Below are 54736 nucleotides of genomic sequence, written 5' to 3' on the forward strand. Positions count from 1 at the left end.
AACCGGGTTCCTCCCACACCGCGCTACGCCGATAACTCTTCCGGCAGCTTGCCTGCCGCTTGCAGCGTGTGGCGATGCGGTGACGCAGATTCCATGTCGGCACGGACCATCAACGAGTCCACAACAGATGCCGGATATACGACTGCAGGTGCTTTACCCCAAGGTCCCCAATCGGTCAGTCCCTTGCTGTTGAGGGGGAGTCCATATACGAAGGGTTAGGCGTCACTTCTCGGAGCGATGCGTGCTAGTTGCGGGGCGACTTGTTCAAGCGCGTGACAGCCAGTATTGCCCTTCCAGCTGCTCAGAGCCCTGGCAATGACCGCTTCAACCTCACCGGATGCGACCAGTTCGGCGAAACGCATGACTGCAAACTCATCGGCGATGGACTCAGCGATCTGGACACCAGATGCGCTTGGCTTGCCCTGGTATTGCTCCATCTGAGGCCAGTGGTCCAAGCCCCTCTCCGACCAGATGTGCAGGTGCTCGCTGTCGGACCAGATGTATGTCGTGCCTCGGGTGTAGGCCACAGGTTTCTCCTCCATTGAGGCTCGCGATTGGTGGCGCTGAGCCTCGGTGTGTTCACTTCGTAGCGAGGCGATCGAGTGGTACGAATGTGACGCCTAACTTGTGATTTATCCCGCAAAACGGCGGATAACACTTGTGGTGATCGTTAAACAAAGTCGCATACCGCCTCCGAAAATTGTTTGAAATCAACCAGTTGCTTCAAACTGACCAGTAGGCGAACAGGTATAGCAGATTCGACAAACCTGACCGGGTCCGCACCACACCTCAATAAGATCGCGGGCCAGACCAGGAACCAATCACAGCAACTGGGATGGCCGCTATCCGACCCCACGGACAGATGGCCGCAACGGGTCGACGGCAGTCAGGCAGGCCCCCTCTCGCGTACCGGAGACCCATCCCCTATGCCGCTCCCCGGATAAAGGATCACCGCCTCCCCGGCCTTCAGCCCGTCCTTCACCCACGCACTCTCCGCGTTGCGATCGCTGAACGTCACCGCCCTCGCCCGGGCCTTGCCCGCTTCCACCACGAACACCTGCCAGCCTTCGCCCTGGCGCACCAGCGCGGCCGAGGGCACGAGCAGTGCGCCGTCCTGGGCCGACACGGTGATGCGCGCGTCCACGCGGAAGCCGTCGCCGAGTTTCTGCAGCGCATCGGCGTCGGCCTTGAGCGCGACGACGACGTTGACGCGCTGTTCCTCGATGCCCAGGGCCGAGGTCTTGGTGAAGGCGGCGGGTTCGATGCGCGCCACCTGCCCGGCCAGCGGCGGCTGGCTGCGGCCGGTGCTCAGCTGCACCGGGGCGCCCACGGCGATGCGCGGGGCGTCGCCGGAGAGCACGTCGATCACGGCTTCCATGGCGCCGGTGTCACCGATCTCCAGCAGCGGCGCGCCGGCCTGCACGGGTTCGCTGCTGTCCTTGTGCAGCTTGATGACACGGCCGTTGACCGGGCTCTGGAGCGACCACAGGCCAGGAGTGCCGCCCTGCGCAGTGCCGGAAGGTTCGGCGCGGCCGAGTGCGGCGCGTGCTTCGCCGGCGGCGTGTTCAGCAGCCACCTGTTGTGCCTGCGCGGCCTTCAGGGCCTGGGCCGCGGCGTCGCGCGCCAGGCGGCTCTGGTCGAGCGCCGAAGGAGCGATGAACTTGTCCTTGGCCAGTTGCGCAGAACGCTCTGCTTCGAGCGTGGCCTGGGCCAGCGCGGCCTGGGCGCGCTGCACGTTGGCGCGGGCGGCGGCCACGGCGGCGTCGGCACTGCCCACGCGCTGCTGCAGCACGCTGCGGGTGCGCGCGTCGATCATGCCGGGCGCGTTGGGCGCGAGCACGGCGACCACGTCGCCGGCCTTCACCGCATCGCCCACCTTGAGCGTGGGCCGCTGCAACTGCGCGGCGGTGGGCGCGGTGACGAGGTAGCGCTGCTGCAGGCGCAGCTGGCCGTCTTCCTCGACCACCTGTTCGAAGCGGCCTTCGGCCACGGTGGCGGTTTCCACGTCCAGCGGGCGTGGGCGGTAGGAGGCCCAGATGATGGCGGCCAGGGCGGTCACGGCCAGTCCGCCGATGAGCCAGCGGCGTATTTTCGCCGCACCGTTGTTCGACTTGTTCATTCGCGTACCTTCAAGACAGAAACCAGATCCAGCCGGTCGATGTGGCGGCGCACCAGCAGGGCGCTGGCCACACCGGCGGCCAGCACGATGAGTGCGGCCGAGGCGTAGGTGGAGGGTTCGATGACCACCGGAAAATCAATCGCGTCGCTGGCCATGAGGGCCATCATGGCGCTGGCGAGGCCGTAACCGAGCGCAGCCCCCAGCGGCAGCGCCACCAGCAGCTCGGCCGCCAGCTCGGCCAGCAGCAGCACCGACACTTCGGCCCGCGTCATGCCCAGCACGCGCAGGCTGGCCAGTTCCCACGCGCGTTCGGATAGCGAGATGCGCGCCGCGTTGTAGATGATGCCCACCGCCATGGCCACGGCGAACAGCGTGAGGATGCCGCTGAACACGCCCATGTTGCGTTCGGTGCGGTGGTTGAACTCGGTCATGGAGCTGGCCTTGTCGAACACCGAGTTGATGCCCGGCGCCGCCTTCACCGCGGCCCAAAAATCGGGCATGGCGGCCGGGTCCACCTGCAGCGCCGCGTCGGCCACGCCGTCGCCATCGCCGGCCAGGCGGTTGAGGGTGTCCAGGTTCATGTAGAGCAGCTGGCCGAACATGGTGCGCGCGATGTCGACCACCTCCACCTCCACGCTGCGCCGGCTCCACAGGCGGAACTGCAGCGTGATGCGGTCGCCCACCTGGGCGCCGAGCTCGCGTGCCAGCAGGCCCGAGAGCACCACGCCGTGCGCCGGCAGGGCCAGCGCGCCGCGGTCTTCATCCACCAGGCGCATCAGCTTGGCGTTGCCGCGCAGGGCCATCACCGCCGTGTCGTTGCTGCGCCCGCGCAGCGTCACCTTCACAGGTTCGGTTCGGTAGACCTCGGCGTCGATCACGCCGGGCAGGCGTTGCAGGTCGCGCACCACGGTCACGGGCACCGGGCGGTGGAAGTTGACCAGCACGTCGCCCTGCTGCACCTGGCGGAACTGCACGTCCACGATATGGGCGATGGCGTCGAGCCAGAACGCACCCGAGATCTGCAGCGCCACGGCCAGCGCGATGCCGGTGACGGTGAAGGCGGCGCGCAGCGGACGGCGTTCGAGGTTGCGCACCACCATGCGCGCGCTGGTGGACAGGAAACGCCCCAGGCCCATGCGTTCGATCAGCGTGGCCGTGTAGACCGGCGGCGTGGGCGGTTGCATGGCCTGCGCCGGGCGCAGCCGCACCACGGCGTGGATGGCGGCCCAGGTGCCCGCCGCGGCGGCCAGCGCGGCGATGGTGGCGGAGCCGACCACCAGCGCCGCGTCGGTGGCGTAGGCCAGGCGGTTGAAGCGGAACACCTCGTCGTACAGGCTGAGCATGCCGCGGCCGATCAGCTGGCTCAGGCCCAGGCCCACCACCACGCCCAGCCCGGCGATGACCAGCGCGAGCTGGATGTAGTGCCAGGCGATGGCGCCGTCGGTGTAGCCCAGGGCCTTGAGCGCGGCGATCTGGCTGCGCTGCGTGGCCACCTGGCGGCTGAGCACCACGTTGAGGATGAACATGGCCACGGCCAGGAAGATGGCCGGCAGCACCGTGCCCATGACCTTGAGCTGCGCCAGTTCGTCGCTGACGATCTTGGTGGACAGCTGCCGGTCGCGCCCCACCGCGCCGATGCTGCCGTAGGGTTCGAGCAGGCGGTCCAGCGGCGTGAGCACGGCGCGTTCGGGCACACCGGCGTCCAGCCGCAGCGCGGCCTGGTTGAAGGCGCCCTGCATGTCGAACAGCTCGGTCATGCGCGCGCCGTCGATCCACCAGATGCCGAAGCCCGTTTCGTCCGGCGCCCCGCCCTGCGAGGCAAACACGTATTCGGGTGTGGCGGCCGTGCCCACCAGGTGGATGCGCTCGCGCCGGCCGTTGAGGATGGCGTGCACCACGTCGCCGGGCTTGAGCTGGCGCGCAGCGGCGAAGCGGTCGCTGACCAGGGCTTCGAGCTGGGCGCCGCGCTCGGGCCAGCGCCCCTGCTTGAGGCTGAGCGCGTTCAGGCCCTGGCGCCCGGCCTGCGCGGCCGATAGGTCCAGCCCGATGAAGCGGCCAGTGACGGGCTGCACCACCTCGGGCAGATCCACCTGGGCGTCGAACACCACGGCGAGCTTCACCTCCGCCACGCCAGGGATGGCGCGGATGCGCTCGCCCAGCGACACCGGCGCGCGCTTGACGCCGGCGAACAGGTCGGCCAGGCGGTTGTCGGCGTAGAAGGCGTCGCGCGAGGTCTTGAGCGAGTCGTGCACCGCGAACATGCCCACGAAGCCGGCCACGCCGATGGCCACCACCACCGCGATGGTGAGCACCTGCGCACGCAGGCGCCGCAGGTCGCGCCAGAGTTTCGTATGAAGGGTGCTCATCGTCCTGGACTCACCAGCGCAGCGTGGACGCGGCCACCTTGTGGGGGTTCACATGACTTTCGACGATGCGCCCGTCGGCCAGGCGCAGCACGCGGTCGGCCATGTCGGCGATGGGTGCGTTGTGGGTGATGACGACGGTGGTCGTGCCCAGCTCCCGGTTCACCCGCTCGATGGCCTGCAGCACCATCACGCCGGTGGCGCAGTCCAGCGCGCCGGTGGGTTCGTCGCACAGCAGCACGGCCGGGCGCTTGGCGATGGCGCGGGCAATCGCCACGCGCTGCTGCTCGCCACCCGAGAGCTGCGAGACGAAGTGCTGCCGCCGCTCGGCCAGGCCCACCAGGGCCAGTGCCTCGGCCGGGTCCATCGGGTCCTCGGCCAGGTCGGTCACCAGGGCCACGTTTTCTTCGGCGGTCAGGCTGGGGATGAGGTTGTAGAACTGGAACACGAAGCCCACATGCTCGCGCCGGTAGCGCGTCAGCTCGGCGTCGCCCGCGCCGATGAGTTCGTGCACCTGGCCTGCATGCGTCCAGCTGGCCGAGCCGCTGGTGGCCGTGTCCAGCCCGCCCAGGATGTTCAGCAGCGTGGACTTGCCGCTGCCCGAGGCGCCCAGCAGCACCACGAACTCGCCGCGCACGATGTCCAGGTCGACACCGCGCAGCGCATGCACGGCCGTATCGCCCTCGCCATAGGTCTTGGTGAGGGCGCGGGCGGTGAAGACGGAGCCGGAAGAAGCGGTTGAGTCCATGCGTCAATGTCCCACAAGCCGCATCTTGGCAGCCTGATCGGGATCAAGCCAGTGCGACACTGCCCGTCCATACGCTTTCCTGACGCCGGTGGCGTTAGGCTCTCGCCATGGACAGCCCAAGCACCACGCGCGTCGTTCCCGCCCTGCTGGCCTGGGCCCTGGCCTGGGCGGCCATGGCCTGGCTGGACGGGCGGCTGGAGCTGGCCAACCTGGCCATGCTGCTGGTGCTGGCCTCGGCCCTGTCGGCCCTCTGGCTGCCCGGCTGGGCCAGCATGAGCGCCAGCGCCCTGGCGGTGCTGGCCTTCAACTGGTTCTTCGTGCCGCCCAAGTTCACCTTCACCGTCGACCTGCACCAGAACGCACTGCTGCTGGCGGCCCTGCTGCTGGTGAACTGGATCATCGCGGGCCTGGTGATCCGCCAGCGACGCCTGGCCGAGACCGCGCAGACCCTGGCCGGCCGCGAGGCGCGGCTGCGCCAGTGGGGCGACACGCTGCGCGACGCCAGCGACCCGGCCGCCCACGCGGCGGCGCTGCGCGCGGCCCTGCAGGAGGCCACCGGGGGTGCGGTGGCGGTGTCGGTGCTGCGCGCGCTGGGCGGTCGGCCAGACGACAGCGCCACCCTGCAGGTGGGCGAACCGGACAGCGAACAGCGCGCCGGCCTGGCCCTGTGCGTGCGCAACGGTCGGCCCATGGGCGCGGGCAGCGGCCGCTACGACGAACTGCCCGACGCCTACCTGCCGCTGCGCGGCAAGGGCGTCACCCTGGGGGCGGCGCTGGTCGCCGGCCTGGCCCGGCACCCGCAGGGCCACGAGCTGCGTCCCCACCTGCAGGCGCTGTGCGACCAGATGGGCAGCGCCCTGCATCGCTCGCTGATGGCGGCGCAGGAGCAGCAGGCGCGCGAGCAGGCCCAGCTGCAGGCCACGCGCAACGCGCTGCTGGCCGCCATCTCGCACGACTACCGCACGCCGCTGGCCACCATCATGGGCGCGGCTTCGGCCCTGCAGGAACAGGGTGACCGCATGGACGGCGCGCAGCGCCAGCGCCTGGCCGCCGGCATCGTGGAAGAGAGCGAACGGCTGGCGCGACTCACCGACAACACCCTGCAGCTGGCGCGGCTGGACGCTCCCGCCGTGGCCCTGCGCTGCGACTGGGAGTCGACCGAAGAGATCGTGGGCGCGGTGCTGCGGCGCGCGCGCCGCCGGCCGGAAGGCGGGCGTGTGCGCGTCTGGGTCGAGCCGGGCCTGCCCCTGCTCTGGTGCGACGCGATGCTGGTGTCGCAGCTGCTGGACAACCTGCTGGACAACGCCCTGAAGTACAGCCCGGCCGAGTCGCCGGTGGAGCTGCACGCCACGCGCGACGGCGAGCACCTGGTGCTGGCCGTGAGCGACCGGGGACCAGGCATCGCGCCGGCCTGGCGCGAGAAGGTGTTCGAGGTGTTCCAGCGCGGCGACACGGGGCCGCAGCCTTCTTTGGCGGACGGCGGGCGCGGTGCCGGTGTGGGCCTGGCCGTGTGCCGCGCCATCGCCCGCGCGCACCAGGGCGAGTTGCTGCTGCGACCGCGCGCCGAAGGCGGTTGCCTCTTCGAATGCCGGCTGCCGCTGCGCGGCGACGGCCCGCCACCACCGGCCCCCGAGGCCAGGGAGTCCACCCCATGAGCCACCGCGTGCTGCTGGTGGAGGACGACCGCGTGCTGCGCAGCTCGCTGCGCGAGGCCCTGTCCATCGAAGGCCACGACGTGCGCACCGCCGCCAGCCTGGCGGACGCGCGGGCGCAGCTGCAGCACGCGCCCCCCAGCGAGCCCATCGACCTGGTGCTGCTGGACCTGGGCCTGCCCGACGGCGACGGCCAGACCCTGCTGGCCGAGCTGCGGCGTGGCGGCGGCACGCCGGTGATCGTGATCTCGGCGCGCGAGGCCGAAGGCCAGAAGATCCGCTTGCTGGACGACGGGGCCGACGACTACCTGGTCAAGCCCTTCGGCATCGGCGAGCTGCTGGCGCGCATGCGCGTGGCCCTGCGCCGGCGCGGGCGCCACAGCGAACCGGCGCTGCTGCACTACCGCCACAGCCCGCTCGACGTGGACCTGAAGGCGCGCCGCGTGCGGCTGGCCGAGGCCGACGTGCACCTCACGCCGACCGAATACGCGCTGCTGGCCCGGCTGGTGCGACAAGCCGGCCAGGTGGTGACGCACCGCCAGCTGCTGGCCGATGTGTGGGGCGCCGAACACGTGGACCAGACGCACTACCTGCGCCTCTACATGGGCCAGCTGCGCGCCAAGCTGGAGGCCGACAGCGCCGACCCGCAACACCTGCTGACCGAACCGGGCGTGGGCTACCGCCTTGCGGAGCCGGACTGACCGCACCCTTATGCGTTCCTGATGCGCGGCGGCGCATCGTGAAGGCCTGTGTTTCCACGGAGCTTTCATGCAGAACCCTGACACCGCCGCCACCGATGCGGCCCCCCGGACCGCCGGCCAGCAAGGCCTGGCCGCGCTCACTCTGGCCGCCATCGGCGTGGTCTATGGCGACATAGGCACCAGCCCGCTCTACACCGTCAAGGAAATCTTTGCACCGCACACCGGCGTGCCGCTGGACGCGCCGCACCTGATCGGCGCGGTCTCGACCATCTTCTGGGCGCTGATGCTGGTGGTCACGCTCAAGTACGTGATCCTGATCCTGCGCGCCGACAACCACGGCGAAGGTGGCGGCCTGGCGCTGACCGCGCTCGCTGCCCGCGCGGTGGAGCAGCGCCCCGGCCTGCGCAGCGCCCTGCTGCTGCTGGGCGTGTTCGGCGCCACGCTGTTCTACGGCGACAGCCTGATCACACCCGCCATCTCGGTGCTCGGCGCCATGGAAGGGCTGGAGGTGCTGACCCCGGCACTCAAGCCGTATGTGGTGCCGGCCACCGTGGTCATCCTGATCGGCCTGTTCTTCATGCAGCGCTTCGGCACCGCGGTGGTGGGCCGCTTCTTCGGTCCCATCATCGTGTTGTGGTTCACCGTGCTGGGTGCCGTGGGCGCCTGGCACATCGCGCAGGAGCCGGCGATCCTCGCCGCGCTGAACCCGCTGCACGCCTGGGAGTTCCTGTCCGGCCGCGGCTGGCAGGTGTTCGCGGCGGTCGGTGCCATCGTGCTGGCGCTGACCGGCGCCGAAGCGCTGTACGCCGACATGGGGCACTTTGGCCGCAAGCCGATCCAGATCGCCTGGACCGGCCTGGTGCTGCCGGGCCTGGCGCTGAACTACCTGGGCCAGGGCGCGCTGCTGATGGGTGACCCCTCAGCCATCCAGAACCCCTTCTACCGCCAGTTCCCTGAAGCCTGGCTGCTGCCCGCGCTGGTGCTGGCCACGCTGGCGGCCATCATTGCCTCGCAGGCCGTCATCTCGGGTGCGTACTCGCTGACCAAGCAGGCCATCCAGCTGGGCTTCCTGCCGCGCATGCGGGTGCGCTACACGAGTGCGCGAGAGATGGGGCAGATCTACATGCCCGGCGTCAACTGGGCACTGCTGGTGGGCGTGCTGGCGGTGGTGCTGTTCTTCCGCAGTTCGTCGGCCCTGGCCAGCGCCTACGGCATCGCGGTGACGCTGACCATGATGATCACCACCGTGCTGACCTACTTCGTGGTGCGCGAGGGCTGGCGCATGCCGGCGCCGGTGGCGATTGGTGCGACGGCGTTCTTCCTGGTCGTCGACGCGCTGCTGGTGGCCGGCTGCGCCATCAAGTTCCTCGATGGCGGCTGGTTCCCGCTCACGCTGGGCCTGGTGCTGTTCGTGCTGATGAGCACCTGGCGGCGCGGACGTGAACTGCTGATGGACAGCATCCGCCGCGACGGCCTGGTGCTGCAGGACTTCATCGACCAGCTCGACCCGCGCAGCGTGAACCGCGCCGAACGCACCGCCGTGTACGCGGTGGCCGACCCCGACACCGTGCCGCAGGCCCTGCTGCACAACCTCAAGCACAACCAGGTGCTGCACGCGCGCAACGTCATCCTCACGGTGCGCTTCCACGACGTGCCCTGGGTACCGATGGAGCGCCGGGTGGACGTGCAGGCGCTGGACCACGGCTTCTGGCGGGTGCAGGTGAACTACGGCTTCATGAACACGCCCGACATCCCCAAGGCGCTGGAGCTGACCGCCTCGCACGGGCTGGCGGTGCCGCTGTTCGAGACCAGCTACTTCCTCAGCCGCGAGACCGTGGTGCCCACGCAGGGCAGCGGCATGGCGAACTGGCGCGAGAAGCTGTTCGCCACCATGAGCCAGAACGCTGGCGGCGTGGTGGAGTTTTTCCGCCTGCCGGGCAACGCGGTGGTGGAGCTGGGCACGCGGGTGCCGATCTGAACGGTCCGCCGTTCAGTCCGGGAAACGCTCGACGTGCGTCTCACCCCGGCAACCGAAATAGGTGACGTGCCGGCCCGCGATCCAGACCGTGTAGCCGGCGCAGCCAGCGCGCTGGGTCAGCGTCTTGAAGGCGGGGTACATCACCTCGCCCCGCTGGGCGCCGCGGATGGCCGCGCGCACCGCGTCGCCGTCGAAAGCGTCGGCGATGCCCTCGACCGGCTTCTCGAACGCCAGGTCGAGCGATTCGCCATCGGGCAGGAAGTAGGTCGAGCGCCCGCAGCGGTAGTCCACATGGTAGGACTCGACGCCCGCCTCCATGAGCTGGCCGATGACCTGGCCAAAGTGGATGCGCCCTTCGTTGGAAGCGTCGAAGGTGGAACAGATGGTGTGCTGGGTGCTGTCTTGCATGGAGGTCTCATTCGGAAGGGATCTGTTGGAGCTGGTGGTGTTGCACCAGAGCCTGCATCGCGGCCACCAGCGCCTGGCGCTCGGCCAGCGGCAGGTGGCCGAAAAAGTGTTGGTCGTTGGCGTCGGCCAGCTTCGCCAGCCGGGGCACCAGTGCCCTGCCTTTGGCGGTCAGCAGCAGCCGCTGGTCGCGTGCATTCCCATCGGCCCACTGGCGTTGCGCCAGACCTTTCTCTTCCAGCCGGCTGATGACCTTGGACGCCGCGCCCTTGGTCATGCCCAGTGCGTCGATCAGGCTGGCGTGGCTGCCCTCGCCCTGTTCCAGCAGGGTGCGCAGCGCGACCCATTCGGTGACGGTGGCGCCCTGCGCCTCCAGCAGTTGACGGAAGCGCAGGGACACGTGATTGGAGACGAAGCGCAGCCAGAAACCCAGGTGGGCGCCGAGGGGGGATGGCAGATTCTTGCGGGGTTTGGTCATTTTGTTTCCATAGAAACTTCTCAGGCCATAGTTTCTTCGGAAACAAAATGGAATGCAAGAACCGGCGCCATCAAGCTCCGGACCAGCCGCCGGGCTCAGCCAGCAGGAAACGATGTGAAACTTGCGCTTTCCGGTACTCCGAAAACCCGGCACAGTCTCGCCCCATGACAGCTTCTGACGACGTTCTTGCACAAAGCGCCCTCACCCGCCGCCTGGTGTGGTCGGGCTTCCGGCAGATGGTGCCGATCTCCCTGTTCGTGCTGGTGTTCGGCGCGGCCTTCGGCCTGGCGGCCACCCAGCAGGGCCTGGGCACCTCCTGGGCGGTGCTGATGAGCTCGTCCGTTTTCGCGGGCGCGGCGCAGTTTGCGGTGCTGGACCTGTGGGGGCCGAAGGTGCCGCTGCTGCCCCTGGCGCTGACGGTGTTCGCCATCAATGCGCGCCACCTGCTGATGGGCGCCACGCTCTACCCCTGGCTGCGCCAGCTGCCGCCTGCTCGGCGCTATGGTGTGATGGCGCTGGCCTCAGACTCCAACTGGGCGCTGGCCATGCAGGCCCTGGGGCGTGGACAGCCGGGCCTGGGCCTGCTGCTGGGCGGTGGCCTGGCGCTGTGGGTGTTCTGGATCTTGGGCACCGTGCTGGGCACGCAGGTGGGCAGCCTGATCGCCGACGCGCGGCGCTGGGGCCTGGACATGGTGATGGGGTGCTTCCTGCTGGCCATGGTGGTGGGTGGCGAGAAGAACCTGCGCATGCTGCTGATCTGGGTGGTGGCGGCCGGCGCCTCGCTGGCGGCCTGGCGCTGGCTGCCGGAGAACAGCCACGTGGTGACGGGCACGCTGGCCGGCGGTCTGCTGGGCCTGCTGTGGAAGGGTGAGAGCGATGAGCGTTGATTCATCGGGCTGGGGCCCGCTGCTGATCGTCGCCGTGATGGCGCTGGTGACCCTGGCCACCCGCTGGGGCGGCGTGTTCGTGATGTCCCTGGTGCCCATCGGCCCGCGTCTGCGGCGCTTCATCGCGGCCATGTCGGGCTCGGTGCTGGTGGCGGTGCTGGCGCCCCTGGCCGCTCAGGGCGACCCCGGCGCCCGCGCGGCACTGGCCACCACGGCGGTGTTCATGCTGTGGGTGAAAAAGCCGCTGCCCGCGATTGCGGCGGGCATCGTGGTGGCGGCGCTGGTGCGTCAGCTGGGCTGAGCACACGCCCGCGCGGCCGGTTCACAGCTGGCCCAGCAGCCACTGCCGGAAGCGCGCGATCTTGTCCCGCTGGCGCTCGTTGCTGCGCACCGAGAGGAAGTGCACCTCGCGCCGGATGCGCTGGAACACGCTGCGCCCCACCTCCACCAGGTCGCCGCGCGCCAGCTCGCGTTCGGCAAAGCGCGCGGTTTCCAGCGCGACGCCCATGCCGTCCACCGCGGCCGAGATGGACAGCGCGCCCCGATCAAAGGACTGGCGCGGGCGCTCGGGCAGAGGCAGGCCGTTGAGCGCAAACCAGTCGCGCCAGGTGATGTCGCTCAGCTGCGAGTCGATCAGGGTGGCGCCGGCCATCAGCGCCTTCCACGAGCCACCCCGGGGCCGCAGCCGCGGCGAACACAGCGGCACGATGTCTTCGGGCCCGAGCCCCGTCACCTCGATGCCCGGCCGCCGCACCGCCTGGCCGTAGGAGATGGCCACATCCACCTCGCGCGCGGTGGTCAGGTCCATGGGCTCGGCACCGGTCGAAAGGCGGATGGTGATGCCGGGCTGAGCGGCCATGAAGTCGGGCAGCCGCGGCCCCAGCCACTTCACCGCGAAGCTGGGCGCGCAATGGACCGACAGCACCTGGCCGGACGGCGCCAGCCGCACCTCGCCGCAGGCGGATTCCAGCGCATCAAGCACACGCCCGAGGCTCTCGGCCAGGCGCCGGCCCTCGGGCGTGAGGTCCACGCGGCGGTGGCTGCGCACGAACAGCGCACGGCCGAAGAAGACTTCAAGCTCGCGCACCTGGTGGCTGATGGCCGAGGGTGTGAGGTGCAGTTCGTGGGCAGCGAGCGAGAAGCTCTGCAGCCGCGCTGCGGCTTCGAAAGCGCGCAGCAGGACGAAATTGGGGATCTTGCGCATGGTGCGAGCCAGTATGGCAGCGCTGAAGTCTGGTGTGAATCGCATTCACCCGAACGTGAACAGCCATCGTTTGCCATTCATGCGGGTGCAGCGGATCATCCGTCGAACCACCCACAGACAGGAGACACCCATGAACACCGCCGCCGCCGAAGCCCCCGCCAGACCCCTGGTGTCGGGGGGCCGCGTGTCCATCTACCAGCCCGAGCAGAAGGGGTTGATCTTTCCGGAGCTGCCCGCCTTCACCGACGTGGCCGCCGAGCGGCTGCACCGCCAGCAGCGGCTGGTGGCGGCCTGCCGCGCCTTCGCGCTGGAAGGTTTCGACTACGGCTTTGCCGGCCACCTGACGGTGCGCGACCCGGAGCACCCGGAGCTGTACTGGACCAACCCGATGTGCGTGCACTTCGCACAGGTGAAGGTGTCCAACCTCATCCTGGCGGACCACAAGGGCCGCGTGGTGCAGGGCAGCCACGCCATCAACCGCGCCGGCTTCGTGCTGCACGCGGCGGTACACGAGGCGCACCCGGACATCATCGCCATGTGCCACGCGCACACGGTCTACGGCACGGCGTTCGCCGCACTGGGCCGTCCGCTGGAGCCGATCTCGCAGGACGCGGCCGCCTTCTTCGAGGACCACGTGGTCATCAACGATGAGGCCGGCCAGGTGGCGGTGGAAGAACGCGCAGGCATGGCCGTGTCCGACTGGTTCAAGGATGTGAAGGCGGCCATCCACCAGAACCACGGCCTGTTCACCGCCAGCCGCCACAGCATCGAGGCGGCCGCGTTCTGGTTCATCGCGCTGGAGCGCTGCTGCCGCCAGCAACTGCTGGTGGAGGCCACCGGCCACAAGCCGGTGCAGGGGCCGGCCGACCGCTCGCGCTACAGCCGCGAACACGTGGGCTCCGAATACATCGGCTGGCTGCACTTCCAGACCATCTGGAACCAGCTGCTGGCCACGCAGCCGGACATGCTGACCTGAACGCCCGGCGCGCCGGGCGCCGGTTCACTGCTTGAGGATCAGCGGCGCGATCTGTTCGACGTAGTACTTCACCGCGGGCAGCGTCAGGTGCCCGTAGTCGAAGCTCAGGGGCTCGGCGGAGCCAGGCTCCATGCGCGTGAGGCAGCCCTGGCGGTTGCAGAAGTAGTCCATGCCGGAGATGAACTCGATGCCCATGGCCGCGGCGCGTTTGCGCATCTCGGCGGTGGCGGCCTTGACGTGGGGGTCGAGGTACTCGTCGCCCAGGCGCAGCGGAATGCGCTGCTGCTCGCGCCACACCTTCAGCAGCAGCTTGGGCAGGTCTTCGCGCCAGTAGGGCACTGCGCCGAGCAGCACGATGCGCTTGACGCCAGCCTTCTTGAGTTCGGCCACGGTGGGTTCCAGGCCCGAGGTGTCCTTGTAGCGGCCCTTGACCTTGCCCTCGTGCCACCACGCATAGAGCACGACGATGTCGGGCTTGGTCTCGCGGATGACGCGGATGGTGTCGTCGTTCAGGCTCTTGCAGAGCGGGCGCGGGTCGATGCCCAGGATGGGCGGGCAGATGGCCGCGGTGCGTTCGCCCAGGCCGAAGCTGTACTTGCCGCTGTCCTGCAGCGCCTTGAAGCCCGGGTAGAGCGAGCCGGCGTGCGAGTCGCCCCAGACGAAGACCAGCGGGCGCTTCTGCTCGACGCAGAAGGGTTTGTAGTTGCTCGCTGGCAGCTTGTAGTCGAGCATGCAGTCGCCGTCGCGCCAGCCTTCGATGATGGCAGGCCGGCCGCCCTTGGACGAGAGTGTCTTGAGCAGGGCCTGGGTCTGTTCGGGCGTGCCGTCCTGCCCCGGCTGGCTGGCCGCCAGGCGCTGCAGCCGCTCGGGCTGGCCGTCCTGCTTGTAGATGGTGAAGCCGGTCAGGCCGGTCATGGCCACCCCGGTGCTCAGCGCCACGGTGGTGAAGCGCCACTGGCGCCAGTGGCCGAAGCGGATCGGCGTTTCCACCAGCCGGTAGGTCAGCCAGGCCAGCAGCACGGCCAGCAGCACCCAGCCGACCTGGTGCAGCGCCGGCGGCACACCGCCGTTTTCGATGTGCGGGTAGGCCAGCAGCGGCCAGTGCCAGAGGTAGAGCGGGTAGCTGATCAGACCGATCCAGACCATGGGTTTGCTCGACAGCACGTAGCGGTTGAACCAGCCGCGCGGGCCGGCGGCAATCATCAGACAGGTGGCCAGGGTACCTGCAAAGGCCCAGCCGCCGGGAAAGCGGCGCTCGGGGTCCAGCTCGACCATGACAGCGGCCATCAGCAGCACACCAGCGGTGGAGAGCCATTGCACCCGGGCCCCGGCGTGCTGCACCTTCGTGCCCGGCGCCGGGCGGCTGGCGGCCAGGAAGGCACCCATCATCATTTCCCAGAAGCGGCCGAGCGGGTTGTAGAAGGCAGGGTTCGGATCGTCGAGACGCACCAGCCAGAGGTTGAACGCCAGCGAGACCAGCAGGAGGGCCGCGATCCAGAGGCGCTTGGGCTGGCCCACGCGGTGCAGCAGCACCAGCACCAGCGGCCAGACCATGTAGAACTGCTCCTCGATCGCCAGCGACCACAGGTGCAGCAGCGGCTTCTCGACCGCCGAGGCGTCGAAGTAGCCGGCCTCCTGCCAGAACGCGAAGTTGGAGACGAAGAAGCTGCCCGCCAGCGCGTGTTTGCCCACCGCCTTGTATTCCAGCGGCGAGAGCACGAACCAGCCGTAGGCCAGCGTGGACGCCAGCACCAGGAACAGGGCCGGGAAGATGCGCTTGACGCGCCGCGCGTAGAAGTCCGCGAAGCTGAAGCGGTTGCGGGCCAGGTTGTCCAGGATGATCGAGCTGATGAGGTAGCCCGAGATCACGAAGAAGATGTCCACGCCGATGAAGCCGCCCGGGAACAGCTCGGGAAACGCGTGGTGGATCACGACGGCAGAAACGGCAATGGCGCGCAGGCCATCGATGTCGGAGCGGTAGTTGTCTGCGTGCGGCAGGTGGGACATGTAACAGGGTCGGGGAACAACAGGGGGCGCAGCATCCTAACAAAGGCCGCCGGCTCACCCGGGTCGCAGGGCCTCCCGCGCGGCCGCCACCATCTGCCGGGTCAGCCCGTCGAGCAGGCCGGATGCCGCCCGCGCGGTCTGCCAGTACAGCGGCACATCCAGCGGCGTGCCGGGCACCAGCTCCACCAGCGAACCCTCGGCCAGCTGCGGCGCGACCATGCCCTGCGGGAACATGCCCCAGCCCATGCCGGCCAGCGCGGCCGTGACGAAGGCGTGCGAGGACGGCAGCGTGTGGCGCGGCAGTTCCACATGCCGGTGGCACAGGCGCCGCACCCAGCTGGCCTGCAGCTCGTCCTTGGTGTTGAACAGCAGGCTGGGCGCCTGGGCCAGGCTGCCCGCCCCCACGCCCTGCGCGAAGTGCCGCGCCACGAAGGCCGGGCTGGCGGCGGCCAGGTAGCGCATCACGCCCAGCGGCTGGCTGTTGCAACCGGTGGCCGGCCGCGCCGTGCCGGTGACGGCGGCCACCACCGCGCCGGTGCGCAGCCATTCGGCCGTGTGGTCCTGGTCGTCCACGCTCAGCTCCACCAGCACCGGCGCCTCGGCCGCGAAGACGGCCAGCGCAGGCGCGAACCAGGTGGCCAGGCTGTCGGCGTTGACGGCCACCGGCAGGTGGACCCGCGCCCCGCCCTCGGGCGCGATGGCGGGCAGCGCGTCGGTCAGCTCCGCCTCCAGCAGGCGCACGCGGTCCATGTGCTGGCACATGCGGCGGCCGGTGTCGGTGGGCCGGCAGGGCTGGCCGCGCACCACCAGGGCGCAGCCCACCCGCTCCTCCAGCAGGCGGATGCGCTGCGAGATCGCCGAGGGCGTGACGTGCAGCGCGCGCGCCGCGCGGTCGAAGCTGCCCTCGCGCACCACGGCGGCCAGGGCGTTGAGGGCGGCGTAGTCCAGCATGGATTCAGTTTTTCTAAAGTAGATGAAGGAAAGACAGTTTGTCTTCATTCGCCAGCACTGGCAAGCTCGGGCCATGTTGTCCACTTCCTTTGCCCAGGCGCTGCCTGTGTTCGTGCAGGGCCTGCTGCTGTGCTTCGGTCTCATCGTCGCCATCGGCGCGCAGAACGCCTTCGTCCTGCGCCAGGGCCTGCGGCGCGAGCATGTGGTGCCGGTGGTGCTGTTCTGCGCCCTGGCCGACGCAGCACTGATCAGTGCCGGTGTGCTGGGCATGGCCCAGGCGCTGGGACGGCACCCGGCGTTTGCGCAGGCCATGGCGCTGGCGGGCGCCCTCTTTCTGGCTTGGTACGGCTGGCAGGCGCTGCAGCGCGCCCGGCGCGCCAGCCAGCTGCAGGCGGCCGACGGCGGCCCGGGCCGGAGCCGCGGCGCCGCGATGGCCCAGGTGGCTGCGTTCACCCTGCTCAACCCGCACGTCTACCTGGACACGGTGATGCTGATGGGCAGCATCGGCGCCCAGCATCCCGAAGGTCTGCGCGGCTGGTTCATCGCCGGCTCCAGCCTGGCCAGTCTGGTCTGGTTCTGCGGCCTGGGCTTCGGCGCGCGCTGGCTGGCGCCGCTGTTTGCAAAACACCGCGCCTGGCAGGTGCTGGACGGCCTGATCGGCCTGACCATGTGGACGCTTTCGGTGCTGCTGCTGCGGCACGCGCTGCAGGGTGCCTGAGCCTGGCCGGTGCCGCTCTATATATGTACATCCCCACGCACCACCGCTTCGACGACCGCGCCGCGCAGCTCGACCTCATCGACGCGCACCCGCTGGGCACCTGGATCTGCCTGGGCGCGGACGGCCTGACCGCGCAGTCACCTTCGTGGGTCTCAGGGCTGCGGGCTCCGAGGCCGCACGCACAATGGCTGCACTGGTGCAGCACGCACTGAACACATCCCCCCGCTGATCGCCATGTACCTGCCCGCCGCCTTCGAAATGAACCGCCCCGAGACCCTGCACGCCCTCATGCAGGCGCGCCCGCTTGGCACCCTGGTCACGCACGGCCCCGACGGGCTGGACGCCAACCACATCCCCTTCGAACTCGACCCCGCCGTTGGCCCGCACGGCCTGCTGCGCGCCCACGTGGCGCACGCCAACCCGGTGTGGCAGCAGGCGGCCGACACCGAGGTGCTGGTGGTCTTCCAGGCCACCGACGGCTACATCTCGCCCAACTGGTACCCGAGCAAGCCCGAACACCACCGCCACGTGCCGACCTGGAACTACGCGGTGGTGCACGCGCATGGCGTGCTGCGCGTGCGCGACGACGAGCGCTTCCTGCGCGGGCTGGTGGCGCGGCTCACACGCGAGCACGAGGCGCGCTCGCAGCAGCCACGCCCCTGGAAGATGGGCGACGCGCCCGTCGACTACATCGACGGCCTGCTCAAGGCCATCGTCGGCCTGGAGATCGAAATCACCCGGCTGGTGGGCAAGTACAAGCTCGGACAGAACCGCGAGGAGCGCGGCCGCCTCGGCGCCGCGGCGGGCCTGGAGGGCTTGGGGAACGTGGAGGCCGCGGAGGCCATGCGCGAGGCAGGCGGGAGCTGAACGCGGGGCCTTCTGCGAGAAAGGAAACCGCTCAGTCCCGATCGGGCGCGCCCAGCGGGAAGAACGAACGGTACGGACGCGCCTCGTCCACCGCACGCGCAAACGACGGTCGGGCGAGCAGCCGGCTTCGATAGGCGCGCAGCAGCGGATGCGCCTCGCCAATCGTGTGCACCCAGTCGGCGTAGAACAGCGACGGTGCGGCGGCGCAGTCGGCGAGTGTGAACTCCTCACCGGTGGCCCAGGTCTTGCCGGCCAGGTGCCCTTCAAGCCAGACGTAGGCCCGTTCCAGCCGCTCGCCGGCCATGGCGCGGCCCTTCTCGACCGACATCGGATACCGCAGCAACGCGGTGTCCACCGCCAGCTGCATCGCACTCATCACGTACAGATCGAAATAGCGGTCGAGAAAGCGCACGTCCAGCGCGGCCATCGGGTCGCCGGGCAGCAGGCGCACGGGGCCTGGGTGGGCCAGCTGCAGGTATTCGATGATCAGGCTGGTCTCGACGACCTGGCGCTCTCCGTCCAGCAGCATCGGGAACCGGGCGATCGGCCAGCGCCGCAGCCATTCGCCCGCGTGCTCGGGCGTGTCGGGCCCGATGCAGCGAAACTCGAACGCGGTGCCGTTCTCGTACAGAGCGATGAGCGCTTTCTGGGTGTACGAGGAAAAGGGATGACCGTAGAGGGCGAGCGGCATGGTGTCACCTGTGAAGGACGGCGGTGGGCAGAGGGCCTGCGCCGCCACTGTAGCGGAGCAAACGGGACACGCACCTGTACACCCTGTCGGTCACAGGACAGGTCTGCAACGTGTTCAGGCCCACAATCGGCGCGGTGAAAACACGCCACTTCGCGCAGCTCGTCGCACTCTCGGCCCTCTGGGGCGCCTCCTTCATGTTCATCCGCATGGCCGTGCCGGTCATGGGGCCCTGGGTGCTGGCTGCCGGCCGGGTCGGCCTGGCCGCCCTCACCCTGGCGCTGCTGATGTCGGTGCTGCGCCACGCCTGGCCCTGGAAAGAGTGGCGCATGCTGGCGGTGATGGGGCTGCTGTCGGTCGCGGCGCCGTTCATGCTCTACGCCTGGGCCGGCCTCTACCTGCCGGCGGGCTACAGCGCCCTGCTCAACACCACCGCCGTGCTGTTCGGCACGCTGTCCTCGGCCTGGTTCAAGGAAGACACGCTGACTGTCCGCAAGCTGCTGGGCTGCCTGATCGGCTTCATCGGGGTCGGCCTCATCGTGCGGCTGGGCCCGGTGCCGCTGGACGGCACCACCTTGGTCGCAGCCCTGGCCTGCGTCTGCGCCGCCGCCTGCTACGGCCTGGCCACGCCGGTGATGAAGCGCGCCACCGCGCGCATGCAGCCGCTGTCCATTGCCGCGGGCATCCACGTGATGGCGCTTCTGGTCGTTCTGCCGGGCGCGGCCTGGCAGTGGCCCGAGGCCCGCTTCACACCCGGCACGCTGGCGGCCATGGCGGTGCTGGGCATCGTCACCTCGGGCCTGGCCTACTGGGCTCACCTGCGCATCATCCGCAACGTGACGCCGGTGGCGGCCATGAGCCCCGTATTCATGATCCCGGTGTTCGGCGTCACCTGGGGCCACCTGTTCCTGGGCGAGGCGCTGTCACCCGGCATCTTCATCGGCGGCGCGCTGGTGCTGGTGGCGTCGGCGCTGGTGACCGGGTTCAACCCGCTGCGCCGCATCTTCGGCGTCACCGATCCGGCGCCCTGAGGCGCCGCGCTCAGGCCGACTGAGTGCCCACCGGTGGCTTGCCGGGACGGCCCGGGATCATGCACAGCATGTGGTCCGATACACCGCCATCCACCACAAGGTTCATACCGTTGACGTAGGAAGCGGCTTCGCTGGTCAGGTAAGCCACAGCCTGACCAATGTCGTCGGGGCAGCCGATGCGCCCCAGTGGCACCAGCGCTTCGCGTCGTTGCAGCGTGGCGTCGTCCTGGTACACCGCCTCCGTCAGCGGCGTGCGGATCATGCCGGGGCAGACGCTGTTGGTGCGGATGCCATCGGGACCCCATTCCTGCGCCAGCTGCCGGCAGAGCATGACCAGCGCCGCCTTGGCCGGCGAGTAGGCGCCGTAGCCAGGGTGTGGATGCAGGCCCGACATGGACGCGACGGCCGTGATGCTGCCGCGCGTGCGCAGCAGCGACGGACGCGCCGCGCGCGCCAGCAGCCAGACCGCACGCGTGTTGAGATGAAAGGTCAGGTCCCATTGCTCGACTGGGAGGTCGGCCAGTGCACCCGGCCCCGAAGCGCCGGCCACGCAGACCAGGCCCGACAGGTCGCCGCCGGCTGCCAGCGCCTGCAACACCAGGGCATCGCATTGCGCAGGATTGGTCACGTCGCCGGCGACTCCGTCGGCGTCGATGCCGGCGGTGCGCAGTTCGGCCACCAGCCGGTCCAGACGCTCACCCGCCCGAGAACTGGCGACACTCAGGCGCAGCGGGCTTCCCGCACGGCGGGCACGTTCGGCCAGCGCATGGCAGATGCCCAGGCCGATTCCGCCAGTGGCGCCTGTCACCAGGATGTGTTCGGTCTCTGTGTGTTGCATGGATTGTCTTTCCTTGCGCTCCGCGCTCAGTGCATGTAGAGACCGCCGTTGACGTCGATGGTGCAGCCCTGCACGTGGCGGGAGTCGTCGCTGGCCAGGAAGGCGATCACGTTCGCCACGTCGATGGGCTGGCCGATGATGGTCCCTGGCGGATAGTCATAAGCCGAGCTGAGCGGTGTGTCGATCACCCCGGGTGCCACGCCGTTGACATTGATGCCGTACGGCATGCACGCCTTCGCCAGGGCGTAGGTCATGGACAGCACGCCGCCCTTCGACGCCACGTAGTCCACCCCCGAGGCCACGCCCCCGATGCGCGCGGCCACCGATGCGATGTTGACGATCTTGCCGCTGCGCTGCGGCTTCATCAGCCGGATGGCCTCGCGGGCACACAGGTAGGAGCCCTTGAGGTTGATGTCCATCACCCGCTCCCACTTCTGCGCGTCCAGTTCCTCGACCGGCAGGTAGGTGCAGACGCCGGCCCCGTTGACAAGCACATCCAGCCGACCGAAGTTTTCGGTGACGAACGCGAACATCGCCACGATCTCGTCCGGGCGGGCCACGTCCAGCTGATACGGCATGCAGGTGCAGGCCGTGGCCGCGGCGATGTCCTTTGCCGCCTGCGTCGCACCGGGTAGGTTCAGGTCGGCCAGTAACAGGCCTTTGGCGCCGCGCTCGGCGAATACGCGGGCGGTTTCCTTGCCGATGCCGCTGCCAGCACCGGTGATGACGGCGAAGCGGCCTTCAAGAGGGAGATTCATGATGGGTGATGGATGAATGGTGACGTTCACTGCTTCATGTTTGCCAGGATGCCGATCGCGATCTCGGGGTAGGCGATGATCAGGCCCAGCACCGCCAGCATGGCGATCACGAAAGGAATGCTGCTGGCGAAAATCTCCGTCAGCGGGCCAGCGCGGGTACCGTCCATGCGGGTGCGCAGGCCGTGCATGACAAACAGGTTCATGCCCACGGGCGGAGTGATGAGCGAGAGCTCGACCAGGATCACGGCCAGGATGCCGAACCACACCAGGTCCACCTGGGCCGTGTGCAGGATGGGCAGCAGGATCGGCAGCGTGCAGACGATCATGGCCATGCTTTCCATGAACATGCCCAGCACGATGTAGATCAGCGCGATGCAGAGGATCAGCTCGATCTGGGACAGGCCCATGCCGCCGATCCAGTTGGAGATGGCCGCCGGCACACCGCCGAGCGAGAGCACGAACTGCAGCAGGAAGGCACTGACCACCACCAGCAACACCATGCTCGTGGTCGACGCCGTGGCCAGGAAGGTCTCGCTGAGCATGCGCCGGTTGACCCGGCCCTTGAGCAGGGCCAGCAGGAAGGCACCGACCGAACCGAAGCCCGCGGCCTCGGTGGGTGTGGCCACCCCCGCATAGATGGTGCCCATCACCATGCCCAGCAGAAACAGCACCGGCAGCACCGCCGTCAGCCCGCGCATGCGCTCGCCCCAGGTGAAGCGCGTCTGCAGCTTGGGCGCGCGTTGCGGCGAGATCATCGCAACGATGAAGATCACCAGCATGAAGGCCGCCATCATCACCAGACCCGGCACGATGCCGGCCATGTAGAGCTGGGCGATGGACACCTCGGCCATGATGGCGTAGATGATCATGATCACGCTCGGCGGGATCAGGATGCCCAGGGCGCCACCGGCGGTGATCGACCCCATGGCCAGCTTCTCGTCGTAGCCGTGGCGGCGCATCTCCGGCAACGCGACCGCGCCGATGGTGGAGGTGGTGGCCACGCTGGAACCACAGATTGAGGCGAACAAGCCGCTAGCCAGCACGTTGGTGTGCAGCAGCCCGCCAGGCACGCGGCCCATCCACTTGCTCAGGATGGCGTAGAGCTCTTCGGTCACGCCGCTGCGCAGCAGCAGCTCTCCCATCAGGATGAACAGGGGCACGACGATCATGCCGCTGTTGCTGACGTTGTTCCAGGGGATCTGGCCGAAGAAGCCCCAGATCTCGCCGATGTGAAGTGCGCCCGCGATGGCGGCGGTCAGCCCCAGCGAACTGGCGATGTGAAAGCTCAGCAGGAAACAGCCGATCAGCGCGAACAGGGTGGTGGCGATGATGGCGGCCATGTCAGATGCCCCCCTCTTCGGCGATCGGTTCGGACTGGGTCGTGGCCACCAGTGTGGCCACCAGAGCGGTGATGGCGAAGACCACGAAACCGAGGGTCGCCAACGACTGGGGAATGTAGAGCTGCATCTCGATGATGGACTGGGGAACGGTCGAGCCCATGTCGTAGGACTCCATGGTCAGCAGGTAGGAGGAATAGGCCAGGATCCAGGCGAACACGGTCAGACCGGCCAGCGCGAGCACGCCGAACCAGCGCTTGACCGGCACCGGCAACAGAGGCAGGAGCACGTCGGAGCGCACGTGGGTACCGGCAATGACGCCCTGTGCCAGTGCCCAAGTGGCGCCCAGCGAGAGGCAGAACGCGGCGATCTGGTCGGACACACCGGTGAACGGGCCACCCAAATAGCGACTGAGTGCGTCGCCCGTCATATAGAACGACAGCAGCAGGAACAGCAGACCGCTGATCCAGGCCATGGCTTTGGCCAGACGGGCAAGATAGGAATGAAGGGCGTGCACGGAAAGCCTTGTCTCTTGTTGGTATGGAAAAAAGTGCGCCGCGGGCCGTGCGCGGCGCACCACACTCTGCTCAGGTCAGCTCAGCTTGAAGCCCACGACAGGCGCGAGGAACTCATTGAAGGCCGGCTTGGCGCGCGCACCGGCACGGCCAGCCCACCACGGCAGGATGTCTTCCTTGGAGATGCGCGTGAGCTGCGGCACCCATTCAGGCTTGCTCACCTTGGTCAGGACCATGCCCTTTTCCAGCGCGTAGGCGTAGCCCAGCTGGTCGTTGTCGGCGCCCAGCTTCCAGCCCAGGTCGCTGAGTTCCTTGTAGATGCCGGTGAAGATGCCGCGCAGCTCGGCAGGCACCTTGGCCAGACCGCGCGTGCCGATCACCACGTACGAACCCATCGGCGGGATGTTCACGTTGGTCATGTACTTGGTGACTTCCCACAGGCTGCTGGCCTTGACGTGCTCGGTGCCGGTGATGCCACCGTCGATCACACCGCGCTGCAGCGAAGGGTAGACATCGGCCGTGGTCATGCTCACCGGCTCGGCACCCAGGGCGGTCAGGAAGCGGGCCTGCGCCGGTGCGAACACGCGGATCTTGCGGCCCTTGAACGCTTCCAGCGAGTCCAGCGGGAACTTGGTGTACATGAACATCGTGGACCAGCAGAACGAGCCGATGATCTTGCCGCCCATCGCAGCTTCGTTCTTGCTCACCACGTTCTCGGTCCAGGCGTCGTAGAGCTGGCGCGACTGGGCCATGCTGGTGGAAATGCCAGGCAGGTCGCAGGCCTCGATCAGGGGGAAGTCACCCGCCACATAGCCCGGCAAGATTTCGGCCATATCGATCACGCCGGACTTGAGCACGCGCAGCATTTCGGTACCGCCCAGACCCAGCTCGCCGATGGTCGTGACCTCGATCTCGACCTGGCCCTGGGTGCGTGCCTTGACCTGCTCCTGCAGCCAGAGCCACTTCTTGTAGGACTCGCCGTTGCGGTGCTGGATCACCGCCTTGAGGGTGACGGGCTTGGCCTGGGCCAGCGCGGGCAGCGACAGCCCGGCGGTCACGCCGGCGGCCATGGCGGCACCGGCGCGCAGGAAGGTCCGGCGGCTGCTCTGGGCTTGTAGGGGCGTGGATGGTGGAACGGTTTTCATCTGTGACTCCTCTTGGTGGAAATAACGGCTCATCGGGGAGCCATCGGTTTGCCGCCCCGCAGGGTCTGCAGTGCGGTCAAATGCGCGCGCGCCGCCTCGGCACGTCAGTAGGTCGCCCGGCCCCCGGACAGGTCGTAGGTGGAACCGGTGGAGAACGAACATTCCTCGGAACTCAGCCAGGCCACGAGGTTGGCCACCTCCTGCGGCTGCCCGGGACGCCCCATGGGAACCTTGGCCAGCACGGTGGCCAGAAGCTCGGGCGTCATCTGGTTGATCAGCGGCGTGCTGATCACCGTCGGGGCAATGGCGTTGACGCGAATAGGCGTGGTTGCCAGCTCCTTGCCCATGGACTTGGTCAGCGCGATCACGCCGGCCTTGGCCACGGAATAGGCGCTCTGCTGGGCATTGCCTTCCTTGCCGGCTATGGACGCGATGCTCACGATGCGGCCGAAGCCTGTGCGCAGCATGGGGTCGACCACCGCGCGGCAGCAGAGAAAGGCGCTGTGCAGGTTGATGGCCAGCGTGCGGTGCCAGTCGGCGACCGGGTACTCGTGCACCGGCAGCGACGGCCCCGTCACGCCCACGCTGTGCACCAGCACATCCAGACGTCCGAAGTGATCTTCCGTGCGGCGAATCGCGCCCTCCACACAACGCTCATCGGTGAGATCGGCCGCCACAGCCAGGCTGCCCGGGATCTCGTCACACAGGGCCTGCAACGCGGCCACATCCAGGTCGAGCAGCGCCAGGCGCATGCCGTCCCCGGCCAGCCGCTGGGCAATGGCGCGGCCGATCCCACCCGCCGCGCCAGCGATCACCGCCACGCGGTTGTCGATGACTGCGCCGTTCACGCGGTGGCTCCGCTGCCGCTGCGCTCGCGGGCCGGGGCGGACTGCCCCTGATAGAAACGCACGGTCGCTCTCAGCCCGTCGGCCAGCGACGTGCGCGGCATGCCCGGGAAATGCGCCTGCAAGCCGGCTTCGCTCTGCCCCACCGCGATGGGCAGCGGCGGGCCTTCGCTCGACAGCCGGGCCTCCGGCACGATGGACCGGATACCGGCGATGACCTCATCCACCGAGGCCTCCTCGCCCACCAGATTGAACACGTGCGCGCCCTTGTGTGGCTGCAACGCCGCACGCACGAACAGCGCGGCGGCATCTTCCACGTACACCATGCCGCAGCGGCCACTGAAGGGGAGCACATAGGCTTCGCCCCGAGCGGCGGCGCGGCAGGCCAGGCTGGGGCCCGCGCTCAGACCGGTGTCGCGCCCCGGGCCGTAGACCACGAAGGGACGGAACCCGACGCTGCCGATGCCGACGTCCTGCCAGTAGGCGCGGGCAGACCCTTCGCAGGCCAGCTTGAACGCGCCGTAGTGGGTTTCGGGAAGAGGCTGTTCGCTATTGTCCCGGCCGAACACGCCGGCCGTGCTGGCGTATGCGATGGAGCCAATGCCCTGCTGGCGCGCCGCCTCGAAGACGTTGAGCGTACCGAGAAGGTTGATCTCGGCGCCCCGCACTGGCGATTGCTGGCAAGTCGGTGTGAGCACGCCGGCCAGGTGGATGATGGCGTCGCAGTCCTGCGCGGCGATGCCCACATCCTGTGACTTTCGCACATCGCCCACCACCCAGACCATGTCACGGGCCAGGCGCTGTCCGGCGATTTCCGCCACCTTGGTTCGGTCTCCGAGCACGTCGAAAACCAGGGGTTCGTGCCCGGCCTCTGCCAGTTGCCTGACGACCCAGGCACCCAGGAAGCCGCTGCCTCCGGTAACCAATACCCTCATGTTGCTCCTCGAATGATTGTTGTGAAACGCGGGGTCTGTTTTTCATTCTAGGAATGGGGTTTCACGAGCAACAGGAGGCTGGCGCAAACATGAAGTTTGCATTTCGCAAAGTCAGTCCGGGGCGTCCGGGCGGGGTCCGCCGCCCTCCAGGAACAGTTCCTGCACCAGGCCGCGCAGCCACCGGTGCCCGGCGTCGTGGTGGAAGCGCTCGTGCCAGTACTGCTTGACCGTGAATGGCGGCACTGGCACCGGGCAGGGGAACAGGTTCAGCCCGAAGCTGCGCGCCAGCGAGTGACCTGTGCGGCTGGGCATGGTGGCGATGAGGTCACTCGACGAAACCATGGCCGGCACCCCCAGATACACGGGCATTTCGAGGAACACCGTGCGCCGGATCTGTGCCCGCTCCAGTGCAGCCGCGAGCATGCGGTGGCCCGTGCCGAGGCTGATCTCGATGTGACCCTCCCTTGCATAAGCCTCGCAGTCGAGCTGGTTGCGCACACGGGGATGGTCGGGGTTGACCAGGCACACCCAGACCTGGTCGAACAGCGCCTGCTGGTAGAAACCGGTGTCCAGTTCAGGGACCAGGCCAACCGCGATATCGGCCTCGCCGCACTCCAGCAGCGCCCCTGCATCCGGTCCGAGCTTGATCACCTCCAGCCGCACCAGAGGTGCCAGCCGGCGCAGGCTGGCCAGCACATGCGGCAGCAGGGTCAGCATGCCGCCATCGGTGATGCAGACGCGGAACACCCGGTCGGCTGACAGCGGGTCAAACGTCTGGGGTTCCGCCTTGAGCGAACGCAGCACGCGCAGGGCTTCGCGCACCGAGGGCATCAGTTGTTCGGCGCGCGGCGTGGGCAGCATGCCGCCGGGCGTTCTGACGAACAGCGGGTCTTTCAACGCATCGCGCAGCTGGTTGAGCCAGATGCTGACCGTGGGCGCGCTTTGCCCCAGTTGCTCCGCAGCCCTCGCCAGACGGCGCGTGCTGTAGAGAACGTCAAAAAACCGCAGCAGCTTGACGTCCAGCAGCGCATCATCGAGCGTGTGTTTTTCGGAGCGTTTCATCGGCGAGGGACATGGGACCACCACACGATACGGCCTCGCCGGTCAGGCGGCGGACATGGGCTGCAGCGTCACCCAGCCGGGCATGGGCACTGCGCGCACAAGGCGCGTCTCCTGCGCCGTGATCAGGTGTGCGGAAGCCTGCAGATAGGCCGGGAAATCTGGATGCGTATCACGGGCCCGGCTGCGACACTCGTAGTCGCTCAGGTCCTCATAAGCCCAGAAGTGTAGGAACTGGTTCTGCGTGCCCACCACGCTGGTGTAGAAGCCCACAGGATGAGCCAATGTCTGCATCAGAATGGGCATGGCCAGACGGTTGAAGACCTCCAGAAACTCAGGCATCTTGCGGAAGGCGATGGTGTAAATGCGGTGGTCCACCAGCGGTCGGCTCAGGCTGCTGGTGCTGCTCACGGGCCAGGCCAAGGGAGTCGCGGAGAAGGTCATGCGCGTGCTCCCGCCTGATCGGCGATGTGGTTGCCGGTGACAAAGCCGAAGGTCATGTTCGGCCCGTGGGTGATGCCGGCGCCGGGGTAGTTGCCGCCCATGATGCTGGCGCGGTCGTTGCCCACGGCGTACAGGCCGGCTATTGGCCTGCCGTCGCGCTGGAGCACCTCGCCCATCACGCTGGTGCGAATGCCGTCGAACGTGCCGAGGTCGCCCATGATGAGCTTGACCGCGTAGAACGGCCCGTTCTGCACCGGCGCCACGCAGGGGTTGGGCTGGTTCGCGGGGTCGGCCAGGTAGCGGTTGAAGCTGGTGCGGCCACGGCCGAAGGCCGGGTCTTCGCCCTTCACGGCGCCGACGTTGTAGTCCCTCACCGTCTGCTCCAGGCCGGCCGGGTCGATGCCACAGTTCTGCGCCAGTTCGGCCAGGGTGTTGCCCTTCTTCAGGTAACCGTTGCGCAGGAACTTGCCAATGGGCATGGGTGCGGGTTTGACGAAACCGATGCCGTATTTGGCCAGCGTGGTCTTGTCACAGACCAGCCACATCGCCGTTTCCTTCTGACCCTCGCAGGCGCGCATCATCGCCGCGCCCACGTCGTGGTACGAGTTGGACTCGTTGGTGAAGCGCCGGCCGTTGGCCAGCACACCGATGATGCCGGGCTTGTAGCGGTCCAGCAGGTGCGGGAAGACACCGATTTCGCCATTGCCGTAGTCCACGCGCGAGACCGGCATCCAGGCCGCGCTGTCCTTGTAGTGGATGTCCACTGCACCGCCGAGCGCTTCGGCCATGTTCACGCCGTCACCGGTGTTGCTGGTGGGCGTGGGCGAAAGGTGCTGGTGGCCGCGCTGGACATGCGGGTAGGCCTGCGCGATGCGTTTGACGTCGTGCGGGAAGCCACCGCAGGCCAGCACCACGCCGTGGTGCGCGCGCAGCAGGCCCTGCCCGGTGCGCACGCCGACGGCGCGCTCGCCGTCCATCTCGATGCCCTGTGCCGGTGTGCTGGTGAGGATCGGGATGTTGAGCTGAAGCGCCGACTTCGCCAGCCTTGCCGCCAGCGCGTTGCCACTGGTCACGTTGATGCCGCGGCGGTAGAGCGCCAGTTCCTTGAGGTGTGTGGCCAGGCGCCTGGCCACGTAGAGGAACGAGGTGAGCGACTTCGTGACCTGGAAAAAATGCTTCAGATCGGCGTTCGACGAGTTGAACATCATGCCGATGAAGGTGATGGTCTTCAGCGGCGGTTTCAGGCGCGCCATGTCGGCACCCAGCTCGCGGATGTCGAAGGGTTTGGCCAGGATGGATCGGCCAATGTCCACGCCGCCGGGCACGTCGGGGTGGTAGTCCGGGTAGAGCGTGGGCACGAACTGCATGCTGGTCTCGCGCTCGAAGAACTCGACCATCTTCGGGCCGTTCTCGATGAAGGCATCGACCGCGGCCTCGTCGTAGAACGCGCCGGTCTCTTCCCTCATGTAGCGGTGCACCGCCTCGCGCGTGTCGGCCGGGTTCTGCTGGCGGCCATGCGGGCCGAGCGGAATCCACAGCACGCCACCCGAGAGCGCGGTGGTGCCGCCGAACACGGGCTCCTTCTCGATCACCACCACGTCGAGACCGCGCTTTTTCGCGGTGATGGCACAGGACAGGCCGGCGGCGCCGGAGCCCACGACGATCAGGTCGTATTCGGTCTTGTTGGTCATGGGTGTCTCCTCAATTCGTCTGGTTGAAGCCGGGGCGCGGCACCATGTCCATCAGCATCGACGACATGCCACCATCCACGGCCAGTTCCGCGCCGTTCATGTAGGCCGAGCGCGGACTGGCCAGGAACAGCGCCACGTCGGCGATGTCCTGCGGCTCGCCGATGCGGCGGCTGGCGGTGACGCGGGCGCGCTTTTCTTCAAAGCCCGGCTCTTCGTAGAACGTCGCCGACAGCGCGGTGCGGATCATTCCGGGGCAGATGGCGTTGCTGCGGATGCCCAGCGGCCCCCACTCGGCCGCCATCTGGCGCGAGAGCAGCAGCACGCCGGCCTTGCCCGCGCTGTAGGCGCCGCTGCCCGTCTGCGGAAAGTTGGCGGAGATCGAGGCCACGTGCACCAGCGCGCCGCGCGTGCGTTCCAGCTGCGGTTTGAAGGCGCGCGAACACAGCAGGTAGCCGGTGAGGTTGATGCCCAGCACGGCGTTCCAGTCGGCCAGGCTCACGCCGTCCAGCGAGCCCGGTCGCAGCAGGCCGGCGTTGTTGATCAGGGCCGCCACATCGCCCAGTTCGGCCTGCACTTTTTGAGCGGCGGCCAGGGTCTGTTCTTCGCTGGCTATGTCGCAGGCCACGGCCAGCGTGCGCACGCCCTGCGCGCCGAACTCGGCGTCCAGCGCGGCCGCCTGGCGCTGCGCGCCGTCGGCATCACGGTCGATCAGCCCCACATGGGCGCCGGCTTCGGCCAGCCGCCGCGCGGTGGCAGCGCCGATGCCGCTGGCGGCGCCGGTGACGGCCACCACGCGGCCCTGAAGGCCCAGCCAGTGGGAAGGGGAATCGGACATGTTTGTCTCCGGTTGGAATGGACACGATTGTTCGCGCCCGCCGCGTCCGAAGGTTTGACGATCCCGGCCAGCACCAGGACAATTCGTGCATTTCTCGGAGTCCCTTTGACCGCCCGCATCCCCAACTACGCGCTCTACGGCGACCAGGACGCACCCGCCTGGTCCAACTCGTTCAATTTCGAGTGGATTCCGCAGCGCTCGGCGCCCTACCAGTGGGAGATCCAGGTGCACCGGCACGACGCCTTCGTGCAGCTGCTGTGCCTGACCGCGGGGTCGGGCGAGGTGCGCATGAACGGCGCGCGCATCGCCGCCACGGCCCCCTGCCTGATCGTCGTGCCCGCCGGTGCGGCACACGGCTTTCACTTCTCACCCGATGTCGATGGGCCGGTGGTCACCGCGACGCAGAAGGTGCTGGAGTCGCTGGCCGCGCTGGTGATGCCCGGGCTGCTGGACACCATCCGCACACCGCGCGTGCTGGCGCTGCCGGACGCCGACGCACTGGTGCCGCTGATGCCGCTGTTCCTAGCGGTCGAGCGCGAATCGCGCAGCCACAGCACCGGGCAGACGGCCGCCGGCATGGCGCTGCTGACCGCCCTGCTGGTGCAGGTGGCGCGGCTGGCGGGACCGGCCGACAGCGACCCGGTGGGCAGCGCGGCGGGTACCCGCAAGCAGCGCCAGATCCAGCAGTTCAAGGCCCTGCTCGACCGCGACTTCCGCCAGCACCGCCCGGTGCAGGCCTACGCCGACGCACTGGGGCTGACGGCCGGACAGCTCTCGCGCATCTGCCGCGAGGTGCTGGGCATGTCGGCGCTGGACGTGATCCATGCGCGGCTGGTGCACGAAGCGCAGCGCGAATTGGTCTACACCGTCGGCAGCATCCAGCAGCTGGCGGCCGAACTCGGCTTCGAGGACGACGCCTACTTCAGCCGGTTCTTCAAGCGCCACACCGGCCTGACTCCGCGCGAGTTCCGCGCACAGGCGCTGGCGCAGCTGGCCCATCCGACGCGTCCATGAAAAAAGCCCCGGAACATGAACGTTCCGGGGCTTCTTGCGAGACAGGGCGGGTTCTCAGCGATTCCTGAGTTTCTTGTACCAGGCAGTCTGGCTGACGACGGTGAACACCAGCGCAGCCAGCAGGATGGCCGACAGCGGCGTGGTGAAGAACTCGGTAACGAAAATGCCCAGGTCGTCGCCGGTGGACATCATGGCCTGGCGGTAGCTGCGGTCCATCATCGGTCCGAGGATCATGCCCAGGATCACCGGCCCGACCTGGAAGCCATACATCTTGAGCAGGTAGCCCAGCACGCCGAAGCCCAGCATCCAGTAGACGTCCACCGGGTTGTTGTTGATGGCGTAGGCGCCCACGGCCGAGAGCACCAGGATCAGCGGCAGCAGGATGGGCTTGGGCGTCTCCACGATCTTGGCGAAGATCTTGATGCCGGTCAGACCGAAGATCAGCAGGAAGATGTTGGCCAGGCACAGCGAGCCCACCACGAACCAGAACAGGTGCGGCGTCTCGATCATCAGCATCGGACCCGGCTTGAGGCCGTGGATGTAGAGCGCACCGATGATCACGGCCGTGACCGCATCACCCGGGATGCCCAGCGTGAGCATGGGCACGTAGGCGCCGCCCACGGCCGCGTTGTTGGCCGACTCGGGCGCCACCAGACCTTCGTAGGCGCCTTCGCCGAACGGCCGCGACGGGTTTTTCACCGTGCGCTTGGCGTGGTCGTAGGCCATCAGCGCCGCGATGTCGCCGCCCGCACCGGGCAGCGCACCCACCACCACACCGATGGTCGAGGTGCGCGTGGCCAGACCCAGGTGCTTGCGCACCAGACCCCATGACGGAATGATCTTGTCGACGTTCTGCTTGATGGCGGTGAGCTTGAGCTCGTGCACCTGGGCGATCACCTCGGCCACACCGAAGAAGCCGATCATGGCGGCGATGTAGGAGATGCCGGCCGACAGCTGCATGTTGCCGAAGGTCAGGCGGTTCTCGCCCGTCATCGGGTCCAGGCCCACGCAGGCGATCAGTGCGCCCAGGGCGCCCGAGAAGATGCCCTTGGAAAGCGACTCGCCCGAGAGGCTGCCCACCAGCAGGATGCCCCACAGCGCCAGCAGCAAGTACTCGCGCGGCCCGAATTTCAGCGCTAGGCTGGAGACGGCCGGCGCGGCCACGGCCAGCGCCAGGATGCCGATGAAGCCGCCGTACACCGAGACCACCGTGGTCAGGCCAATGGCCTGGCCCGCCTCGCCGCGCTTGGCCAGCGGGTAGCCGTCCATACCGGTGGCAATCGCCGAGGGCGCGCCCGGGATGTTCAGCAGGATGGCGCTGCGCGAGCCGCCGTACACGCCGCCCAGGTAGATGCCGGAGATCAGCGCCAGCGCCTCGTTCACGTCCCACTTGAACGTGAACGAGATCAGGATGGACACCGCCATCGTGACCGACAGGCCTGGAATGGCGCCGATGTAGATGCCGGCGAAAGTGCCCAGCGCGGTCAGCGCGAGCATCTTGATGTCCAGCCAGGACATCAGGAAATAACCGAGGGCGTCCATCATTTGAGCAACTCCGGCAGGTGGGGGCCGACCAGACTGCCCGCAGGCAGCACGACCGAGAAGGCGGTGCGGAACACGATGAAGATGGCCGCCAGCACCACGAAGCTGACCACCACGTTCAGCCCGATGCGCTTGCTGCCCAGCAGGGACATGGCCAGCACCAGGAACAGGTAGGAAGCAACCAGGAAACCCAGCACCTCCAGCAGCAGCATGTAGGCCAGGATCAGCAGCGCGAACAGCACCAGCTGCAGCGGCACGATCTTGCGCACCAGCTGCTGCATCCAGGTCTCGCCCCCTTCAAGCCGAAGCTTGGCGCGGGCGGTTTTGACCAGGTTCATGCCGCCAGTGATCAGCATGGTGGCGGCGCACACCATGGGGAAGAAGCCGGGGGAGGAAATGGAGTCGAAGCGCGAGATGCCGTAGGCGGTCCAGAGCATGAACGCGCTGAACAGCACCACAAGCGCCATGAAGGTCAGTTCGCCCGGCAGCCGAGGATGGCTGGTGTGCATGAAGGTCTCCTCGTTGGGTTCGGAAGCGGTTGAAAGAGGTGAAAAAAACGGTCTGGGCGAAGGCTCGCCGCAGACCGTCTTGGTCAGCCCGCAGGATCAGGGCTTGGGGATGCCCAGTTCGGCCGGGCTCTTCTTGGCCGCGCCAGCGCCTTCGTACAGCCAGGCGGTGGTGGACTGGAACTTCTTGATGAAGGCTTCGGCCTCGGCGCCGCTGATGTTCAGCATGGTGGTGCCGCGGCCTTCCATCATCTTGCGGTACTGCGGGTTCTCGCCAGCCTTCTTGAAGGCGGCGATCAGCTTGGCCTTGACCGGCTCGGGCGTCTCCTTGCGCACGAACACGCCGTACCACGAACCCCAGGGCAGGTACTTGGTGATGCCGCGCAGCGAAGGCGCGTCGGTCACGGGGGCGATGCCCTGGAACGGCTTGGAGTCGACCACGGCCAGCGCCTTGAGGCGGCCGGCCTTGACGTGTTCGATCACGGCGCCGGAGGCGATGAAGCCGATGTCCACGTGGCCACCCTGCAGCGCGGCGATGGCGGGACCGTCACCGTCGAAGGGCACGTTGATGGTCTCGAACTTGGTCAGCGTGCTCATCATGGCGTTCATGGTGAACGGCACGGTGCCCTGGCCGGCCAGGTACTGCTTGACCTTCTTGGGGTTGGCCTGCACGTGGCTCAGCAGGTCCTGCATGTTGTTCCAGGGCGCGTCGGGCTTGGTCACCAGCAGGATGGTGTTGGCCACGGCGGCGATGTTGATCGGGGTGAACTTGTCGTAGTCGAAGTCGGCCACGCCCATCACGCGGTACAGGGCCTGCGGCTCGGCGCCCATCAGGATGGTGTAGCCGTCGGCCGGCTGCTGCAGCACGAAGTTGGCACCGATCACGCCGGCCGCGCCGGGCTTGTTCTGCAGCACGATTTTCTTGCCCAGGGCCTCTTCGGCATAGGGGGCATAGCCGCGCATGGCGACATCGGTGCCGCCGCCGGCGCCCCACTGGATCACGGCCGTGACGTCGCGCTCCGGGTAGTTCTGGGCCTGGGCCAGGCCGCTGAAACCCAGCGTGGCCAGGGCCGCGACGGCCGCGCCCAGGAATTGACGTTTGAACTGCTGCATCAGATGTCTCCTTCGGTTGGATGAAAGTTCAAGCCCTGTGACCCGGACTCATGGGTTGGAAATGTAGGACCCCGCCAGGGGGTGGTCCATGTGCAAGCAACGGTATCCGAGCGATAAATGCACATCACTGTTCGACAATCGATCAGAAACCGGGTTATCCCTGAGCAGCGACCGAGGCCCTGGCGCCCGCATGTCGCGCCGCCAGACAGCCGAACACCAGGCCGGGCCCGATGGTGATGCCCGGCGCGGTGTAGACGCCGCCCATGATGGAGTGCATGTCGTTGCCCACGGCGTACAGACCGGGAATCGGCTGGCCCTGCGCGTCGAGCACGCGCGCGTCGCCGTCGGTGGCAAAGCCGGTGGCGGCGCCGATGTCGCCGGGGTGCAGTTTCACGGCGAAGTACGGCGCGGTTCTGAGCGGCCCGAGGTTGGGGTTCTTCGTGCCCGCGGTGGCGTCGCCGATGTTCTGCTGGTAGGCCGTCTCGCCGCGGTGGAAACGCGGGTCCACGCCGGTTTCGGCGCAGCGGTTGATCTCCTCGACGCTGGCCTTCAGACCACCGGCGTCGATGCCGAGCTTGCCCGCCAGCTCGTCCAGCGTGGCGCCCTGGGTGAGGTAGCCGTCGGCCAGGAAGGGCGCGAGGTCCTTGGGCGAGGCGCCGGGGCGCACCATGCCGATGCCGTACTTCTGCAGCGCGGTCGCGTCGCAGACCAGGTACGCCGGCACGGAGCCGGTGGCCTGCATGGCCATGCCGAACAGGTGGTAGGACGTGCTTTCGTTGACGAAGCGTTCGCCCTTTTTGTTCACGGTCAGCATGCCGGGCTTGGCGCGGTCCATCACGAAGTGCGGGAACACCGCCGTGCTGCCGTCGGCTCGTTTTCTCAAGGAGACCGGCGCCCAGAAGGCGTTGCTCAGGGCGCCTTCGCCATAGACGGCGCCGGCGTCCTGGGCGAGGGCATGGGCTTCGGCCGTGTGGCCGGGCGCGGCTGGGCACCAGGCCATGTCGGCGCCGGGCAGCATGCGGGCGCGCAGCCCGGGGTGGCGGTTGAAGCCGCCGCTGGCCAGCACCACGCCGCCGCGGGCGGTGACGCGGCGGGAGGCGCCCTGCCCCTGGAGCACCACGCCGGTCACGCCGGCGCCATCGCGCTCGAAGCGTTCCACAGAGGTGTTCAGGGCGAGCGTCACGCCGGCCTGCATCGAGAGCGAATGCAGCAGCCGCCCCACCAGCGCATTGCCCATCACCAGCCGTGTGCCGCGCGGGTGGCTCAGGCGGTCCAGGCCGTGGCGCGCAATGATCTTCAGCGCGTGCTTGAACGACGCCCACGACTTGGTCAGCGCCAGCAGGTGGTTGATGTCGGTGCGGTCCACCATCATCCCGCCGAGCACGGTGAACTCGGGGATCGGCGGGCGCACCAGCTTGAACAGGTCGCCCAGCAGGCGCCCGTCGAAGGGCACGGGCTCCATCGCGCGGCCGGCCAGCGTCGAGCCGCCGAGGTCGGAGATGTAGTCCGGGTGCTTGGCGTAGGGGCGGAACTTCACCTCGCTGCGGTCTTCGATCTGCCGGATGGCGGCGGCCCCGTGATCGAGGAAGGTCTGGCGCAGCGCGGCGGGCGTGCGCTCGCCGATGGCGTTGGTCAGGTAGCGCGCCGCTTCGGCCAGCGTGTCGCCGGGGTTCACCTTGGCCGCGTGGTGCGTGCCCGGCACCCAGGTGGTGCCGGCGGACCAGGCGGTGGTGCCGCCCACGAACTCCGTGCGCTCGACCAGCAGCACGGTTTTGCCATCCAGCGCCGCGTACAAGGCGGTGGCCATGCCAGCGCCGCCGGCACCGACCACGACCAGGTCGTAGGCTGCCTCGGCAGGCAAGTCCTTCAGAGCGTTCAGCACCTGCATGCTCACTTCCCGATCAGGAATTCGACCATCAGGTCACGGACCCGCGCAAACATGTCCGCGCCGGTCATCGTGCCGCAGCCTTTCTCGCGCGCAGCGACGATGAAGCGCGTGACGGCGGGGGCCGTGATCACGCAGCCGCAGAACATGTCAGGCGTCAGTTTCGACACATCCAGGGGGTAGGGGTCGCCCTCCTTCATGCCCACCGGCGTGGCGTTGAGCACGAGGTCAAAGCCCGTCGGGTCGGCGCTGCCGTGGCCCACCGGGCATTTCCCAAGACCCGAAAGACGGTCCACCAGCGAGGCGCGGCGCTGGTCGTCGGGGTCGTGGATGGCGAGTTCGCTCACGCCGGCCATCACCAGTGCATGGGCAATGGCCGAGCCGGCGCCGCCCGCCCCCACCAGCAGGGCCTTTTTGCCGGCGGGCCGGCAGCCCTTGTCCTGCAGGGCGGTGACGAAACCCAGGCCGTCGAACATGTCGCCGTGCCACGTCCCGTCGGCGTTGCGGCGCATGGTGTTGACCGTGTGCAGGAAGGCGGCGCGGTCGGAGGTGGTGGCGCACAGGTCGGTGCAGGCGAACTTGTGCGGCACCGTCACGATGATGCCGTCCACGTTCTGCGCCAGCGAGACGCCGCGCACCCAGTCGGTCAGGTGGGCGGGCGACACATGGGCGGGCACGCAGACCGCGTCGCGGCCGTGGGCGGCCAGGGCCTGGCTCACGCCTGCGGGTGATTTCACCTGGGCAATCGGGTCGCCCACGATGTAGTGCAGGCGCGTGGCGCCGCTGAGGTTCTGTGTCATCTGTCTCGCTCGGATCTCGGGTGGATCGGGTGGTTGACCTGGATCATATGCAAAAGTGGAATTGTGTTCAAGTATTGAATGTTGTTCTTTTTTTGACTAGACTTCGGGCCGGAGACAAACACCACACATGGACACCACCCGACTTCTGGTCATCGGTGCCGGCGCCATCGGCCGCACCCACATCGACCGCATCCGGCGCACGCCCGGCCTGGCGCTGGCCGGCATTGCCGACCCGTCGGACGCCTGCCGCGCGCTGGCGGAGTCGCTGGACGTGCCCTGGGCGCCCGACCATGTGAGCGCGCTGGACCGCCTGCAGCCGCAGGGCGCCATCGTCGCCACACCCAACCCGCAACACGTGCCGATGGCACTGGACTGCCTGGCGCGCGGCGTCGCCGCACTGGTGGAAAAGCCGCTGGCCGACAGCGTGGCCGAGGCGCAGCAGCTGGTCGACGCGCAGGCCGCTTGCGGCGTGCCGGTGCTGGTGGGCCACCACCGGCGCCACAACCCCATCACCCGCCAGGCGCGCGAAACGATTGCGAGCGGCAAGCTGGGCCGCCTCGTCGGCGCCAACGCCATGGCCTGCTTCTACAAGCCGCAGGGCTATTTCGACATGGCCTGGCGGCGCGAACCGGGCGGCGGCCCGGTGCTGATCAACCTGATCCACGAGATCGACATGCTGCGTTTCCTCTGCGGCGACATCGTGCAGGTGCAGGCCGTCGCCAGCAACGCGGTGCGCGGTTTCGCGGTGGAAGACACGGCCGCGGCCCTGCTGCGCTTCGAGAACGGTGCGCTGGGCACGGTGCTGCTGTCGGACACCGCCGTTGCGCCCTGGTGCTGGGACTTCTGCGCCGGCGAACAGGACCAGTACCCGCGCCAGGACGTCAACGCCCTGTTCATCGCCGGCACCGAGGGCTCGCTCTCGCTGCCCGATCTTTCGCTCTGGCGCTACGAGGGCGAACGCCACTGGCACCACCCGCTCGTGCGCGAGCAGCGCACCGCGATCAGGGCCGATCCGTACACGCGCCAGCTGCAGCATTTCGCCGCCGTGATCCGCGGCGAAGAGGCCCCGCTGTGCAGCGCGCTCGACGGCCTGCGCACCCTGCAGGCCACGCGCGCCCTGCTCGACGCCGCGGCCGGCGGCGGCACGGTTTCCTGTACCGTTTGAGGCTTTCGAACCCCACGGAACACAGACCATGAACGGCGTCCTCGAACGAACCCTCGGCATCCTCGAACTGCTCTCGCAACACGGCGAAGGCATGGAGCTGGCCGCGATTGCCGACCTCACGGGCATCCCGCGCAGCGGCGTGCACCGCCTGCTGGCTGACCTGGTGCGGCTGGGCTATGTGCGCCAGGCACGCGGCCACGGCGAATACCTGCTGACCACCAAGCTGGTGAGCATGGGTCTCTCGTACCTCAGCAATAGCGGCATCGTCGACATCGCACAGCCGCTGCTCAACCACCTGGCCGAGATTTCGGGCGAGCTGGTGCGACCGTCGGTGGTGGACGGCGAACGCCTGACCTGGGTGGCGCGTGCGCAGGGCGCGCGCCAGGGCCTGCGCTACGACCCCGACATGGGCTCGGACGCGCGCCTCTCGTGTTCGTCCTCGGGCTGGGCGCTGATGTCCACCCTCAGCGACGACGCCGCCCTGGCCCTGGTGGCCAAGCAGGGCCTGGGTACACCCGAACAGTTCGGCCCGGCTGCGCCCACCTCGCTGCAGGCGGTGCTGGCCGCCGTGCACGAGACACGCGAACGTGGCTACAGCCTCACGGTGGACACCTACAGCCTGGGCCTCTCGGCCATGTCGGCGCCGGTGCGCTTCACGGGCCAGCCGGCCATCGGCGTGATCACCATCGCCGGTCCCACGGTGCGCTTCACGATGGAGCGCATGCAGTCGCTGGCGCCCGAGCTGCTGTCGGTGGCGCAGCAGCTGGCCGCCGCCAGCGGCGCCTCGCCCTTCTTCCAACTCACGGCCGAGACCGCCGCCCCGGGCGACGTCAAAAGCCGCAAGCCGATCTACGCCGTATAGCCATGACCACCCCCGTCGCTTGCTCGCTTCGCGTAGCCGCATCCCCCCTCAAGGGGGCGACACCAGTGGCCTGGCAAAGCCAGTTCCACGGTGTCCCGGGCGAAGAGAGCTGCGATGCGTGAGGGGCGCTGTGATCTTCTGGTGATCGGCTCCGGGGCCGGTGGGCTCTCGGCCGCCGTGACCGCCGCGCACCTTGGCCTCAAGGTCATCGTCGCGGAAAAAGACCCGCAGTTCGGCGGCACCACCGCCTGGTCGGGTGGCTGGATGTGGCTGCCGCGCAATCCGCTGGCGGTGGAAGCGGGCATCGTCGAGCCCATCGACGAGCCGCTGAACTACCTGCGCCACGAACTCGGTGAGCGCTTCGACGAGGCCCGCGCCCGCGCCTTCCTCGACGCCGCGCCGCGCATGGTTCAGTTCTTCCGCGCGAAGACCGCCCTGCGCTTCATCGACGGCAACGCCATCCCCGACTTCCACGGCCGCACGCCGCACGCGTCCACCGGAGGCCGCTCGCTCTGCGCCGCGCCCTTCGACGGCCGGCGCCTGGGCGCGCGCATCGCCGACCTCAAACCGCCGCTGCCCGAGACCACGCTCTGGGGCATGGGCATCGCCTCGGGCGCCGAGCTGCGCCACTTCCTCAACGCGATGCGCAAGCCCGCGTCCTTCTGGTACGTGACGAAGCGCGTGATGGCGCACTGGAAAGACCTGCTGCTGCACCGCCGCGGCATGCGCCTGGTCAACGGCAACGCGCTGGTGACGGCACTGGCGGCGTCGGCCTTCGAGGTCGGCGTCGACATCCGCACCCGCTCGCCTGCACGGCGCTTGTTGCGCGACGGTGAACGCGTGACCGGCGCCGTGCTGCACACACCTGACGGCCCCATAGAGGTCCACGCGGCCCGCGGCGTGCTGCTGGCCTGCGGCGGCTTCCCGCACGACACCGAGCGCAAGCGCGCCCTGCTGCCGCACGCGCCGACCGGCACCGAACACTGGTCAGCCGCCTCCCGCGGCAACACCGGCGACGGCCTGCGCCTGGGTGAGAGCGCGGGCGCCCGCGTGGGCACCGATGGCCTGCAGGCCGCCGCCCTGGCCCCCGTCTCGCTGGTGCCGCAGCGCGATGGCTCGTTCGCCCACTTCCCGCACCTGATCGAGCGCGCCAAGCCCGGCCTGATCATGGTGCGCGCCGACGGCCAGCGTTTCGCCAACGAGGCCGACTCGTACCACGACGTGATGCAGGCGCTGCTCCGCGCCACGCCCGCCGGCCAGCCGGTGCAGGCCTGGCTGGTGTGCGACCACAGCTTCATGCGCCACTACGGCCTGGGCGCCGCCAAGCCGGCCCCGATGCCGCTGGGCCCGATGCTGGCCAACGGCTACCTCAAGCGCGGCCGCACCCTCGCCGAACTGGCCCACGTCTGCGGCATCGCGGCCGACGGGCTGGAACGCACCGTGCAGCGCTACAACGCCATGGCCCTCGCTGGCAAAGACGAAGACTTCGCCAAGGGCGAGACGCCCTACAACCGCATGCAGGGCGACGCCACCTTCGCCGCCGAACGCGGCTGGTCGAATGCCTGCATGGGGCCGCTCGAACGCGGCCCCTTCTATGCCGTGCGCGTGGTCGCGGGCAGCCTGGGCACCTTCGCTGGCCTGAAGGTCAACGCCCAGGCCCAGGTGCTGGGCGAGCACGGCCAGCCCATCCCCGGCCTCTACGCCGGCGGCAACGACATGGATTCGATGATGGCCGGCCACTACCCCGCCGGCGGCATCACGCTGGGCCCCGCCATGACCTTCGGCTGGATCGCGGCGCATCACGCGTCCAACCGCCCCCTTCCCGTCTGATCACCCACAAGGACACCCATGTTCTATGAACTCGCCACCATGACCCTGCCCTTCGGCATCGCCGCCACCGCTGCCCAGAACGTGCAGGCCTTCTGCACCGCACCGGAAGCGAAGGGCGAACTGCTGGCCTGCTGGTTCACCGACATCGGCCCACTCAACCAGATGATCGTGCTGCGCGGTTTTTCGTCGCTCGCAGACCTGCAGGCCGAGCGAGAGCGCACCCAGCTCAGCGCCTCGCCCTTCGGCTGCGGCGAGGTCTTCCAGACGCTGGAGCAGCACAGCTACCGGGGCTTCCCATGGATGAAGCCGGTGCGTCCCAGCGCCGAAAGCGGCATCACCGGCCCCGTCTACGAGATCCGCACCTACGGCATCAAGCCGGGCGGTGTGCAACCCACCATCGACCTGTGGGAACAGTACGTGCCGCCGCGCGAACAGCTCTCGCCCTGCGTGGTCGCCATGGTCGCGATCGACGGCCCGCTGCGCTTCACCAACATCTGGGCCTACCCCTCGCTGGACGCGCGCTCCAAGGCCCGCGCCGACGCCGTGGCGCAGGGCATCTGGCCGCCCAAGGGCGGACCTGCGCACCTGACGACCGACATGTTTTCCACCATTGCGCTGCCCACCGCGGTGTCGCCCTTGAAATAAGGATCGCCCCCGCGCCGCTTCGCGTCACCCCCGTCCGGGGGCAACACCTGCGGCCCGGCAAAGCCGGTTCCGCGGTGTTCTGTGCACAAGCCCCTCACTCTCAGATTGTTTCGTTGACCACATCCATGCGAACCTACTCTCTCGCCTACCTCAGCTCCCACCGCTGCACGCCGCCGGAAGCGGTCCGTGTGGCGGCCGCCAACGGCTACCAGTTCGTCGGCCTGCGCCTCTGGCCCAACGCGCCGGGTGCGCCGCAGCAGTTCCTGATCGACAAACCCGAGGTGTTGCGAGAGACGCAGGCGGCGATGGCCGACACCGGCGTCGGCATCTTCGACGTGGAGATCATCCGCATCGGCGAGACCTTCGACCCGCACACATGGGACGCGCTGTACGACGCCTGCGCGGCGCTCAAAGCCAAGGCCATCCTGGTCGCGGGCGACGACCCGGATGAAGCGCGGTTGACGCAGAACTACGCCCGCCTGTGCGAGGTGATGGCGCCCTACGGCCTCACCGCCGACCTGGAGTTCATGCCCTGGACGGAAGTGAAAGACGCGAAAAGTGCGCTGCGCGTCGTGCAGAACGCCGGCACGCCCGCCAACGCCGGCATCCTGGTCGACGCGCTGCACTTCGGCCGCTCGACCACCACGCTGGACGACATCCGCGCCATCCCGCGCGAGCTGCTGCACTACGCGCAGATCTGTGACGCCGTGGCCGGCACGCACTTCAGCACCGAAGAAATGATCCACACCGCGCGCTGCGAACGCCTGCTGCCCGGCGACGGAACCATCGATGTGCGCGGACTGTTCGATGCCCTGCCCGCCGACCTGCCGGTCAGCGTCGAGGTGGTGAACCTCGAACGCGAAAAGACCGCCGACCCCACGCAATGGGCCGCCACCTGCCTGGCCGCCAGCCGCCCCTTCACAACCCCCCGCTGAATTCACCCGCTGAACCTCCGATCACCCCACGAGACAAGACCATGGACTTCGCCCTCAACGACGAACAGAAAATGATGATCGACACCGTGCGTCGCTTCATCGCCGAAGAACTCAAGCCCCTCGAAGACGAGGTGGAGAACTCCGGTGCGCTGCCGCAAGACAAGGCGCTCGCCATCCACCAGAAGGCCAAGGAACTGGGCCTCTACGCGCTGAACATGCCGGCCGAGCTCGGCGGTGGTGGCCTGTCCAACCTGGACCGCATCCTCTGCGAGGAACAGTTCGGCCACACCACCGACATCCTGATCCGCCGCGCCTTCGGCAACGTGTACGAACCGCTGCTGCACTGCAAGGGCGAGCAGGTCGAGCGCTGGCTCAAGCCGGCCGTGGAAGGAAAGCGCACCTGCGCCATCACCATCACCGAATCGGGCGCGGGTTCGGATGCGGCCGGCATCAAGACCCACGCCAAGCGCAACGAGCAAGGCCAGTGGGTGCTCAACGGCAGCAAGCACTTCATCAGCGACGGCATCTGGTCCGACTTCTTCCTGGTCTCCGCCAGGACCGGCGAGAAGGAGATCAGCATGTTCATGGTGGACAAGGGCCTGCCCGGTTTCACCGTCGGCAAGGACCAGGCCATGATGGGCATCCGCGGCACCCCGCACCTCGAACTGTTCTTCGACAACGTGGTGCTGGACGACGCGGCCCTGCTGGGTGAGCAGGGCCAGGGCTTCAAGCTGGCCATGGGCGCACTCAACGTGGTGCGCCTGGCGCAGGTGGGCGCGCGCGCCGTGGGCAAGGCCACGCACGTGTGCGAGCTGATGCTGAACTACGCGAACGACCGCAAACAGTTCAACACCCGCATCGGCGACTTCCAGATGGTCCAGCAGATGCTGGCCGACAGCGTGATCGAGATCAACGCCGCGCGCTGGATGGTCTACCAGGCCGCCTGGATGCTGGACCAGGGCCTGGACGCGCGCGAGCAGATCGCCATGGTGAAGGTGCACGCAGCGGAAACGCTGGGCCGCGTGGTGGACCGCGCGGTGCAGGTGTTCGGCGGCATGGGCTTCTGCAAGGAACTGCCGATCGAGCGCTACTACCGCGACGCGCGCATCTACCGCATCTTCGATGGCACGTCGGAGATCCACCGCGGGGTGATCGCCAAGAGCGCGCTCAAGAAGGGCGCGCAACTGTTCGACGTGAACCGGTGATCGCCATGAGCCAGAGCAAGTTCATGACCGCCGCCGAAGCGGCCAAGCTGATCAAGGACGGCGACACCGTGGGCCTGATGGGCGGCGGGGGTGGCCTGATGGAAGCGACGCACCTGTTCGAGGCGGTGCAGGCGCGCTACCTCGCCACCCAGCAGCCGCGCAATCTCACGGTGATGCACGCCCTGGGCATCGGCGACAAGAAGACCAAGGGCATGAACTGCTTCGCGCACGAAGGCCTGGTGAAGAAGGTCATCGGTGGCCACTGGGTCTGGTCGCCCGCCATGCAACAGCTGGCGCTGGACAACAAGATTGAGGCCTACATCCTGCCCGGCGGCGTGAGCAGCCAGCTCATGCGCGAGATCGGCGCCGGCCGCCCCGGCCTCATCAGCCACGTGGGCCTGGGCACGGTCTGTGACCCGCGCTTTGGCGGCGGGCGCATGAACGACGCCGCGAACGAAGATCTGGCCGAGGTGATCCGTATCGACGGCCGCGAGTGGCTGCGCTACAAGCCCTTCCCCATCCACGTCGCCATCGTGCGCGCCAGCGCGGCCGATGAGGACGGCAACATCAGTTTCGAGCACGAGGCCGCCAACCTCGACGCGCAGTCGCTGGCCCTGGCGGCGCGCAACAGCGGCGGCACGGTGATCGTGCAGGTCAAGGAACGCTTGCCGAAAGGCGCGCTCAAGGCGCGCGAGGTGCGCATCCCCTCCGCCTGGGTGGACGCCATCGTGGTCGACCCGGCGCAGCAGACCAGCTACGACATCCCCTTCGACCCCGCCTTCAGCGGCGAACTCACCGGCGAAGCCCGCGCGGCCAGCGAGGCCGAGGACCACGCGCGCGAAGTCGCCGCGTCACAGGAAGCCTTCAGCGAACGCCAGGCCGTGGCCCGCCGGGCTCATGTTGAGCTGTTCAACACCGGCAAGGCGCGCCCGGTCATCAACTACGGCGTGGGCGTGCCCGACGCGGTGGCCAAACTGATCGCCGCGCGCAACGAGCAGCACCGCATCTACCAGACCATCGAACACGGCACCTACGGCGGCACGCTGATGGACGGCGTGCTGTTCGGCTACGCCCGCAACGCCACCGCCATGCTCGACGCGGCGACGCAGTTCGACTTCTACGGTGGCGGCGGGCTGGACGTGGCCTGCCTGGGCTTCGGCGAGTTCGACGAGGAAGGCAGCGTCAACGTCTCGCGACTGGGCGGCGTCACCGTCGGCCCCGGCGGATTCATCGACATCGCGCAGAACGCGAAGAAGGTGGTGTTCTGCGGCACGCTGGCGGCCAAGGGCGTGAAGCTCGCCACCGGCGACGGCCAGATGCGCGTGCTGCAGCAGGGCGCGGTGAAGAAGCTGGTGAAGAAGGTGGACCAGATCACCTTCAGCGGCCCGCAGGGCCTGGTCCGCGGGCAGGAGGTGCTGTACCTCACCGAACGCGGCAGCTTCCGCCTCACGCCACAGGGCATCGAGCTGTTCGAGATCGCGCCGGGCATCGATCTGCAGCGCGACATCCTGGACCAGATGGACTTTGCGCCGCGCGTGGCGGCCGACCTGAAGGTGATGGACGCCGCGCACTTCACCGCCGCCTGAACCGCCTGCGCGAGGCTGCGCGCTAACGCTGCGAACGCAGTGTTTCGTAGGCCTCGCTCACGCGCTTGAACTCGCGCTCGGCCAGCTGCTGCACCAGCGGCGGCACATGGCCGAGGCGGTCGGGGTGGTACTGCTGCAGCAGGGTACGCCGCGCGCGCTCCACCGCCTCCCAGGGACTGCTCTCCTCCAGGCCCAGCACAGACCAGGGCGTGGCCTCGGCCGCAGCGTCCGACACGGCCTCATCGCCTTCGTCGGTGTCGCTGTCGGCCTCGGGCGGCTCGATGCGCTGCACCAGACACACCGCCGCCTGCCAGTGCACCGCGTACTCGGTCTGACAAGTCGGGCAGCGCACCTCGCCGGGGGCGTCCAGTACGGGGATGCGCAGGCGCTTGTGGCAGCTCACGCAGCGCAGGATGGGCGGCTGGAGCGCGGCCGCTGGCGATGGCTCGGCGGCGGCTTCGGGCGAGGAGCCCAGTGCGGCGCGCAGGCGCTCGGTCTTGGACAGCGGGCGGCAGGCCAGCTCGGCCGCCAGCGCCTCGCACACCGACGGGTTGCAGCCGTACTCCTGGTGCAGCATGGCCAGCTCGTCCACGCTCAGGGATTGCAGCGGCCGCGCGCGGTTGGGCGGCGGCAGCAGCACCAGATCGGCCGGTTCGGTGTCCAGCAGCTGGCGAACGTGCCAGAGGTCTTCGCCCGTCAGGGGCATCGTGGCCAGCGCCTCGGCCGGCTCCACCAGACCGGCCAGCATCTGGATGGTCAGGGGCGGCAGGTCCAGAAAGGCCGCGCAGGCCTGGGCCAGGTCGTCGTCGAGCGCCTCGATAGGCCGGAACCCGATGCGCAACTGGCTCAGGCTCCAGTAGCTCAAGCCCATCGCGGTGGCCAGCTCGCCCTGCGACAGGTCCTGCTCCGTCGCCGCCTGCATCAGGGCCGCAACCAGCAGGCCACCCGGCCGCTTGAATCCGTCCGGGTCGAGCCGTCCGCTCCAGCGATCGGGAGGACATTGAACGGTCGATGCCGACGCACTGGCGCGGGCGGTGGCTGTGGGCATGGCGGGGGGGGTCCGGAGGGACAGCTGGCAAAACAGCGCTGGATCGTACCGGGTAAACCCTTGGGCTGCGGGCCCTGTGCCATTCACGGTCGCGGACCCTATACTGCCCAAATGAACGAACCAGTACATTCTCGGCGGCAAGTGGTTCGCACCAAGGCGTCGGCGGCGAAGGAACCCACCCGCACGAACGACCCCGACCGCACCATGGCCAACATCCTGGAAGTAGCCAAGGTGGAGTTCGCCGAGAAGGGCCTGGCCGGCGCGCGCATCGACGAGATCGCCGCCACCACCCAGACCAGCAAGCGCATGATCTACTACTACTTCGGTAGCAAGGAAGGTCTGTATACCGCCGTGCTGGAGGCGTCCTACCGAGAGATGCGGACGCACGAGGCGGAGCTGAACCTGGACGACCTATCGCCGCTGGACGCCCTGCGCCGGCTGGTGGCCTATACCTTCGACCACCACCGCCTGAACGAGCACTACATCCGGCTGGTGATGGGCGAGAACATCAACCGCGGCCAGTACCTGGCGCAGAGTCCGGCGATCCAGGCACTCAACGTGCCCGCCATCTCCGCCATCCGCACGCTGTACGACCGCGGCGTGGCCGCTGGCGTGTTCCGCCCCGGCCTCGACGCGCTGGACATCCACGCGTCCATTTCGGCGCTCACGTTCTTCAACGTGTCCAACCGCCACACCTTCGGACTGATCTTCAAGTTCGATGCCAGCGCCCCCGAGTGGATAGACCAGCGCCGCCGCAGCGTGATCGAGATGGTCGAGCGCTTCGTGCTCGCCATCTGAGCCCCCGCCCCCGCGAGACCGCCCGCCGGTCTGGTCTTGTGATGCCCTTGCCGGGTAAACACCTACGCGGCCGTCGTTGACTGAATTAACCAGTTCGTACATTATTTCCTGGCGGCCAGAAACGCCTTGCCCGCGCCGTTCATTTCAGCCTTCCATCCCTTCAGGAGACAAACCATGACGAACCGCTTCACCCGCCGCGTGCTGCTCGGCGCCACCACCGCCCTGTGCGCCGCCGCCCTGCCCCAGTGGGCCCTGGCCCAGGGCAAGGTTGAGCTGATCTATTCCGACACGGTGGTCGAGTCCGACCCGCGCGCCGTCATCCTCAAGGACGTGTTCGGCAAGGCCCTCGGCGCCGACTTCGACTTCAAGCCCTACTTCGGCGCGACCCTGTTCAAGCAGGGCACCGAACCGGTGGCCATGCAGCGCGGCAACCTGCACCTGGCCAACCTGGCCGCGTTCGACGTGCAGAAGCAGATCCCGGCCTGGAGCATCGTGACCACGCCCTACGTGTTCCGCGACCACATCCACATGAAGAAGGTGTTCGACAGCGATGTCGGCAAGGAACTCTTCGCCATGATGGAGAAGCAGATGGGCCTGAAGGTGCTGGCCGTGCCCTACATCGGCACCCGCCACCTGGGCCTCAAGCCCAAGAAGAAGATCAACACCCCGGCCGATCTCGCTGGCATCAAGCTGCGCATGCCGCCGGGCGAAGGCTGGCAGTTCGTCGGCACCGCCATGGGCGCCAACCCCACGCCGCTGGCCTTCACCGAGGTCTACACCGCACTGCAGACCGGCGCCATCGACGGCCAGGACAACCCCATGGGCGCCGTCAAGAGCATGAAGTTCTACGAGGTCAGCTCGCAGATCGTCAAGACCAGCCACCTGGTCGCCAACAACCTGTTCGCCATCAGCCTGTCCAAGTGGAACAGCCTGAGCCCGGCCCAGCAGAAGACGGTGCAGGACGCGGCCGACAAGTTCGAGGCCGCCGTCACAGCCCAGGCGCTCAAGGACGACGTGGAACAGGAAGCCTTCATGAAGCAGCAGGGCCTGGACGTGTACACGCCCGACCTGGTTGCCTTCCGCAAGCACGTGCTGGAGCAGTACGGCAAGAGCAAGTTCGCCGCCGACTGGCCGGCCGGCATGCTGGACCGCATCAACAAGCTGTGACCTGAACGCCCCGGACCCTCACCATGACCTCTCCCTCCACCGTGCGGCCGGCCCACCGGCTGCTGCGCTGGCTGCAGCTGGGCGCCAACCATGTGCTGGTGCTGATGATGGCCACGATGTTCGTGTCCTTCATCCTGCAGATCGGCTTTCGCTACGTGTCCAACAAACCGCTGGCCTGGACGGACGAGGTCTGTGTGCTGATGTGGCTCTGGGGCATTCTCTGGGGCGGTTCGTTCGTGATGAGCAACCGCGACGACATCCGGTTCGACGTGCTCGCCAGCCACGTGTCGCGCGGCGTGCGGCGGGTGCTCACGGTGGTGGTCAGCGCCGCCATCGTGGCGATCCTGCTGCTCTCGCTGCCCGCCAGCTGGAGCTACATCAGCTTCATGAAGGTCGAAGACTCGGCCGCGCTGGGTATCCGCATGGACTTCTTCTTCTCGATCTACCTCGCCTTCGTGGTGGCGATGGTGGTGCGCCACGCCTGGCTGGGCATCGAGGCCTTTCGCAACCGCCTGTTCGACGACGAGCCCGCTGACTTGGCGGCCGGGGAAAACGCATGAACCTGTTCTCTCCCTTCGCGATGACGGTGTACCTGATCATCGCCCTGAGCCTGATGGGCCTGCCCATCGGCCTGTCCATGCTGGCCAGTTCCATCATGTACCTGTTCATCACCGGGCAGGACATGGGCATTGCCGCCGAACAGCTGCTGCAGGGGCTGAACAACAGCTACACCCTGCTGGCCATCCCGCTGTTCATTCTCGCGGCCGAGATCATGAACATGGGCTCGCTCACCGACAAGTTGCTGGGCTTCTGCAACGCCATCGTCGGGCGCTTCCGCGGCGGCCTGGGCCACGTGAACATCCTCTCGTCGCTGATCTTCTCGGGCATGTCCGGCTCGGCCATTGCCGACGCCGCCGGCGTGGGCCGTATGGTCATCAGCATGATGACGCGCGGCGGCCGCTACACCCCGGCCTACGCCGCGGCCGTGACCGCCGCCTCGGCGGTGATCGGGCCAATCATTCCGCCCTCGATCCCGCTGGTGCTCTACGGCCTGATCTCGGACGCCTCCATCGGCTTCCTGTTCATGGCAGGCATCGTGCCCGGCCTGCTGATCAGCGTGGTGCTGATGGCCATGAACGCCTACCTGGCGCGCGTGCGCAACTTCCCGGTGGAAGAGGCGGTGCCGCTGCGCCAGATACCGGGCATCACCTTCCGCGCCCTGCCCGCGCTGCTGATGCCGGTGGTGTTGCTGGGCGGCATCTACAGCGGCGTGATGACACCCACCGAGGCCGCCGCCGTCGCCGCGCTCTACGCCCTGGTGATCTCCATCGTGCTCTACCGCTCGGTCACGCTCAAGGGCGCCTACGGCGCGCTGCTCTCCAGCGGCCGCTCCATGGCCACCATCGGCATCCTGATCTCGGGCGCACTGGTCTTCAACTACGTGGTCACGCGCGAGAACATCCCGGTCACCGTGAGCCAGATCCTGACCGCGATGGACCTCAGCCCCATGGGCTTCCTGCTGATGGTCAACGTGATCCTGCTGATCCTGGGCGCCCTGCTCGAAGGCGGCACCATCCTGCTGGTGATCGTGCCCATCCTGATTCCCACCGCCAAGCTGCTGGGCATCGACATGGTGCACTTCGGCCTCGTCGTCACGGTCAACCTGATGATCGGCCTGATCACCCCGCCCTATGGCCTGTTGCTGTTCATCATGGCCAACATCACCGGGCAGTCAATCAAGGCCATCGTGATGGAAACCCTGCCGTTCCTGGCGGTGATGCTCGGCGCGCTCTTCTTCATCACTTACGTGCCCGACGCCGTGCTGTGGCTGCCGCGCATGTTCGGCTACCAGGGCTGAGCCCTTCCTGAAAGAACCGAATGATCCACCCCGACATCCACCGCTTCCTCACCGACTGGGACGCCGCCTGGGCCACCCTGCCCCCCGGCTCTGGTCCGGCCGCGCGCCGCGGCCACTTCGAAGGTGTGGCCGCCGCCATGCGCGAGCCGCACCCGCCGGGCATCGGCACGCGCGAGCACCATGTGCCCGTGCCCGAAACCGGCGAGACGGTGCGTGTGCGCGAGTTCCGCCCGCAGGGCGTGGCCGCGCCGCTGCCGGCACTGATCTACATGCACGGCGGCGCCTGGATGCAAGGCAGCCCCGAAACCCACTGGGACATCACCGCCGGCATCGCCGGGCTCAACCAGCAGGTGGTGCTGAGCGTGGACTACGCGCTGGCGCCCGAGCAGCCCTTCCCGCGCGCGCTCAATGAGACCCTGGCCGTGGCGCGCTGGGCGCACGACCACGCCGCCGCACTGGGCCTGCGCGCCGACGCCATTGCCATCGGCGGCGACAGCGCGGGCGGCAACCTCGCAGCCGCCGCCACGCTGGAACTGCGCGGCACGCCACAGGCGCCGCGCGCGCAACTGCTGATCTATCCCGCCACCGATCTCAGCACGGACCGCCCCTCGCACCGCGAGAACGCCAACGGCCCCCTGGTGGTCGTGGCCTCCATGCACGTGGTCAACGCCATGTACTGCCCCGACACCAGTCTGCACTTCACGCCCCGCATCTCTCCGCTGCGCGCGGCCAGCCACGGCGGCCTGCCGCCGGCCTTCATCGCGGTGGCCGAACACGACCCGCTGCGCGACGAAGGGGTGGCCTACGCCGAAGCGCTGCAGGCGGCCGGCGTGCCGGTGGAACTCGACCGCGGCGAAGGCCTGATCCACGGCTACCTGCGGGCCAAGGCCTACTGCGCCCCGGCGCGCGAGCGCTTCGAACGCATGGCCGCCTGGTTGCGGACCGCGCTCACCTGAACAACACGGCCATGGACACCGCCACGCCCACCGCACCCGGCCTGCGCCACGCGTTCACGATTCGTGCGCAGATCGGTGCCATCGGCGCCGGTGGCACCGGCCCGCTGGGCGTCCGCCAGCACATCCCCATCACCGGCGGCGAGGTCAGCGGCCCGGCGCTGCAGGGCCGCATCCTGCCCGGCGGCTCCGACTGGGCGCTGGTCAGGGCCGACGGCGCTTCCTTCATCGACGCGCGCTACACCGTCGAGGCACAGGACGGCACGCTGATCTACGTGCAAAGCCGCGGCCTGCGCGTGAGCAGCCCCGAGGTGCTGGCGCGCATGCGTGCCGGCCAGCCAGTGGACCCGTCCGAGGTCTACTTCCGCGGCGCCCCCAGCTTCGAGGCGCCCGAGGGGCCGCACGGCTGGCTCAACCGCCGCCTGTTCGTCGCGACCGTCGCGCGCGAGCCGGACGGCGTCTGCCTGCAGGTGTTCGAGGTTGAATAATCCCGGAGTTCCTCCACCACGCACACCCCTACGCCATGAAAAAAATCCTCATCCTCAACGGACCCAACCTCAACCTGCTGGGCACGCGTGAGCCCGCCCAGTACGGCTACACGACGCTGGCCGATGTGGAGGCCTTCTGCAAGGCCCATGGCGAGGCGATCGGTTATGAGGTCGAGTGCTTCCAGAGCAGCTGGGAAGGCGCGCTGCTGGACAAGATCCACGAATACGGCCGGCTCTACAAGGCCGGCGAGGTGCTGGGCGTGGTCATCAACCCCGGCGCACTCACCCACACCTCGATCGCCCTGCACGACGCCATCAAGGGCGTCGACCCGATGCCGGTGATCGAGTGCCACATCTCCAACGTGCATGCGCGCGAGGAATTCCGCCACCACTCCTGGGTCTCGCCCGCCGCCGCCGGCATCGTGGTCGGCTTCGGGGTGGACGGCTACCTGGTGGCCATGGACGGCCTGGTGCGCAAGTTCGTGAATTCGGCCGCCACGAAGAAGCCCTGAAGAGGCCCTGACCCACTGGTCCGCGGCGTCCCGGACGCCTGCGGGTTTTCCCGCAAACTGCGCGATTAACGAACACCAGAGATCGCTGAACAGACATACCAAGCCCGGCAGACCGCCCGTTCTGCGCCCCGCGCTCCTACAGTCCCGCCCACCATGATCAACGGCAACACCGAACTCATCGCCCACATCGGCTACCCGACGCACACGTTCAAGTCGCCGATGATCTACAACCCCTTCTTCGAGAAGCACGGGATCAACGCGGTGGTCGTGCCCTTCGGCTGCAAGCCCGAGGACTACCCGGCCTTCCTCAAGAGCGTCTTCACGCTCACCAACATCCGCGGCGCGCTCATCACCATGCCGCACAAGGTGGTCACCGTCGGCCTGCTGGACGAGGTCACGCCCACCGTGCGCGTGGCCGGCGCCTGCAACGCCGTCAAGCGCCTGCCCGACGGCCGCCTGGTGGGCGACCAGTTCGACGGCGCCGGTTTCGTGCGCGGCGTGCTGCGCAAAGGCCTGAAGCTGGCCGGAGCCCGCGTGCTGGTGGTGGGCAGCGGCGGCGTGGGCTGCGCCATTGCCGCCTCGCTGGCCGGCGCGGGCATCGCCCACATCAGCCTGTACGACGTGAGCACCGCCTCGGCCGAGGCCCTGGGCCAGCGCATCCGCGACAACTACCCCGCCATCGACGTGAAGACGGGCAGCAACGACCCGGCCGGCTTCGACCTCGTGGTCAACGCCACACCCATGGGCATGAACGAAGGCGATCCGCTGCCGCTGGACGTCTCGCGCCTGGACCCGGCCACCTTCGTCGGCGAGGTGGTGATGCGCACCGAAATGACCGCCTTCCTCACCGCCGCCGCGGCCAGAGGCAGCAAGGTGCAAGTGGGTTCCGACATGCTGTTCGAAATGATCCCCGCCTATCTGGAATACTTCGGCTTCGCCACCACGACCGCCGAAGAACTGCGCTCTGTGGCCCGACTGAGCTACTGATCCGCAGCCCCTCCTTGCCCGACCCCCACTACCCCCACCCCGGCCGCGGCATTGCCCTGGCCGTCCTCGCCACGGCCTGTTTCGCCCTGCTCGACACCACCAGCCAGTACGTGGGCGGCGTGGTGCCGGTGATGATGGCCGTCTGGCTGCGCTTCCTGGTGCAGGCCGGCATGACCGCCGCCATGCTCTGGCCCAGCCAGGGCCGCTCGCTGCTCGTCACCCGCGCCCCCTGGTGGCAGCTGATTCGCGGCGCGCTCATGGTCACCTCGGGCACCGTCGCCTACATCAGCCTGCAGCATGTGCCGGTAGGCGAATTCACCGCCATCCTCATGCTGGTGCCGCTGGTCATCACCCTGCTGGCCGCGGTGCTGCTGCGCGAACACGTCAGCGTGCTCACCTGGCTGCTGGTGGCCGGCGGCCTGACGGGCGCGCTCATCGTGGTGCGGCCCAAGGGCAGCGACCTGAACATCGGCATGTTCCTGCCACTGCTGCTGGTGGTCATCAACGCGCTCTACCAGATCGTCACCAGCAAGATGGTCAAGACCGAAGACCCCGGCACCATGCACTTCTACACCGGACTGACCGGCCTGGTGTTCGGCACTGTGGCCCTGCCCTGGAGCTGGGCGCCGATGCAGGACCCGATGCTCTGGCTGCTGGTGGGCCTGATCGGCGTGTTCGGCTCGCTGGGCCACTATTTCATGATCAAGGGCTACCAGAAGGCGCCGGCCTCGCGCATCACGCCCTACATGTACACCCAGATCGCCTTCGCCACACTGGCCGGCTGGGTGGTGTTCGGCTACGCGCCCGACGTGTGGACGGTGCTGGGCATCGCGCTGATCGCGGTGTGTGGCGTGCTGGGCGTGCGGGCGCGCTGAGAGCGCCGCCTCAGCGCGAAATCTTGCGTTCCACCTCGGCCACCCGGCCCGCGTGGAAGCGGATGACGGTCAGCGTCTGTGGGTCCCGCGGATGAGGAAAGTAGGTCCAGGACTTTTCCTCGGGCTGGCCCCGCACGGCGCGGTGCACGGCCTCGTGGTCGGGCGGACCGATCTTCAGCACCACCTCGCCTTCGCCCATGCCCTGGCGGATGAACTTGCGCTCGCCGGCGTCGGGCTCTGCCGACACGGCGGAGGCGCTGGCCAGCGCGAGCAGGGCCAGTGCAGTGAATCTCTGGATGTCCATCGTTCGTTCCTTCGGCCGGCTCAGCAGCGCCCGGCCGCGCGCAACAGGGCGTTGCACTCGGGCCCGGCGGCCTTGGGCGCCGCGGCCGGCGCAGCGCCTTTGCTGCCCACCATGGCGGTGCAGATGGCGTCGGAGTTCGGCATCTGCCCGAAGCTCATCGCCTTCTGGAAACCGGTGACGCCGTAGAGGTAGCAGCGGTAGGCCGCGCCGTCGCGGGTCTGCACACTGTAGTTGATGCGGCCGCCGGTCTCTTCCGATCGGTCGCTGATGGTGAACTGGCCGACGGTGCGGCCGATGGCCTGCGCCGTGCGCTGCTCCAGGCCGCTCTGGTCGATGGTGGCGGCGCAGCCGCCCAGCAGGGCCAGCACAGCGGCGGCGGAGGCGATGGATCGAAGGTGCATGAAAGGCTCCAGTGGGTTCGAGGGGTTCATCGGACAAAACAGTTGTCGGCGGGCACGGTAGCCAGGCTGGCCGACACCGCCG

The 54736-nt window shown here is 68.3% G+C and carries 57 protein-coding genes (1 of these 57 cut by a window edge); 27 read left to right on the plus strand and 30 right to left on the minus strand.

The window, feature by feature from the left end; translation table 11 throughout:
• Positions 1-215 precede the first annotated feature (215 nt).
• The 4 genes from HFL01S_RS21150 to HFL01S_RS21165 form a co-directional block, all read right to left on the minus strand.
• The gene (locus HFL01S_RS21150) at positions 216-527 is read right to left on the minus strand and encodes a hypothetical protein (protein ID WP_066262392.1); all 312 of its coding nucleotides are present in this window, start codon (positions 525-527) and stop codon (positions 216-218) included.
• Positions 528-886: 359 nt separating this feature from the next.
• Positions 887-2119 (minus strand): efflux RND transporter periplasmic adaptor subunit, encoded by a 1233-nt coding sequence (locus HFL01S_RS21155; RefSeq protein WP_066262395.1) that lies wholly within the window; start codon positions 2117-2119, stop codon positions 887-889.
• Complete coding sequence (locus tag HFL01S_RS21160) at positions 2116-4485, minus strand: ABC transporter permease (protein WP_066262397.1); 2370 nt, start codon at positions 4483-4485, stop codon at positions 2116-2118. Before HFL01S_RS21160 ends, HFL01S_RS21155 begins: the two co-directional genes overlap by 4 nt.
• Before the next feature lie 10 nt (positions 4486-4495).
• Positions 4496-5230, minus strand: coding sequence for an ABC transporter ATP-binding protein (locus tag HFL01S_RS21165; RefSeq protein ID WP_066262399.1), 735 nt, complete (start codon positions 5228-5230; stop codon positions 4496-4498).
• A gap of 107 nt (positions 5231-5337) precedes the next feature.
• Between HFL01S_RS21165 and HFL01S_RS21170 the strand changes: the two genes are divergently transcribed.
• The 3 genes from HFL01S_RS21170 (at position 5338) to HFL01S_RS21180 (ending at position 9561) form a co-directional block, all read left to right on the plus strand.
• Positions 5338-6885 carry an ATP-binding protein gene (locus HFL01S_RS21170; RefSeq protein WP_066262401.1) on the plus strand — a complete coding sequence of 516 codons (1548 nt, stop codon included), beginning with the start codon at positions 5338-5340 and terminating at the stop codon, positions 6883-6885.
• Positions 6882-7583, plus strand: a complete 702-nt coding sequence (locus HFL01S_RS21175) for a response regulator (RefSeq protein ID WP_066262403.1) — start codon at positions 6882-6884, stop codon at positions 7581-7583. Before HFL01S_RS21170 ends, HFL01S_RS21175 begins: the two co-directional genes overlap by 4 nt.
• 67 nt (positions 7584-7650) lie before the next feature.
• Positions 7651-9561 (plus strand): potassium transporter Kup, encoded by a 1911-nt coding sequence (locus tag HFL01S_RS21180; protein ID WP_066262404.1) that lies wholly within the window; start codon positions 7651-7653, stop codon positions 9559-9561.
• Between the two features lie 12 nt (positions 9562-9573).
• Here the strand turns inward: HFL01S_RS21180 and HFL01S_RS21185 are convergent, their stop codons facing one another.
• Both HFL01S_RS21185 and HFL01S_RS21190 read right to left on the minus strand, forming a co-directional pair.
• Entirely contained in the window at positions 9574-9969 is a 396-nt protein-coding gene (locus HFL01S_RS21185) for a DUF1398 domain-containing protein (protein ID WP_066262405.1), read from the minus strand.
• Positions 9970-9976: 7 nt separating this feature from the next.
• The gene (locus HFL01S_RS21190; RefSeq protein WP_066262412.1) at positions 9977-10444 is read right to left on the minus strand and encodes a MarR family winged helix-turn-helix transcriptional regulator; all 468 of its coding nucleotides are present in this window, start codon (positions 10442-10444) and stop codon (positions 9977-9979) included.
• 164 nt (positions 10445-10608) lie between these two features.
• Between HFL01S_RS21190 and HFL01S_RS21195 the strand changes: the two genes are divergently transcribed.
• A complete protein-coding gene (locus tag HFL01S_RS21195; protein ID WP_066262415.1) occupies positions 10609-11331 on the plus strand; it encodes an AzlC family ABC transporter permease in 723 nt (240 codons plus the stop codon).
• Complete coding sequence (locus tag HFL01S_RS21200; RefSeq protein WP_066262416.1) at positions 11321-11632, plus strand: AzlD family protein; 312 nt, start codon at positions 11321-11323, stop codon at positions 11630-11632. The genes HFL01S_RS21195 and HFL01S_RS21200 overlap by 11 nt, the downstream gene beginning before the upstream one ends.
• 21 nt (positions 11633-11653) lie before the next feature.
• Here the strand turns inward: HFL01S_RS21200 and HFL01S_RS21205 are convergent, their stop codons facing one another.
• The gene (locus HFL01S_RS21205) at positions 11654-12535 is read right to left on the minus strand and encodes a LysR substrate-binding domain-containing protein (protein ID WP_066262534.1); all 882 of its coding nucleotides are present in this window, start codon (positions 12533-12535) and stop codon (positions 11654-11656) included.
• Between the two features lie 130 nt (positions 12536-12665).
• Between HFL01S_RS21205 and HFL01S_RS21210 the strand changes: the two genes are divergently transcribed.
• Positions 12666-13511, plus strand: coding sequence for a class II aldolase/adducin family protein (locus HFL01S_RS21210; RefSeq protein ID WP_066262417.1), 846 nt, complete (start codon positions 12666-12668; stop codon positions 13509-13511).
• 24 nt (positions 13512-13535) lie between these two features.
• On the opposite strand, the gene HFL01S_RS21215 is transcribed toward HFL01S_RS21210, so the two are convergent.
• Complete coding sequence (locus tag HFL01S_RS21215; protein ID WP_066262418.1) at positions 13536-15518, minus strand: acyltransferase family protein; 1983 nt, start codon at positions 15516-15518, stop codon at positions 13536-13538.
• 54 nt (positions 15519-15572) lie between these two features.
• Positions 15573-16469, minus strand: a complete 897-nt coding sequence (locus HFL01S_RS21220; protein ID WP_066262421.1) for a LysR family transcriptional regulator ArgP — start codon at positions 16467-16469, stop codon at positions 15573-15575.
• A gap of 73 nt (positions 16470-16542) precedes the next feature.
• On the opposite strand from HFL01S_RS21220, the gene HFL01S_RS21225 reads away from it, so the two are divergent.
• The 3 genes from HFL01S_RS21225 to HFL01S_RS21235 are packed head-to-tail and all read left to right on the plus strand — an operon-like array spanning position 16543 to position 18054.
• Positions 16543-17187, plus strand: a complete 645-nt coding sequence (locus HFL01S_RS21225; RefSeq protein WP_174525261.1) for a LysE/ArgO family amino acid transporter — start codon at positions 16543-16545, stop codon at positions 17185-17187.
• 23 nt (positions 17188-17210) lie between these two features.
• Positions 17211-17399: an FMN-binding negative transcriptional regulator gene (locus tag HFL01S_RS21230; protein WP_066262424.1), complete on the plus strand. Its 189-nt coding sequence runs from the start codon at positions 17211-17213 to the stop codon at positions 17397-17399.
• Between the two features lie 22 nt (positions 17400-17421).
• Positions 17422-18054 carry an FMN-binding negative transcriptional regulator gene (locus HFL01S_RS21235; protein ID WP_066262427.1) on the plus strand — a complete coding sequence of 211 codons (633 nt, stop codon included), beginning with the start codon at positions 17422-17424 and terminating at the stop codon, positions 18052-18054.
• 31 nt (positions 18055-18085) lie between these two features.
• Here the strand turns inward: HFL01S_RS21235 and HFL01S_RS21240 are convergent, their stop codons facing one another.
• The gene (locus HFL01S_RS21240; RefSeq protein WP_066262429.1) at positions 18086-18745 is read right to left on the minus strand and encodes a glutathione S-transferase family protein; all 660 of its coding nucleotides are present in this window, start codon (positions 18743-18745) and stop codon (positions 18086-18088) included.
• 134 nt (positions 18746-18879) lie between these two features.
• Between HFL01S_RS21240 and HFL01S_RS21245 the strand changes: the two genes are divergently transcribed.
• On the plus strand, positions 18880-19773 hold the full coding sequence (locus tag HFL01S_RS21245; protein WP_066262431.1) for a DMT family transporter: 894 nt from the start codon (positions 18880-18882) through the stop codon (positions 19771-19773).
• Positions 19774-19783: 10 nt separating this feature from the next.
• Here HFL01S_RS21245 and HFL01S_RS21250 read toward each other — a convergent pair whose 3' ends face one another.
• From HFL01S_RS21250 to HFL01S_RS21300, 11 genes are all read right to left on the minus strand, one after another.
• Entirely contained in the window at positions 19784-20611 is an 828-nt protein-coding gene (locus HFL01S_RS21250; RefSeq protein WP_066262433.1) for an SDR family NAD(P)-dependent oxidoreductase, read from the minus strand.
• A 26-nt stretch (positions 20612-20637) separates the two neighbouring features.
• On the minus strand, positions 20638-21369 hold the full coding sequence (locus tag HFL01S_RS21255; RefSeq protein WP_066262438.1) for an SDR family NAD(P)-dependent oxidoreductase: 732 nt from the start codon (positions 21367-21369) through the stop codon (positions 20638-20640).
• A gap of 26 nt (positions 21370-21395) precedes the next feature.
• Positions 21396-22709, minus strand: coding sequence for a TRAP transporter large permease (locus HFL01S_RS21260; RefSeq protein ID WP_066262439.1), 1314 nt, complete (start codon positions 22707-22709; stop codon positions 21396-21398).
• A gap of 1 nt (position 22710) precedes the next feature.
• Complete coding sequence (locus HFL01S_RS21265) at positions 22711-23181, minus strand: TRAP transporter small permease (protein WP_066262443.1); 471 nt, start codon at positions 23179-23181, stop codon at positions 22711-22713.
• A 117-nt stretch (positions 23182-23298) separates the two neighbouring features.
• The gene (dctP, locus tag HFL01S_RS21270; protein WP_066262445.1) at positions 23299-24366 is read right to left on the minus strand and encodes a TRAP transporter substrate-binding protein DctP; all 1068 of its coding nucleotides are present in this window, start codon (positions 24364-24366) and stop codon (positions 23299-23301) included.
• A gap of 104 nt (positions 24367-24470) precedes the next feature.
• Positions 24471-25214, minus strand: coding sequence for an SDR family oxidoreductase (locus tag HFL01S_RS21275; protein WP_066262447.1), 744 nt, complete (start codon positions 25212-25214; stop codon positions 24471-24473).
• Complete coding sequence (locus tag HFL01S_RS21280) at positions 25211-26146, minus strand: NAD-dependent epimerase/dehydratase family protein (protein ID WP_066262449.1); 936 nt, start codon at positions 26144-26146, stop codon at positions 25211-25213. The genes HFL01S_RS21275 and HFL01S_RS21280 overlap by 4 nt, the downstream gene beginning before the upstream one ends.
• Before the next feature lie 111 nt (positions 26147-26257).
• Positions 26258-27208: a LysR family transcriptional regulator gene (locus HFL01S_RS21285; protein ID WP_066262452.1), complete on the minus strand. Its 951-nt coding sequence runs from the start codon at positions 27206-27208 to the stop codon at positions 26258-26260.
• A 42-nt stretch (positions 27209-27250) separates the two neighbouring features.
• Positions 27251-27649, minus strand: a complete 399-nt coding sequence (locus HFL01S_RS21290; protein WP_066262458.1) for an NIPSNAP family protein — start codon at positions 27647-27649, stop codon at positions 27251-27253.
• On the minus strand, positions 27646-29340 hold the full coding sequence (locus HFL01S_RS21295; protein ID WP_066262464.1) for an FAD-dependent oxidoreductase: 1695 nt from the start codon (positions 29338-29340) through the stop codon (positions 27646-27648). The genes HFL01S_RS21290 and HFL01S_RS21295 overlap by 4 nt, the downstream gene beginning before the upstream one ends.
• A gap of 10 nt (positions 29341-29350) precedes the next feature.
• Entirely contained in the window at positions 29351-30175 is an 825-nt protein-coding gene (locus tag HFL01S_RS21300; protein ID WP_066262466.1) for an SDR family NAD(P)-dependent oxidoreductase, read from the minus strand.
• A gap of 105 nt (positions 30176-30280) precedes the next feature.
• Here HFL01S_RS21300 and HFL01S_RS21305 point away from each other — a divergent pair, with 105 nt between their 5' ends.
• Positions 30281-31189 carry a helix-turn-helix domain-containing protein gene (locus tag HFL01S_RS21305; protein WP_066262468.1) on the plus strand — a complete coding sequence of 303 codons (909 nt, stop codon included), beginning with the start codon at positions 30281-30283 and terminating at the stop codon, positions 31187-31189.
• Positions 31190-31243: 54 nt separating this feature from the next.
• Here HFL01S_RS21305 and HFL01S_RS21310 read toward each other — a convergent pair whose 3' ends face one another.
• The 5 genes from HFL01S_RS21310 to HFL01S_RS21330 form a co-directional block, all read right to left on the minus strand.
• Entirely contained in the window at positions 31244-32734 is a 1491-nt protein-coding gene (locus tag HFL01S_RS21310) for a tripartite tricarboxylate transporter permease (RefSeq protein WP_066262470.1), read from the minus strand.
• Positions 32731-33240 carry a tripartite tricarboxylate transporter TctB family protein gene (locus tag HFL01S_RS21315; RefSeq protein WP_066262471.1) on the minus strand — a complete coding sequence of 170 codons (510 nt, stop codon included), beginning with the start codon at positions 33238-33240 and terminating at the stop codon, positions 32731-32733. The genes HFL01S_RS21310 and HFL01S_RS21315 overlap by 4 nt, the downstream gene beginning before the upstream one ends.
• Before the next feature lie 96 nt (positions 33241-33336).
• Positions 33337-34350 carry a Bug family tripartite tricarboxylate transporter substrate binding protein gene (locus HFL01S_RS21320; RefSeq protein WP_066262472.1) on the minus strand — a complete coding sequence of 338 codons (1014 nt, stop codon included), beginning with the start codon at positions 34348-34350 and terminating at the stop codon, positions 33337-33339.
• Positions 34351-34504: 154 nt separating this feature from the next.
• Complete coding sequence (locus HFL01S_RS21325) at positions 34505-36238, minus strand: FAD-dependent oxidoreductase (RefSeq protein ID WP_066262474.1); 1734 nt, start codon at positions 36236-36238, stop codon at positions 34505-34507.
• A gap of 2 nt (positions 36239-36240) precedes the next feature.
• Positions 36241-37035, minus strand: coding sequence for a shikimate dehydrogenase family protein (locus tag HFL01S_RS21330; RefSeq protein ID WP_066262477.1), 795 nt, complete (start codon positions 37033-37035; stop codon positions 36241-36243).
• Positions 37036-37162: 127 nt separating this feature from the next.
• On the opposite strand from HFL01S_RS21330, the gene HFL01S_RS21335 reads away from it, so the two are divergent.
• From HFL01S_RS21335 to HFL01S_RS21365, 7 genes are all read left to right on the plus strand, one after another.
• The gene (locus tag HFL01S_RS21335; protein ID WP_066262479.1) at positions 37163-38200 is read left to right on the plus strand and encodes a Gfo/Idh/MocA family protein; all 1038 of its coding nucleotides are present in this window, start codon (positions 37163-37165) and stop codon (positions 38198-38200) included.
• 28 nt (positions 38201-38228) lie between these two features.
• Positions 38229-39062, plus strand: a complete 834-nt coding sequence (locus tag HFL01S_RS21340) for an IclR family transcriptional regulator (protein WP_066262481.1) — start codon at positions 38229-38231, stop codon at positions 39060-39062.
• A gap of 114 nt (positions 39063-39176) precedes the next feature.
• The gene (locus tag HFL01S_RS21345) at positions 39177-40892 is read left to right on the plus strand and encodes an FAD-dependent oxidoreductase (RefSeq protein WP_066262484.1); all 1716 of its coding nucleotides are present in this window, start codon (positions 39177-39179) and stop codon (positions 40890-40892) included.
• A gap of 18 nt (positions 40893-40910) precedes the next feature.
• Positions 40911-41537, plus strand: a complete 627-nt coding sequence (locus tag HFL01S_RS21350; protein ID WP_066262486.1) for an NIPSNAP family protein — start codon at positions 40911-40913, stop codon at positions 41535-41537.
• Between the two features lie 125 nt (positions 41538-41662).
• Entirely contained in the window at positions 41663-42472 is an 810-nt protein-coding gene (locus tag HFL01S_RS21355) for a sugar phosphate isomerase/epimerase family protein (RefSeq protein WP_066262488.1), read from the plus strand.
• A gap of 41 nt (positions 42473-42513) precedes the next feature.
• Positions 42514-43677, plus strand: a complete 1164-nt coding sequence (locus tag HFL01S_RS21360) for an acyl-CoA dehydrogenase family protein (RefSeq protein ID WP_066262490.1) — start codon at positions 42514-42516, stop codon at positions 43675-43677.
• Between the two features lie 5 nt (positions 43678-43682).
• Positions 43683-45263, plus strand: coding sequence for an acyl CoA:acetate/3-ketoacid CoA transferase (locus HFL01S_RS21365; RefSeq protein ID WP_066262538.1), 1581 nt, complete (start codon positions 43683-43685; stop codon positions 45261-45263).
• A 22-nt stretch (positions 45264-45285) separates the two neighbouring features.
• On the opposite strand, the gene HFL01S_RS21370 is transcribed toward HFL01S_RS21365, so the two are convergent.
• A complete protein-coding gene (locus HFL01S_RS21370) occupies positions 45286-46311 on the minus strand; it encodes a DnaJ domain-containing protein (RefSeq protein WP_169802364.1) in 1026 nt (341 codons plus the stop codon).
• 204 nt (positions 46312-46515) lie between these two features.
• Between HFL01S_RS21370 and HFL01S_RS21375 the strand changes: the two genes are divergently transcribed.
• The 9 genes from HFL01S_RS21375 (at position 46516) to HFL01S_RS21415 (ending at position 53949) form a co-directional block, all read left to right on the plus strand.
• Positions 46516-47109 carry a TetR/AcrR family transcriptional regulator gene (locus tag HFL01S_RS21375; RefSeq protein ID WP_369407755.1) on the plus strand — a complete coding sequence of 198 codons (594 nt, stop codon included), beginning with the start codon at positions 46516-46518 and terminating at the stop codon, positions 47107-47109.
• 174 nt (positions 47110-47283) lie between these two features.
• On the plus strand, positions 47284-48276 hold the full coding sequence (gene dctP, locus HFL01S_RS21380) for a TRAP transporter substrate-binding protein DctP (RefSeq protein WP_066262495.1): 993 nt from the start codon (positions 47284-47286) through the stop codon (positions 48274-48276).
• Between the two features lie 23 nt (positions 48277-48299).
• The gene (locus tag HFL01S_RS21385; RefSeq protein WP_066262497.1) at positions 48300-48836 is read left to right on the plus strand and encodes a TRAP transporter small permease; all 537 of its coding nucleotides are present in this window, start codon (positions 48300-48302) and stop codon (positions 48834-48836) included.
• Positions 48833-50134: a TRAP transporter large permease gene (locus HFL01S_RS21390; RefSeq protein ID WP_066262499.1), complete on the plus strand. Its 1302-nt coding sequence runs from the start codon at positions 48833-48835 to the stop codon at positions 50132-50134. Before HFL01S_RS21385 ends, HFL01S_RS21390 begins: the two co-directional genes overlap by 4 nt.
• A 20-nt stretch (positions 50135-50154) precedes the next feature.
• The gene (locus HFL01S_RS21395; protein WP_066262503.1) at positions 50155-51090 is read left to right on the plus strand and encodes an alpha/beta hydrolase; all 936 of its coding nucleotides are present in this window, start codon (positions 50155-50157) and stop codon (positions 51088-51090) included.
• 11 nt (positions 51091-51101) lie between these two features.
• A complete protein-coding gene (locus HFL01S_RS21400; RefSeq protein ID WP_066262510.1) occupies positions 51102-51575 on the plus strand; it encodes a DUF3237 domain-containing protein in 474 nt (157 codons plus the stop codon).
• Positions 51576-51610: 35 nt separating this feature from the next.
• Positions 51611-52087 (plus strand): type II 3-dehydroquinate dehydratase, encoded by a 477-nt coding sequence (gene aroQ, locus HFL01S_RS21405; RefSeq protein ID WP_066262512.1) that lies wholly within the window; start codon positions 51611-51613, stop codon positions 52085-52087.
• 153 nt (positions 52088-52240) lie between these two features.
• A complete protein-coding gene (locus HFL01S_RS21410) occupies positions 52241-53074 on the plus strand; it encodes a shikimate dehydrogenase family protein (RefSeq protein ID WP_066262514.1) in 834 nt (277 codons plus the stop codon).
• Positions 53075-53088: 14 nt separating this feature from the next.
• Positions 53089-53949 (plus strand): DMT family transporter, encoded by an 861-nt coding sequence (locus tag HFL01S_RS21415; RefSeq protein WP_066262516.1) that lies wholly within the window; start codon positions 53089-53091, stop codon positions 53947-53949.
• A gap of 10 nt (positions 53950-53959) precedes the next feature.
• Here the strand turns inward: HFL01S_RS21415 and HFL01S_RS21420 are convergent, their stop codons facing one another.
• The 3 genes in view from HFL01S_RS21420 to HFL01S_RS21430 are tightly spaced (at most 26 nt apart) and all read right to left on the minus strand, a layout consistent with a single transcriptional unit that may run on beyond the window.
• Complete coding sequence (locus tag HFL01S_RS21420; RefSeq protein WP_066262518.1) at positions 53960-54253, minus strand: hypothetical protein; 294 nt, start codon at positions 54251-54253, stop codon at positions 53960-53962.
• A 20-nt stretch (positions 54254-54273) separates the two neighbouring features.
• Positions 54274-54654 carry a hypothetical protein gene (locus HFL01S_RS21425; RefSeq protein WP_066262520.1) on the minus strand — a complete coding sequence of 127 codons (381 nt, stop codon included), beginning with the start codon at positions 54652-54654 and terminating at the stop codon, positions 54274-54276.
• 26 nt (positions 54655-54680) lie between these two features.
• Positions 54681-54736: the 3' portion of a hypothetical protein gene (locus HFL01S_RS21430; protein ID WP_066262524.1), read on the minus strand. It continues 499 nt past the right edge of the window; 56 of the gene's 555 nt are visible here — the last part of the coding sequence; its start codon lies beyond the right edge, outside the window; it ends in the stop codon at positions 54681-54683.

The organism is Hydrogenophaga flava NBRC 102514 (assembly GCF_001571145.1).
In the GTDB taxonomy this organism is placed as follows: Bacteria; Pseudomonadota; Gammaproteobacteria; order Burkholderiales; family Burkholderiaceae_C; genus Hydrogenophaga; species Hydrogenophaga flava.

Bases quoted from the DNA above. Each gene is read 5' to 3' on its own strand.
- HFL01S_RS21155 (WP_066262395.1), bottom strand. From the start codon at position 2,119: ATGAACAAGTCGAACAACGGTGCGGCGAAAATACGCCGCTGGCTCATC.
- HFL01S_RS21160 (WP_066262397.1), bottom strand. From the start codon at position 4,485: ATGAGCACCCTTCATACGAAACTCTGGCGCGACCTGCGGCGCCTGCGT.
- HFL01S_RS21165 (WP_066262399.1), bottom strand. From the start codon at position 5,230: ATGGACTCAACCGCTTCTTCCGGCTCCGTCTTCACCGCCCGCGCCCTC.
- HFL01S_RS21170 (WP_066262401.1), top strand. From the start codon at position 5,338: ATGGACAGCCCAAGCACCACGCGCGTCGTTCCCGCCCTGCTGGCCTGG.
- HFL01S_RS21175 (WP_066262403.1), top strand. From the start codon at position 6,882: ATGAGCCACCGCGTGCTGCTGGTGGAGGACGACCGCGTGCTGCGCAGC.
- HFL01S_RS21180 (WP_066262404.1), top strand. From the start codon at position 7,651: ATGCAGAACCCTGACACCGCCGCCACCGATGCGGCCCCCCGGACCGCC.
- HFL01S_RS21185 (WP_066262405.1), bottom strand. From the start codon at position 9,969: ATGCAAGACAGCACCCAGCACACCATCTGTTCCACCTTCGACGCTTCC.
- HFL01S_RS21190 (WP_066262412.1), bottom strand. From the start codon at position 10,444: ATGACCAAACCCCGCAAGAATCTGCCATCCCCCCTCGGCGCCCACCTG.
- HFL01S_RS21195 (WP_066262415.1), top strand. From the start codon at position 10,609: ATGACAGCTTCTGACGACGTTCTTGCACAAAGCGCCCTCACCCGCCGC.
- HFL01S_RS21200 (WP_066262416.1), top strand. From the start codon at position 11,321: ATGAGCGTTGATTCATCGGGCTGGGGCCCGCTGCTGATCGTCGCCGTG.
- HFL01S_RS21205 (WP_066262534.1), bottom strand. From the start codon at position 12,535: ATGCGCAAGATCCCCAATTTCGTCCTGCTGCGCGCTTTCGAAGCCGCA.
- HFL01S_RS21210 (WP_066262417.1), top strand. From the start codon at position 12,666: ATGAACACCGCCGCCGCCGAAGCCCCCGCCAGACCCCTGGTGTCGGGG.
- HFL01S_RS21215 (WP_066262418.1), bottom strand. From the start codon at position 15,518: ATGTCCCACCTGCCGCACGCAGACAACTACCGCTCCGACATCGATGGC.
- HFL01S_RS21220 (WP_066262421.1), bottom strand. From the start codon at position 16,469: ATGCTGGACTACGCCGCCCTCAACGCCCTGGCCGCCGTGGTGCGCGAG.
- HFL01S_RS21225 (WP_174525261.1), top strand. From the start codon at position 16,543: ATGTTGTCCACTTCCTTTGCCCAGGCGCTGCCTGTGTTCGTGCAGGGC.
- HFL01S_RS21230 (WP_066262424.1), top strand. From the start codon at position 17,211: ATGTACATCCCCACGCACCACCGCTTCGACGACCGCGCCGCGCAGCTC.
- HFL01S_RS21235 (WP_066262427.1), top strand. From the start codon at position 17,422: ATGTACCTGCCCGCCGCCTTCGAAATGAACCGCCCCGAGACCCTGCAC.
- HFL01S_RS21240 (WP_066262429.1), bottom strand. From the start codon at position 18,745: ATGCCGCTCGCCCTCTACGGTCATCCCTTTTCCTCGTACACCCAGAAA.
- HFL01S_RS21250 (WP_066262433.1), bottom strand. From the start codon at position 20,611: ATGCAACACACAGAGACCGAACACATCCTGGTGACAGGCGCCACTGGC.
- HFL01S_RS21255 (WP_066262438.1), bottom strand. From the start codon at position 21,369: ATGAATCTCCCTCTTGAAGGCCGCTTCGCCGTCATCACCGGTGCTGGC.
- HFL01S_RS21260 (WP_066262439.1), bottom strand. From the start codon at position 22,709: ATGGCCGCCATCATCGCCACCACCCTGTTCGCGCTGATCGGCTGTTTC.
- HFL01S_RS21265 (WP_066262443.1), bottom strand. From the start codon at position 23,181: ATGGCCTGGATCAGCGGTCTGCTGTTCCTGCTGCTGTCGTTCTATATG.
- dctP (WP_066262445.1), bottom strand. From the start codon at position 24,366: ATGAAAACCGTTCCACCATCCACGCCCCTACAAGCCCAGAGCAGCCGC.
- HFL01S_RS21280 (WP_066262449.1), bottom strand. From the start codon at position 26,146: ATGAGGGTATTGGTTACCGGAGGCAGCGGCTTCCTGGGTGCCTGGGTC.
- HFL01S_RS21285 (WP_066262452.1), bottom strand. From the start codon at position 27,208: ATGAAACGCTCCGAAAAACACACGCTCGATGATGCGCTGCTGGACGTC.
- HFL01S_RS21290 (WP_066262458.1), bottom strand. From the start codon at position 27,649: ATGACCTTCTCCGCGACTCCCTTGGCCTGGCCCGTGAGCAGCACCAGC.
- HFL01S_RS21295 (WP_066262464.1), bottom strand. From the start codon at position 29,340: ATGACCAACAAGACCGAATACGACCTGATCGTCGTGGGCTCCGGCGCC.
- HFL01S_RS21300 (WP_066262466.1), bottom strand. From the start codon at position 30,175: ATGTCCGATTCCCCTTCCCACTGGCTGGGCCTTCAGGGCCGCGTGGTG.
- HFL01S_RS21310 (WP_066262470.1), bottom strand. From the start codon at position 32,734: ATGATGGACGCCCTCGGTTATTTCCTGATGTCCTGGCTGGACATCAAG.
- HFL01S_RS21315 (WP_066262471.1), bottom strand. From the start codon at position 33,240: ATGCACACCAGCCATCCTCGGCTGCCGGGCGAACTGACCTTCATGGCG.
- HFL01S_RS21320 (WP_066262472.1), bottom strand. From the start codon at position 34,350: ATGCAGCAGTTCAAACGTCAATTCCTGGGCGCGGCCGTCGCGGCCCTG.
- HFL01S_RS21325 (WP_066262474.1), bottom strand. From the start codon at position 36,238: ATGCAGGTGCTGAACGCTCTGAAGGACTTGCCTGCCGAGGCAGCCTAC.
- HFL01S_RS21330 (WP_066262477.1), bottom strand. From the start codon at position 37,035: ATGACACAGAACCTCAGCGGCGCCACGCGCCTGCACTACATCGTGGGC.
- HFL01S_RS21335 (WP_066262479.1), top strand. From the start codon at position 37,163: ATGGACACCACCCGACTTCTGGTCATCGGTGCCGGCGCCATCGGCCGC.
- HFL01S_RS21340 (WP_066262481.1), top strand. From the start codon at position 38,229: ATGAACGGCGTCCTCGAACGAACCCTCGGCATCCTCGAACTGCTCTCG.
- HFL01S_RS21345 (WP_066262484.1), top strand. From the start codon at position 39,177: ATGCGTGAGGGGCGCTGTGATCTTCTGGTGATCGGCTCCGGGGCCGGT.
- HFL01S_RS21350 (WP_066262486.1), top strand. From the start codon at position 40,911: ATGTTCTATGAACTCGCCACCATGACCCTGCCCTTCGGCATCGCCGCC.
- HFL01S_RS21355 (WP_066262488.1), top strand. From the start codon at position 41,663: ATGCGAACCTACTCTCTCGCCTACCTCAGCTCCCACCGCTGCACGCCG.
- HFL01S_RS21360 (WP_066262490.1), top strand. From the start codon at position 42,514: ATGGACTTCGCCCTCAACGACGAACAGAAAATGATGATCGACACCGTG.
- HFL01S_RS21365 (WP_066262538.1), top strand. From the start codon at position 43,683: ATGAGCCAGAGCAAGTTCATGACCGCCGCCGAAGCGGCCAAGCTGATC.
- HFL01S_RS21370 (WP_169802364.1), bottom strand. From the start codon at position 46,311: ATGCCCACAGCCACCGCCCGCGCCAGTGCGTCGGCATCGACCGTTCAA.
- HFL01S_RS21375 (WP_369407755.1), top strand. From the start codon at position 46,516: ATGGCCAACATCCTGGAAGTAGCCAAGGTGGAGTTCGCCGAGAAGGGC.
- dctP (WP_066262495.1), top strand. From the start codon at position 47,284: ATGACGAACCGCTTCACCCGCCGCGTGCTGCTCGGCGCCACCACCGCC.
- HFL01S_RS21385 (WP_066262497.1), top strand. From the start codon at position 48,300: ATGACCTCTCCCTCCACCGTGCGGCCGGCCCACCGGCTGCTGCGCTGG.
- HFL01S_RS21390 (WP_066262499.1), top strand. From the start codon at position 48,833: ATGAACCTGTTCTCTCCCTTCGCGATGACGGTGTACCTGATCATCGCC.
- HFL01S_RS21395 (WP_066262503.1), top strand. From the start codon at position 50,155: ATGATCCACCCCGACATCCACCGCTTCCTCACCGACTGGGACGCCGCC.
- HFL01S_RS21400 (WP_066262510.1), top strand. From the start codon at position 51,102: ATGGACACCGCCACGCCCACCGCACCCGGCCTGCGCCACGCGTTCACG.
- aroQ (WP_066262512.1), top strand. From the start codon at position 51,611: ATGAAAAAAATCCTCATCCTCAACGGACCCAACCTCAACCTGCTGGGC.
- HFL01S_RS21410 (WP_066262514.1), top strand. From the start codon at position 52,241: ATGATCAACGGCAACACCGAACTCATCGCCCACATCGGCTACCCGACG.
- HFL01S_RS21420 (WP_066262518.1), bottom strand. From the start codon at position 54,253: ATGGACATCCAGAGATTCACTGCACTGGCCCTGCTCGCGCTGGCCAGC.
- HFL01S_RS21425 (WP_066262520.1), bottom strand. From the start codon at position 54,654: ATGCACCTTCGATCCATCGCCTCCGCCGCCGCTGTGCTGGCCCTGCTG.